The organism is Endobacter medicaginis, from assembly GCF_014192375.1.
In the GTDB taxonomy this organism is placed as follows: Bacteria; Pseudomonadota; Alphaproteobacteria; order Acetobacterales; family Acetobacteraceae; genus Endobacter; species Endobacter medicaginis.
This window is the reverse complement of the sequence record NZ_JACHXV010000013.1, coordinates 1-53,469: the sequence shown is the minus strand read 5'-3', so window position 1 is coordinate 53,469 and position 53,469 is coordinate 1. Positions and strand designations below refer to the sequence as shown.

Sequence of the window (53,469 nt, the reverse complement as noted above, 5' to 3'; positions counted from 1 at the left end):
CCGGCCACCGGCCGCAATCCGCGCCGCGCAGCTTCCACTCGCGGCCGTCGCCGCGTAGGCTTCAGATCGGTGTCTCACAATCTGCGGGCGGTACAATCCCAACAAGCCGATGGACCTTGGGCGTCATCGCCGGTCGATCCTCGACAGGACGTCGGAGGCCTGGACCAGCGAAGAGGAGCTTGCGGCCTGGGCGGAGGGCTACGAGGCTGAGCTGCGGCGCACGGGTCTCGTTGACTTCGACGACCTCGTGATCTTCGGCCAACGCTTGGTGTCGGAGCATGATTGGGTGCTTCCGCTGCTTCAGGCGAAATTCCCGGTCCTGGCGGTGGATGAATATCAGGATCTCGGCGTGGCGCTGCACCGGATCGTCAAGCGCGTGGCCTTCGACGGCGGTGTTCGTCTCTTCGCGGTTGGCGACCCGGATCAGTCGATTTACGGCTTTACGGGCGCCGACGGGGCGTTACTGCAGGAACTGGCCGAGCGCGAGGACGTCGAGCGCGTACAGCTCCAGCTCAACTATCGCTCGGCCTCGCGGATTGTCAGCGCTTCGGAAATGGCGCTGGGGGAGGCGCGCGGCTACCAGTCGAATGACCCGGATCGCCAGGCGGTGATCGCCTTCGTCGAGTGCGATGATGGCTTGGAGGGCCAGGCGGCGCACGCCGTGGCCGAGATTATCCCGGCGGCGCTTGCCGCCAAGCCCGGGCGTGCCCTCGGCGACATCGCTATCCTTTACCGAGACTATCGGGCCGGCGACGTGGTGGCGGAAGCGGTGGCGGCAGCGGACCTCGACTTTGTGAGGGTCGACACGGTCGCGCCGTATCGCAAGGTCGCCCTTACGAACTGGATCGAGGATTGCGCGGCGTGGTGCGCCGGAGGCTGGCGCGAAGCGCGGCCGCAGTTGCGCGGTCTGCTCGATCGATGGATCGGTTTCCATCGCGCACGGATTTCGGATGCCCAGGCGCGAACCGAGCTGCAAAGCCTGACGAGGCTTCTCTGGTCCCTTCGCGTCGAAGAAGGGCTCGCCCGAGACTTTGTGGCGTCGTTGCGCGATGGCATGCTCGATGCGCTCATGGCGGCCGAGCCGAGTCTCGCAGATCAGAGCGAACAGGTCGATCGCATGTCGACGGCGCTCGCTGCTGGCGGGCCGCTCGCGGATCTCGATCTCGCCAGCCTTGGCGGCCGCGACGGCTCGCCAGTCCACCTCAATCTTTTGACGCTGCACTCCGCCAAGGGCTGCGAATACGACGTGGTCATCATGGTCGGACTCGACCTGGGCAGCTTGCCATGGCGGAGCGAGTTGCCCGCGGTGCGGCGGGAAAGCCGGCGCCTGTTTTATGTAGGGCTGACGCGGGCCCGAGATGAAATTCACATGCTGTATTCTGGTTACGTCGATACGCGCGGCGGGAGGATGTATTGGGGGCGCTCTCCGTTCCTGAACGAGCTTGAAGCGCGAATGCAGGAGGCCGAGGACGAATAATATGCTGTCATTCCGCGAAGCTCAGACTGTCGAAGACCTGGCCGACCTGTTCTACGATTTCCTGCCGGGCAGCGGAAACAACAAGACCGCCTTTCCGTTGGCGGCGGCGCAAGCCGGAATCGGCGATCTGTGGGTCCCGGGAAGCAAAAGGCCGGCGATCGTGCAGCTCCTGACGTCCACGCTCGAACATCGGCGCTCTTATTTCACAAAGTTGATCGTCGCGATCGTCAGGCAGGCGATGACCTATCGGCGCGGCAAGGGAAATCCACTGACCCGCGCCGAGATCGATCGGCTGAACACCCTTCTTCCCGGGGTGGAGTTCAAGATTCCGGAGTTGCTTGACCCGGCTTTCCTCAACAGCTTCGCTCAGCCGAAGGCCGAGGAAGGACCGCCGCAAACCGCCGGAACGTTGAGCGCGGCCAAAGCGCAGGAGCTGGCGGCGCATCTTATCGAGATCACGAAGCTGGACCCGCAGGCACGCGGCCTTCGCTTCGAGGGCTTTCTGAATGAGCTGTTCGCGGGCTTCGGCCTTGCACCACGCGGAGCGTTTCGGCTCGTGGGCGAACAGATTGACGGCAGCTTCAAGCTGCAAGGACAAACCTATCTGGTCGAAGCCAAATGGCATGGGCCACAGATTGGCTTTGCCGACCTGATGACTTTCTCTGGGAAGATCGCGGGCAAGGCGTCCTGGTCGCGCGGACTGTTCGTCAGCAATTCCGGATTCACGGCCGATGGGCTTGAGGCCTTCTCGCGTGGCCGGCAAACCAACCTGATTTGCGCGGATGGCCTTGACCTGTACGAGGTGCTCTCGCGCAAGGTGTCGTTGATCGACGTGCTCGAGGAAAAGGCCCGCCGCGCCGCGGAAACTAATCGAGCGTTCATCGCTGTCCGCGATCTGAACCTGCGAAGCGCTTGAGGTGAGCTTCGCGGTTGCCGCCATGGCTCGCGGGATTGATACGTGCTACGTAGCTCTGACGGTATCGTGTTTGACGCGATCTGGCGGCGATGCTTATCGAGAGAGCGAGATTACATCCGATCGATCTCGATAGATGCGAGAATTTGCAAAATTTTTTTCTGCGAATTTTCCCTTTAAAATCAAAAGCGTAACTTTTTGACGGCATCGCTGGCGGGATAACGCTGCTGTTTTCTGAAAAAGATTAGCAATTTCAGTCGGTTATGGGATATATGAACAATCGAGTGGGCGGGTAGGGTCCCAGCGTAAGTCGTCGCGCTGTGGCGTGGATCATCAGGTTGGCGCAAATCATCGGTGAATCGGAGTAATCCGGTGGAGGTCAATCAGTTTTCTGCCGGACCCGGTATGCGTAGATCCTCAATCAGAATGGTCGCTACGGCTTCCTCTGCGATGGCAGTGCCACGGTTCTGCATTGCGGTTGAGAGATGAATATCCCAGTCGGCGTTGACAGGTATGGCACCAAGTTCATGCCTCACGCGTGTGGTGGAACTAGCGGCAGCTTCGTAATCTTGGGTGCTCATTCGCCAAGGATTTGCATTCCAGGTGCGGATCACGAAGTTCGCGATGCCGATGCCGGGCCAATCGAAGTCTCCGTGATAGAGCAGCTTTGCGCCGGCGGCCTGCAATTGATCTAGCAGGATACGTTGCGCAGCCGATGGCATGCCGTCCGTGCAGACCAGTGGAGCGCAGCTGGCGCCCAACTGCTCGGCTGCGATGGCGAGGACGTTGGGGTTCTCGCAGACATGGACGACGCGATCGGCGACGGACCAGATCGTGCTGGCTCGAAGTAATTGCCGCAGCGAAATGTACGACGGTTCGCCTGGATTCCCTAGCGCTCCTTGGGAGGTGGCCACCGGCAAATTGAGGAAGAGTGCGGGCCTGGCCAATTCGTTGACCAGGATGCCAGCACGTGCCCAGATGTCGCGTTGACGCTCCTCCGTGCCTTCTTCCTTTGGAGCATCTTCTGGATCCTCCCCGGTTTCGTGGTTTGTTGGGTGTTGCCGCTCGTAATGCCGCCAAGCGGCGAGTACGAGGGTGGCCACCGGTCGCCCAGCGTCGAGGGCATGGGCGTCGCCGAGCAGGCTGGCTGCCAATTGTGAGCGGGGTCGCCCCTGCGCTGGAAGAGCGCGCAGCACGCTGTCGGCGGCGTTCAATAATGGCATGGCATTTTCCGGGGCACGACTCAGGCGCTTGAGCAGCGGCGGGGCTGACGATGTGTTCAACCAATCCTGCAGCAGCGGGCACGCATCGACCGAGTCGGTCGCGGCGGCCCAGCGTGCCTGCAGTTCCAGGCGCTGCCGCGTCTTGTCGACGATAGGACCGTCTAGGCGTTCCAGCGCGTCGCGCAGTGAGTTCGCTAGGCCGGCTTCGCGCAATGCCGTGTCCAGTTGGCGGATGTCCAGGGTGATCGAGCGCGCCGGTCGTAAGGGTCTGCCGGTCATCTGGCAGAGCGCTTGGTGCGCGTCGGGGGCGAGTCGGTCCAGCCGCAGTGTCGATGCGGTGGCATCGGGGCCGATGCGCTCGAAGTATCGGCGCAGCCGCTGGCGCAGTGGGGCGAGGGCATCGTCGCCCAGCAGGCGTTGCAAGCGCGGATCGGGGGGGAGCGTGGCGTCGGCGCACATGCAGGTCGGGTTCAAGTGGGGCAGATCAGGCGGCAGGCGGGAATCGGCGATCGGGGTCGGGTTCCTGTCGCTTGGCGAGGCCGTCCCAGGTCCAGCGCGAGACGTGCACGGCGTCAATGCCTTCGTGGCGTTGCAATTGGGCGATAGCCACCCCGGGCAACTCGGCCGAGCAGGCCCATTCGCGTTCGCTGGTGACCACGAAGTCGAGGTCGAATTCGCGGATCAGCGCCCAGCAGTGATGGCGTGCGGCGTCATCGATGCCGGCGAAGACCTCATCGAGCAGGACCAGTCGCGGCGCATGCGCGTGGCCGGCCTGGGAGTAGTAGCTGGAGACGGCGGCGAACAGCGGTACGGTCAGGCCCAGGGCGCGTTCGCCGCTGGAGGCCGGACCGGACAACGGGCGCCATTGTCCATCCCAGCGCTGGACGCGGAAACGGTGCCAGCGGCGATAGTCGAGTGCGCGCGCCAGTTGTTCGTGCAGGCTGCCGCCCTGGTCGGCGTCGGCGCGGCTGCGCTCGGCGGCGATGCGCTGTTGCAGCATTTCGCCGACCACGCGGCGGTCCTCGGCGCTCCACAGATCGGTGCTGGTGTTGAGCAGGCGCTGGCGGGCGGCCTTGAGGCCGACCGGGGCGCCGCCATCGCCGCTTTCGAGCAGGGTCTCCCACAGCAGCCGGAAGCGCACGCCGGTGGAGGTCGGACGCTTGGCCAGTTCTGCGTTGATCGCCAGCACCTGTTGCTCGGCGTCGCGCAGCAGCTTGTGGATGGCGCTGGCGATTTCGGCCTGCAGGTGGTTCTCCAGCACCTCGCGTTCGCCGGCGGTTAGCAGTTCCCGGCGCTGCGCGATTTCGCTGGTCAGGCGCGTGCCCAGTTGGTCGGGGCGCTCGGGCCGGTTCTGGTAGACGATGCTGACGATCAGGCCGAAATCGCTGGTTTCGGCCTGGGCGCGGTGGCTGAGCGCGGCCAGCGCGCGGCCGAGTTCGGTGTAGTCCTGCGACACCTGGTTCTGCACGCGGTTCCAGGCGTCGTCGTCGTCCTTGACCTGCAGCAGCGCCTGTTCGGCGCGGCGTGCCAGGGCCAGGGCGGGTTCGATGGTCCAGGGCGCAGCCTGCGGCGGCAGTTCGGCATCGGGCAGTGCGATTTCGAGCAGGCCGGTGGCGGCGAAGCCCTGCCAGTGCTCGATGGCTTGCTGGCGCGAGGCGATGCGCTCGCTCAGGATGGCGTCGGCCGCCTCGACTTTTTGTTCGGCCCGGGCCCGCGTTTCGCCTGCAAGGCGAAGCGCTTCGTTGCTCGACTTGAGTTCCAGATCTGCACTGCTGACGGCCTGTCGGGCATCGCGGATGCGCTGCTGCAGTTCCTCGACCTTGGCGCCGACGGATTCACGCAGCGTCTGCAGGCGGATACGGGCTTCTTCGGCCAGGAGGTCGCGTTCGGCCGCTTGCTCGGTCGCGTGTTCGGCATCGGTCCGTGCTTGCTGTTCGCGTTCGACTTGTTGGCGGTGTTCGGCCAAGGCGTCGTGGCAGGCGCGCGCGGCACTGGTCAGCGCATGCAGCCGATCGCCGAAGGCGAGCAGCGCCCGATCGATGGTGCGCAGGGCGTCGCGCGCTGGCGGCAGCGCAAGATCCTGGGCGTCCTGCTCCAGGGTCTGGCTGGCCGCTTCCCATTGCTGGATGGCACTGCGCAGGGCGTGCTCGGCCTGGTCCAGGCGCAGCCTGGCCGCATCGAGCTCGCGCACGCGCGTGCTGGCTTGCAGGTGCGCGGCGCGCAGGGTGTCGTCGGTGGGCGCGGACTGCCATTCGCTGGCAGCCTGGCGCTGGTCGGCAGCGAGTTGGGCGGAGCCGGCCTGCAACTGCGCATGCGCTAGGTCGAGTTCCTCCAGTCGCTGGGCGATCTCGGCCAGGCGGCGCGCGCGGGCGGCAGCGCGTGCCGCGTAACCGATGAACTCGGCGCGGGGCTTGTGCCAGGCGCCGGCCAATGCGCCCAGCCGGAAGCGGCCGCCGGGTCCGATCCAGGCTTCGGCGCCCGGGTCGTCCTGCTCGCCGCAGGCGACGCCTTCGAACAGGCGTTGCAGCACGGCGGGGGCGACCATCGGCGTGGCCTCGGCCGGGGTCGCCGGCTGTAGCCACGCGGCCAGCGAATCCGGGCGCGCTGGCCGGCCAAGCCACTGGGCATCGTGCGGCAGCGGCGCGCCGCCAGCATCCAGCAACTGTCCGTCGGGCGTCACCCAGGCGTCGAGCAGACCCGAGGCCTGCAGTGCGGCTTCGAGGCCGGGCTGCAGATCGGCCGGCACTGCAGGCGCGAATTCGACCAGTTGCCACAGCGGCGCGCCGCCCCGACCTTCGCGCGCGCCGGGCGCGCGCCATGCCGGTGGCGGGGGCAGGGCGTCTTCGCCGGATTGCAGGCGCGTGCGCTCCGCGTGCAGCGTGGCTTGTTCTTGTTCCAGGGCTTGTTGTTCGGTCTGCAACATGGCCTGGCGCTGGGCCAGCCGCAGGCTGGCGGCCTGCTGGGCGCGGTGCAGGGCGGCGCGCGCGGGGTTGTCGCCGTGTAGGCTCGCGGTCCAGGCGGCCAGCGTTTCGAGGACGTCGCCGCTGTCGGGCACCTGCAACTGCTGCGCAGCATCCAGATGGGATTGCCAGGCTTCGAGCAGGTGCTGGCCTTGCCTTTCGACGGCCGCGTCGGCCTCTTCGCGGCGGGCGGCCGCGGCCTCTGCCTCGTCGGCACGTTCGTCGCGCAAGTCCTGCGCGCGTGCCCGCTCGTGGGCCGCCTGCTCGGCTTCGTCGCAGCGACGCTGCAGGTGGGCGACCTGTTCGCGACGGGCGGCAGCGGTGTGGCGCAGGTCCTGCTGTGCCGATTCCAGCGCCGCTGACGTCAGGGTGGCGGCCTCGCCGTGGGCCAGCAGGCTGGCGCCGTAGTTGGACACCAGGCCAGCGGCTTCGGCCGCTGCGCTGGCCTGTGTGCGGGCCTCGGCCAGTGCGTGGCCCGCATCCTCTGCACGCTGGGCGCGCTGCCGTGTGGCCTGCTGTTCCTGCTCGAAGCGGGTCTGTCGGCGCTGGCGTTCAGTGCGGGCGGCGCCCGCGTCGCGTTGCTGCCGCTCGGCGTCGGCTGCCGCCTTGTCCAGGGCTTTGGCGTCGGTCATGGCCGGGTCGTTCTGCAACTCGTCGAGCCGGCTGCGGTGGCCGGCCAGCGCATTTTCCGCCCACTGTTGCGCCTGTGTCGCTCCGGTTTCGGCGACGCGTGCGGCCCCCAGGGCGAGGCGGCCGTCGTTGAGGTCGCGGCTGGCGTTGTCGAAGCCGGTCTGCGCGCTGCGCAGGCTGCGTGCACGGCGCCGGGCCTGGGTGGCGGCGTAGCGCTAGTAACGCTGGTTGAACTGGCCGACGGCGCGCTCCAAGGCCTCGTACTCCTCCAGCTCGCGGCGGTATTCCTCGAGCTGGTTCAGGGCGTCGGCGACGTCGGCCAGCAGGTCGGTGGAGATCGGCGGCAGTGCTTCGGTCAGCGCGTTGGAGAGGTTGGCCTCGTCCGGTTTTTTGGAGAGCTGCGGCTGGCGCAGCTGGATCAGCGTATCCATCAGCGCGGTGTAGCGCTGCGGCCCCAGGTGGAACAGACGCTCATCGACCGCGCGCCGGTAGGCGGTCGCGGTATCGAACACCTGCCCATGGTCCTGCAGCGCGTCGCGCAGGCGCTCGCGCGTGAGCACCGCACGCGTGGGGCTCATCAGCCAGATGTCCTGGCCGATGCGCTGCTGTTCGAGCACGAAGAACCAGCTGTCGACCTGGGGGCGCGCGGCCACCGCCAGCAGTCCGCAGCCCAGCGTGAGGTAGTGCGGCTGGCCGTCGGCGCCGAGCCGGCCCAGCTCCAGCCAGGCATAGCCCATACGGCGGTCGAGGCGGCCCAGCAGCAGGTTCCAGGCCATCTTCTTGCTGGCGTCGCCGTCGGGTTCGATGCGCGAGGGCTTGAGCTGGGCGTCGAACAGGAACGGCAGGGTCAGCGAGAGCACCTTGGACTTGCCGGTGCCATTGTTGCCGCGCAACAGCAGGTGGCCGTCGCGGAACCAGAACTCCTCGCTGTCGTAGTGGAACAGCTCGATCAGCCCCAGCCGCAGTGGCTGCCAGCGTGCGAGGGTGGGGATGGGCAAGGACGGGGAGGTGGTGTCGGTCATTCGAACAGGGACGGATGGGCGGCCGCGGGCGCGGCTGGCTGGCGGATATCGGCCTCGCCCAGGGCGAAGCGCGCCAGTGCGGGCAGGGGCTGGACGTGGGTCTCGTCGCATGCCGCGAGTTGCAGTTTCTGCAGGCGCTCAAGTGCCAGGTCGGCCAGTTCACGTTCGGCACCGGGTTCGCGCGCCGATTTGCGCCAGTAGCTGCCGTGCGCTTCACGGGCGGTGGCGAGGAAGGCGATGACGTCGTCGCGGTTGATCGCATCGGTGGTTTCTCGCGACCGGGACAGAAACTCGGCGACCAGAAGGGTGGCATGGGCCTCGGTGCCTTCGGCGGGCATGGCGATGTCGGTCAGTTCTGCATCCTCGTCCGCCAGAGCCAGGCCTTCGGCACGCTGCTCGGCGACCAGGCCGGTGGCCTCGCACAGGCGGCTGGCCATCGCGCCGCGCTGGTTGACGAAATAGGCGCGCAATTCGGCGTCGAGGGTATCCAGGTAGACCACGGGGTCGTCTAGCAGGCGGCGTGCGAGGTGGTGGCGCAGGGCCGTGCGCCGGCCTTCCTCGCTGTCGGGCTGGTGCTCGGTTACCAGCGAGGCTAGGCGTGCGTCCAGGTCCACCGGGGCCTGCTCGGCGGGCCAGGTGGACGGGCCGCGGACCGCTGAGAGCACCGCAGCCAGTACGCGGCGGCGCACATCGTACAAGGCGTCCGCGCCCTCGGCCGCCTCGCCGCTGCTGCGTACGTAGCCTTCTTCGTCGCCGGCGACACGCTGCAGCACGCCGATCTCCAGCAGGCTGCGGCAGACGGCGACCAGTTCGCGGCGCTCGTGCGCGGCGCCGAGGGTGAAACGAAAGCCGCGCGATTCCAGCGCAGGGTCGGCGGCCAGCGTCAGCAGCCGCTCGCCGAGGACACGCAGGGTGATCTGCGGGTCGGCGCGTTCGAGCACTGCGCAGGCCAGGCACAGCAGCACGTAGCGCCTGTAGTCGTAACCGGGCAGGCCGCGGCTGGCGTCGCGCAGGTCGGCCGGCCGCTTGTACAGGCGCGCGCAGTCGCGCTCGATGTGCAGCGTCCAGCCGGTCTCGCGCGCGAACCAGGCGCGTAGCTCGTCGGCGTGGCGGCGCACGGCGGCGAAGCCCTCGTGCGCCGGGGTCATCAGCGGCGACATCAGCAGGGCGCGCAGCGCCTGGCGGCGTTCGTCGTCGCGGTGGCGGGCCTGCTGGCGGCCGATGCTGTGGCTGTTCGTGCGGCTGTCGCTGGGGCTCATGGTACTGCGTCCGTGCGAGTGACGGTGATCAGGTGGTCGCGGCCGCTGAACGTGCCGGTGGCGGTGTGGATGGTGGCCCGGCTGTCCGCGGCCAGCGGCTGCATGCGGATGCGCAGCAGGCCGTCGCCGCTGGGCACGTCCACCTCGGCGTCGGGCGAGGATTGCGCGGTCAGCGCCTCGCCCAGCAGCCCGAGGAACAGGGCGAAGGCATGCGGGTCGAGTGTGCCGAACTCGGACAGGCGCGCGCTGCGGCCGTTGGCCAGGCGCTGGCGAGCGGCTTCGATTTGCGCATGTTCCTCGTGCAGCCGAGCGGCGAGCAATTGGCGCTCGGTATCGCGCGCCTGCACCCGTGGCAGTGCGCCGCGTGGCGATGCCTGGCCGTATTCGCGCAGGCGCGGATGGATGCGCAACGGCGGCGCGTCGGCCCAAGGCGTGCTGGCGGGCAAGTCCTGCGCCCCGGACGCCAGTTCGGGGTTCAACGAGAAGTGGCGGGCCGGGTTGAGCGCGAATGCTGCGCGCGCCAGGCGATGGGCCTGGGCATCGTCCTCGCAGGCTGCGAACCAGCCCGCAAGCATGCGGAAGTCCGCAGAGCGGTCGCTGCGTCCGCTGCGGCGCTCATTGATTGTGGCCACGGCTGACAGCAGCTGCGGGATCGCCGCGCGTGCCTTGGCGCGCAGCAATTCGGACTGCGCGGGCGCGTGTCCGGTGGCTAGGAACCAGCGGCGCAGCCCGGTCCAGCGTTCGCGCCAGGCCTGCCAGCCGCGCGTGACTGCATCGAGTTGCTCTGCTTCGTCCCCCGGCGCGCTGTCGCGGGCCTGGCGCTGGGCGGCCAGCCACAGCAGCGATTCGATGCGCGGCTGCAGCGAGAGGATGTGCTGGGCGATGCCGCCGGAACGCGCGACCAGATCGCCGATGAAACGCTCCAAGTAGTCGATCAGCCGCTTTTTGTATGCGAGCACGGCTGCGGCGTCGGCCTGCTGCAATTCGATGCCGCGGCCGACGCCAGCCATGAAGGCCTGAGCGTTGTCGGCCAAGCTCTCAAACACGCGAACTAGGTCGCGCAGGGTTTCGTGCACCTTGACGGCATCGGGTTCGGCGCTGTCGGCCAGGGCCAGCAACGCCTTCAGGCGCAGGGCGATGTCCTCAAGTGCGACGCTCTGCAACTCGGCGCGCCGGCGCAGCGTGCGGCTGAAGGCTGCTAGCGCGGCTTCCACCGCCTCGCCACCCAGCGAGAGCCGGTAGACGAAGCGCGCGCGATAGAAGTCGCTGATGCTGGCGACACGGGCGGTGTCCGGCTGGGATTCGAGGTTGCCCCATTCGGCCAATTGCGCCAGCGCCGCCTGGATTTCTTCCATCCGGGGCGTGGCCGAGCTGACCAACGTCGACCAGTCGCCGTCTTCCAATACCTCGTCGGGGCGAAGATGCAGCCGGAACTGCCGCTTGGCAGCGGCGAAGCAATCCATGACGCAGCGATACAGCGCGGCCTTTTCCGCACTGACGTGGCGAAACAGATCGGCTTGGACTGTTGCTGGGAGCGTCATTTCACGGGCTGGGCGATATGGATTGCAAGGCCAGCGCCAAACGCGCCCGGCTCGCGGCGCCCAACTTCTGCAGTCCCAGTTCGCGTGCCATCGCGGTGTAGATCGATTCGCCTTGAGCGCCGCGTGCGATCATGGCACGGGCCAGCGAAGCCAGTTCCTGCAAGCTGATCTCGTCGGCTGCCCGCAAGCTGTCCTCGTCGGCAGGCGCCCGGAAAGGTGGCTCCGTTGCAGGATCACGGTTCTCGGGCCAGTAGAACGTGCCGACCTCTTCATCCGTCGTCCGATAGCGGGCCCGAGCAAGTTGGAATACGCGCTCGCGGATTCGTCCGCCCGTGCGCAGCCAGCCGTGGGCACGGGCGATGCGACGGGCCAGCAGCGCGTCGAGCACGGGCCCCTCGTGATCGACGACGTGCGCGATCATGGCCGACAGGATGTCGTTGTACTCACCGTCAAAGAATCTATCGGGATTGGCCCCGGCGACAGCTTCGGTGGGATCTGTGACCCGATAGAGCGAGGCTTCCGGTGGCGTTATTTCTTCAGCATCGGTGTAGGCACGGGCTGCTACTGCGGAGACCTGGCGAGCAAAGACTTCCTCGACTTGCTGCGATGGAGCTGTCGCCGAGACTTCCGGTGTGATCGGGTCTGGTGCCTGGATGGGGGCCGCCGTTTCCTCGTCCGGCTTCGTCACTGACGCCATGGCTTGCACGATGGCCGCCTGCGCCAGGCGCTCGGCCTCGGCTTCGCGCTCTGCCTCTTCTGCACGCCGCTCGCGCTGGGCCGTGAGCACGGCTCGCAGCCGGGCATCCAGCCTGTCGAGCGTGCCGGCCGGATCGATCCACCAGTCGGTGGACCAGACGCGAACAATGTCCCATCCCAGACCGCGCAGGACTTGCTCGCGCAGCTTGTCGCGATCGCGCGCAGTGGCGCTGCGATGATAGGTGGCGCCATCGCACTCCACACCGGCCAGATAACGTCCGGCTGCGTCGGGATCGACGATACCGAGGTCGACGCGGAACGAAGAGGCACCGATCTGCGGCTGGACGTGCCAGCCGCGCCGGGCCAGGGCGGCGGCCACGGCCTGTTCAAAGGGACTCTCGAAGCCGCCCAGACTACCGCGGTTGGCTTCCGCCAGCGCACGGGCACCGCGTTCGGCGAATTCCAGGAAGTGCTTGAGGTCGCGCACGCCGATGGCCTGGGTGCGTGCCAGGTCCATCTGCTCGGCCCGGAAGCTGGCGAACACGCGCAGTTCGTGACGTGCACGGGTGATGGCCACGTTGAGCCGGCGCTCGCCGCCTTGGCGGTTGAGCGGGCCGAAGTTCATGGCCAGTTGGCCTGCGGGGTCCGGGCCGTAGGTGATGGAGAAATAGATGAGATCGCGTTCGTCGCCCTGCACGCTCTCCAGGTTCTTGACGAACAGCGGTTCCAACTCGTCCTCGGCGAAGTAGGGCTCCAGACGTGGGTCGTTGCGTCGTGCGTCGTCGAGCAGGTCCTCGATCAGCTTCTGCTGCTCGGCATTGAAGGTGACCACGCCGATCGTCAGCCCGCTTTCTCGGAAACCGGGGGTCGTCAGCCGCGCCACGACATCGGCGACCAGCGCCTTGGCCTCTGCGGGGTTGGTCCGCGTGCCTCCCTTCTGATAGGCACCCGACACCAATTGCAAGCTGACCGCGCGATCATTGGTGACGGGGGAAGGAAAGGTGACCAGACCGCCGTCGTAGTAGGCATGGTTGGAGAAGGCTATCAGGCTTTCATGTCGGGAACGGTAGTGCCAGTTCAGATTCCGTGTCGGCAGATTGGCGCCGATGCACTCGTCGAGGATGCTCTCCAGGTCGGCCTCGACGTCTTCGTCGTCCAGCCCGGATTCGGCTCGGTCGAAGAAGGAGGTCGGCGGCAACTGTTTGGGGTCGCCGACCATGACGACCTGGCGGCCGCGGGCGATGGCACCGATCGCATCCCAGACCGGGATCTGCGAGGCTTCGTCGAAGATCACCAGGTCGAATGCGTTGGCCCCGGCCTGGAGGTACTGGGCGATGGACAGCGGGCTCATCAGCAGGCAGGGCGTGAGCTTGGTCAGCGCCTCCGGAATCTGGGCCATCAGTTCGCGCAACGGTAGGTGCGCGCGCTTCTTGCCCATCTCGTGCCGCAGCAGCCCCCATTCGGAGTTGCGGCTGATGTTGTCCTGCGAGGGCAGGTCAGCGCACAGGCGGGCACGCAGCCAGTCCCGGGTCAGGGAGGTGAAGCGCTCATCGAGCTCGCGGATATCGCGGTTGCGCTGTTCGTGCTCGGCGCTGACGAAACCGCGGATGACCGGCTCATGATCGACCACGGCGTTGAGCCACCAGCGCGCGTAGTTGGTCTCGAAAGTTCGGCGTGCTTGGTCCGGGCCGACCTGGCCTTGCTCGATGCCCTGGACCAGGGTGGCCAGCCCGAGCGCCAGCGCCTCGTCGCGCGCCTGGCGCCATGCGCACCAGCTGCGCAGGCCGTGTTCGGCGCGCACGATGGACTGGCTTTGCTCGATCAGCCCGTCGAGCGACATTGCCTGCCACTGCGTCTGGGCAGTCTCGGCAAAATGTCCGGTGGTCGCGAGTGCCTCGCGCCGGGGAAGCAGCTGTGCCCATTTCTCCAAATACTGAGCGCCGGCCAGCGCGATTCGACCACCGGGCTCCAGCAGTGCATTGGCATCGCCCAACAGCGCATGCAGCGGTGCCTTGCAGGCAGAGATCTGTTCGGGCGTGGTGGCCAGGCGGGCCAGCACGGCAGCCAAATCCTCCCGCAGTTGGCAAGCCTGTTCGAGGTCAGCCAGATTGGTTGCGAGACCTTTCCACAAGCCCGCGGTGGACTCGCGCAAGTCGTCCAGGGCGGCCAGTGCCTGTTCCGTATCCGCCCGCTGGTGAAGCGTCTGTTGGTCGCGTGCCAGCGTGGGGCCGCAAGCGCCTTCCTCAACCAAGATGTGGACATCCAATGCACCTTGCTGGGCATGCTTGCGCCAGTCGCTCAGGAAGTCGAGTGCGGCACGCAGGCGGTCGACTTGCGTGGCATGCCCTGCCCATAGGCCGTCGGTCGCCGTTTCCAGCGATGCCTGTGCCGCAATCTCCTGGTCGAGCTGGCGCAGTCGCCGGGCCCGCTGCAGATCGGCCTGCAGGGCCGCCCCGCATTGGCCGCTGGCGATGGCGTCGAAGCCGTCGTCCTCCCAGGCCTGGCCTTCGCGTACGGCAGCCAGGGCGGTTTGCCAGCGCAGGGCCGTGCGCACCTTGTCCTGTTGTGTCTCCAGTCCTGTCCACACGTCCGCGCATTCCGGGCCTGGAGCGATGGCCTGGATCTGCTGGCGCAAGGCGCGGATGGCATTCCAATGCTGCAGATCGTTGGCGACGTCGGGCTGCGCGCCTCCCGTAGTCGTGCTGGACAGTTGCGCCGTGACCTTACGTTGACCCAGCCACGACTTGGGCCAGAACGTCTGCTCGGCCTGTTCCCACATCTGCTGCAACTGGGCGACGTCGAGCTGTTCGATCGTCTCACCGTAGGGAACCGACAGGGCCGCATGATGTTCGCTGAGCTGAGCCAGCAGGCCTAGCGCCTGGTTGAGCTGGACGGTGATGCGTACCGGCCAGGGCTCGCTAAGCTCGCCATGAGTCTGCCGGTGCTCGGTGAGCAGGGCCAGCCCGTCGACGCAGGCGGTCATGACAGAGGTTGGCCACGGCGTAGACAACTGCATGTTCAGTTCCGCATGGCGGCGCACCAGTGCCGCGCCTTCCTGCAGGCGTTGGCTCAGGCTGCGTGCGTCGGGGCGCAGGACAAAGCGCCAATCATGTCCCGCCGCCAAAGGCAGGCGTTGAGCGAGCAGCAGCAGCGCTTCGCAGGTTTCGGGCGTCAACGTGGGTGAGGGCAGGCCGATGGCCTGGATAAATGCCTGGGCGGATTCGATCGTCGCCTGGGCGGCGGGAAGCACCTCACGCGCAGCGGCGATCAGCTGTTGCTGCCAGGTGGGCGACCAGTCTCCCTGGCCAACCAGGGCGAGGGGGTGCTGCGCCAGCGCGGAATGGCCAATGGCTTGTGCATTGACTTCCAGGCGGTCCACGGCACTGCGCAACTGTTCGATGCCAGCATGATCGTGCTGATCGGCCAAGGGCCAGGCCAAGGGAAGTGTCGGGACGTCATGTCCCGCGCTGACGGTGCCGATGGCATCGAACAGGCTCAGGCCGTTGCGGCGACGCTGATGAAGGCGTTCCACATAGATGTTCAGCGCATCGCGCAGGCGTTTGAGCTTGTCGGCTTCTGCCCGCCACTGCTCGGCGTCGGCTTGGCCGCTACTGGACCAGGCGGACTGCAACTGGGCCAGTACGTCAAGTTTGCGGGCCTTGCTCGAGTGCAGCTCCAGGCAGAACTCGCCCAGGCCGATTTCGCGCAGGCGCCGGTAGACGACGTCCAGCGCCGCGATTTTCTCGGATACGAAGAGGACGCGCCGGCCCTGTGCCAGGGATTGGGCGATCAGGTTGGCGATGGTCTGGCTCTTGCCCGTCCCCGGTGGGCCGATCAGGACGAAGTCCTTGCCCTGCGAGGCGGCCAGCACGGCCGATAACTGCGAGGAATCCGCCGGCAAGGGGCAGAACACCTGCCTGGGGTCGAAGTGCTGATCCAGTTCGCGCACTTGCGGGAACGGAGCACCCGGAGGATAGGCATCGCGCGGGGTGTCCAGCAGGTGGCGCACGACCGGGTTCTCGCGCAACTGTTCGCTGTGCTCGGCCAGGTCTTTCCACATCAGGTACTTGGCGAACGAGAACATGGACAACACCACGTCCTCGGTCACTTCCCAGCCTTTGATGTCCTTGATGGCGTGGCCGACAGCCTTCCAGACCGCAGCGACGTCCAGGCCGGCATCGTCCCGCGGCAGTTCGCCTTCGAGCGTGCCCAGGCTCAGTTCGAAGTCCTGGCGCAGCATCTCGATCAGGGTCGGATTGAAGCGGGGCTCGTCGTCATGCAGGCTGAGCGTGAAGCCCGAGCGGGCGCTCTTGCGCTGCAGGCTGACCGGCACCAGGATCAAGGGCGCGCGGTAGCGCTGACCGTCACGGTCTTCGCGGGTCCAGGATAGGAAGCCCAGGGCGAGATAAAGCGTGTTGGCACCGCCTTCCTGCAAGGTCGTGCGGGCACTGCGAAACAAATCGACCAGGCGTGAATCGAGTTCGATCTCGGGAACGCCAACGAAAACCTCGCGTTTCTGCAGGGCTTCCAGCGCGTGTGCGCGGCGCACGTTCTCACGTTCGCGGGCTTCGTAGATGGCCTGATCGCGCGGATCGGGACCGTCCATCAGGTCCGGACGCGGGCGCAGCTTCAGGGACTGGCCGCTGGCCAGCAGGTCTTCCAGCGCGCCAGGGTCCGGCGCTTCCAGCTTGAGTACCTTCTTGCCGGCCTTGAAGTTGAGCAGGTTGTTGCGCAGCGACAGATCCAGCAGCTTGCGCTGCCAGCGCAGCAGCCGGTCCTTGGGATCGAGTTGGCTGGCGTCTTCTGTATTGGCTGGCGTGCTGTCGGCCAGGTCAGGCGCGTCTTCGATCTTTGGCACGGCGGGCGTGGACGGTGACCCTTCGGTGTCCGACGCCGTAGCAATTGCCGCCTCCGCACTGGCCAATGGCTTGATGCGTTGCAACCGTGCCCGGCGGATGTCCACGGCCAAGCGGAACCCCGCATCCTGAGATTCGTCAACCTGCTGGGCACCGCGTTCGGTGGCATAGCTGAAAGGGACGGTGGGGCGCTGGGTGATCAGGGTGGTCTCGAACAGCACCAGTTCCTTGAGCCTGAGGCGCTTGCGCAATGCGGTCACGTCGTCGACGACCGTGTTGGAAAATTCCTCCGGTTGCAGCCAGACACCTGCAAAGGCATGGCCCTCTGTGAAGACCAGCAGGGGGTTCAAGCCTGCCTGCTCGAGTGCGGCGCAGAACAGCAGCGCGAGGTCGAAGCACGTTCCAAGGCCCGAGCTTTCGATCTGGCTGGGACTGCGCACCTTCTGGCCCGACTGCTCGAAGCTGGCGGGCGGCAAGGCATAGTCCAGCTGCATGCCGGCCGTGGCGCCCCAGATGGCCGAGGCCAGTTCCCAGGCGCGCTTGGCACCGCCGGCATATCCGTCCAGTGCAGGATTGCGATCGTTCTGACGCAGCACCTCGGCGGTTCGCTTGAGCAGTCGATCTACGGCCGGATCGTTGGGCTGGACAAAGGCAGCGACCAGGTCGGGCAGATGCGAGATACCTCCCCATTGATTGCGGGGGAGCAACTCCAGGTGGATATCGCGTTGCGCGAGGGCAGGGGCGGAGGCATCTGCTTCCACTTTGCGCAGTGCCAGTGAGACCGCGGCCGTCTCGGCTTCGGTCAGCCGAGCCAGCAATCCGCCGTCCAGGTTCACATCCATGTCGCGGATCGGATAGCGGGAGCCCGCTGCCAGCGTGTCGATCCGCCATCGGCGCGGCTTCAAAAAGGGTGGATCGGAAGTCAGGACCAGCTCGACCTGCTCATGCGTCTGGTCGGTCTCGTTGATCAACCATAGATCCCGGACCAATGGGACCGCATTCTGAAAGTCCGCCAGGTTCAATTTGGCGATCAGGGTTGCGTCAATCTTCAGTTCGGCAGCGGCGGCCGAACCTTGCGGTTGTGTCTCGTCCATGGAATCCCCTGTGGTGCCCCGTCGTAACATGCATTACGCCCTGTTACGCTCTGCCATGATATTAGCTCTAGTTGCCTGACATTTCGGCAGGTAAGTGTCATGGCGGCGTGGGAGGTAGATAGCGGCCGACGGATCCGGTTCTTGCTGGTAATGGCGGGCAGGCTAATGTGTCTAAAATTTAAGACATTTCATTTGCTTGCTGCCTGCCATGAACCTCATCGATATCGGCCATTCCGTGCGGGTCCGGCGCTCTGAACTGGGCTTGTCCCAAGCGCAGTTGGCGCACCTGAGCGGCCAGTCTCGTCAGACGCTGGTCGGCCTGGAGAACGGCACCTTGAGCGATCTGGGTGTCAACCGGGTGGGTCAGGTCATGACGGTGCTGGGCCTGGACAGTCCGAAGCTGGATACGCAGGCGCGGCGCAAGAAGCGCGGGCTCTGGATGGCCGCCAAGACGGCCAGTGTCAGCTATGCGCAGGAACTGGCGCCCGAGACGCTGGAGCAAGCCCTGGCGAGTGGTGAAGTGCCTGCTTCATTTGCTCCGCACTGACGCATTTGCTGGATAAGGCGCCCGTGCCTGTCGTCGTGATGGCCGTGGAGGAGGCTGCCTCGCATACACACCAGCCGCCAAAGCAGGTCTGGCGCAACGTGGCGAAGTTGGCTGGATCGTTGTCCGTGCACCGCCGGACGCTGTGGGCATGAAAGCCGGGCGTCACTGCCCGGTGGAGCCGGGGAAGGGCTGTTCCCGCGGGCGTCGGCGCTAATCGTCGATCAGCCGGTATGGCTGTTGTCTGACGCCGCGAGAGGCACACTTGCTGGAGTGGATTTGAAGCTCATATATGGGCTATGAAGTTGAATCATGGCGTTTTATGGCTCTTATATGAGACCAATTAACATGTTTGAAAAAAAGGTTCTTATAAGAGCTATTGTTGGCGATAAAACGTGATATGGTTCCATATATGGAGTCTTACGAGAATTCGCCTTCTACATTGGCAGCCAGTCTGCATTCCTTGGGGCTGCGGGTTGCCAAGTTGCGCCTGAGCAGGAACCTGACCCAGGCGCATGTGGCGCGCGAATCGGGGGCTTCCATCAGCAGCGTCAAACGTCTGGAAGCGGGTGAGAACACCTCGCTGGAGACGTTGCTGCGGGTGTTGAGCGTACTGGGGCTGGAAGGGCGATTGCTTGAATGCCTGCCAGACCCGGAAGTCCGGCCGGTCGAACGTGTTCGCCATGGCGATCGCGAACGCCGCCGTGCACGTGAGCAGAGCACAACGACGGCTAAGGCCACCGACTGGGCATGGGGTGAGGAGGACGACGCGTGACCAATGCCACCGTCCGCCTGTGGGGCAAGGAGATTGGCGCAGTGAGCTGGTTGGAAGATCGCCAACTGGCGGTGTTCCAGTACATGCCCGACTTTGCGCAAAGCCGGATCGAACTGGCGCCGTTGACGATGCCGCTGGGGCCCGACCCTTACGAATTCCCCGGCTTGCCGAGAGAGGCGTTCAAAGGCTTGCCCGGTTTGTTGGCCGACTCATTGCCGGACAAGTTCGGCAATGCCCTGATCGATGCGTGGCTGGTGACGCAGGGCAGGGCAGCCAGCAGCTTCAACCCGGTGGAACGGTTGTGCTACATCGGCACCCGAGGCATGGGGGCGTTGGAGTTCCATCCGTCTCTGGGGTCGGGGGCGCGACGGTCACGCAAGGTCGAGATCGATGCGCTCACCCGGCTGGCCAATGACGTGCTCAGCCATCGCGAACGGCTTGCCGGCGCGTTGCATGGCGAGGACGACCGGGAGGCGCTGGAAGATATCCTGCGGGTGGGGACTTCGGCGGGCGGGGCACGTGCCAAGGCGGTGCTGGCCTGGAACGAAAAGACCGGGGAATTTCGCTCGGGCCAGGTCAAGGCAGGTGAGGGCTTCACCTACTGGCTGATGAAGTTCGATGGTATCGCCGACAATCGCGACAAGGAATTGGCTGACCCGCAAGGCTTCGGACTGATCGAATACGCCTTCTATCTGTTGGCGGTCGATGCCGGCATCGACATGAGCCAGAGCCGGATCCATCGCGAAGGTGGACGCGCGCATTTCATGACGCGCAGGTTCGACCGTGATGCGGCAGGCCGTAAGCTGCATATGCAATCCCTGGCAGCCATGCGTCATTTCGACTTCAACGCGGCGGGCGCCTATTCCTATGAGCAAGCGGTGGAGACGATCCGCCGCCTCGGTCTACCTGCCTTGGACATCGAACAGCAGTTCCGGCGGGCGGTGTTGAACGTACTGATCCGCAACCAGGACGACCACGTCAAGAACATTGCGTTCCTGATGAACCGCCGCGGCGAGTGGCGACTCTCGCCAGCATTCGATGTGAGTTATGCCTACAACCCGGGAGGCAGTTGGACGCACCAGCATCAGATGAGCCTCAACGGCAAACGCGATCATTTCGAAATAGATGATCTGGTTGCGTTCGGTGCCTTCTGCGGCATGAAGCCGAAGAAGGCGCGAGACATCGTGGCCGACATCCATCAGCGTGTCGAAGACTGGATGCGCTATGCGGATCAAGCCGGTGTCCCGGAGTCTACGGCAGCCAAATTGCATCGAGGCATGCGTCGAGAAATCGCGGTGTAGCCGTTTGATGGTTGAACCAAGTTGTCTCAGGCAACCTACGCTGCGCTAAGATGCAAATCGATTGACTATGAGCCCGAAAGAATCGACGCCTCGCAAAAGAGCTCCATCACCCGCACCAGCATTAAGCGCGTGATTTTGACGGTAGATGGCGACGGTATGGCTTGTGTTGATCAGAAAAATCCCTTAAATCATAGGGACTTATGAGGCCCGTTGATGACAGAGTGGGAGTGAGCCGCACCACTCCGGCCGGCGTCACACCGGCCGCGAGGCCGGGTCCTGGTTGGAGATCGGTGCCGAGCGATAGGTGACGTAGAGCGCGCCGCCGGTGAACACCAGCGCGCCCACCAGATTGCCGAGCGTCACCGGGATCTCGTTCCACAGCCACCAGTCGGCGAAGCTCACCGGCGCACCGAGCATCATCCCGGCCGGGATGGCGAACATGTTGACCACGCTGTGCTCGTAGCCTTGGGTCACGAAGATCATGATCGGCAGCCAGCAGCCGACCACCTTGCCGATCGTCGAGGTCGAGGCCAGTCCCACCACCGAGCCGAGGCTGACCATCCAGTTGCACAGGATCGCCTTGACGAACACCGTCAGCAGTCCGGCCCCGCCGAACGCCGCGTAGGCCGTGGTCTTCTTGACCGCGAGCCCGCGCAGCGCATCAGCCAGCGGACCGCCCGCGACATGACCGCAATCGGTGATCGCGATCCAGAACAGCGCGGCATAGACCAGGCTGCCGGCGAGATTGCCGATGAACACCAGCACCCAGTTCCGCCACACCGCCCGCCAGGTGATGCGGCGATCGAATGCCGCCAGCGGCATCATGCCGAAATTGCCGGTCAGCAGTTCCATCCCCAGTAGCACGATCAGCGCGAACCCGGCCGGGAACAGCACCGCGCCATAGAAGAACTGCCCGGTCTGTGCGCCGATCAGGAACGCCATCGTGGTCACGAACGCCAGATAGGCCCCGGCCAGCGCGCCGCGGATCAGCACGTCGCGCGCCGGCAGCGCCGCCTTGAGCACCGCGGCATCGATCATGTTCTGGATGATGACGGAAGGTTTGACGTAGTCGGCCATGCAGCGCGATCTCCCGGCCGACCGCTTTTTTCGTGACGGTTCGGCTCCGAGCGCGACTATGCGCAACAGGGGCCGAACAGCACAGGTCACAAAACGTAACGTTGCCACCTCAGTCCCGATAGGCCGGGCGATACGCGCTGTCGCGGATGTGCCTCGCGACATCGTCCGGCTTCGGCAGCCGCGCCAGCCCCTGATCGAAGATGTCTTCCGCGACCTTGATCGCCGCCACGGTGGAGGCTTCGAGGATGTCCGACTGCGGCGGGTAGATCAGTCCCTTTTCGAGACTCGCCGCGTCGACCTGCTCGGCGATCGCACGGGCGGCGGTGATGAACATGTCGTCGGTCACCCGTTTCGCCTGCGTCGCATAGATCGCCATGCCCATCGCCGGGAAGATGTAGACGTTGTTGCCTTGCCCGGGCACGAAGGTGCGGCCCTCGTACTCCACCGGATCGAAGGGGCTGCCGGAGGCGAACACCGCCTGTCCCTTCGACCAGCGATAGGCCTCCTCGGCCGTGCACTCCGACCGCGAGGTCGGGTTCGAGTAGGGAAAGATGATCGGCCGCTCGTTGATCTCGCTCATCGCCTCGATGACCTGCTGGCTGAACAGCTTCGGCACCGTCGACACACCGACGATCGCCGTCGGCCGGAACGCGCGGATCGCATCGACGAACGTCTCGACCGGCGCATGATCGACCGCGAACGGTTTCTGGAAATCCGCGAGATCCTCACGATCCTTCGTCAGCAGCCCGTTGACGTCGAACAGGATGTTGCGCACCCGTGCCTCCTCGATCGACAGCCCCTCTTTGGTCATCGCCTGCGCGATCAGCCCGGCGATGCCGGTCGAGGCGGAGCCGGCGCCGAGGAACAGCACCTTCTGCTCCGGCAGCTTGCCACCGGTGATGTGCAGGGCGGCATAGATGCCGGCGAGGGCCACCGCCGCGGTGCCCTGGATGTCGTCGTTATAGGTGCAGATCCGGTCACGATACTTCGCCAGGATCGGCACCGCGTTGAAATTGGCGAAATCCTCCCACTGCATGCAGGCCAGCGGAAAGCGCTCGAGCGTGGCAGTGACGAATTCCTCGATGAAGTCGTGATAATCCTCGCCGCGCACCCGCTCGTGACGCTCGCCGAGATAGAGCGGGTCGTCGAGATAGGTCGGGTTGTTGGTGCCGACATCGAGCGTGATCGGCAGGCACAGTTCCGGCGGCACGCCGGCGCAGGCGGTATAGAGCGCAAGCTTGCCGATCGGGATGCCCATGCCGTTCACGCCGAGATCGCCCAGGCCCAGGATGCGCTCGCCATCGGTGACCACGATGAAGCGCACATCATCGACCGGCCAGTTGCCGATCAGCTCGCGCAGCCGCCCCTTCGCCGAATAGGGCAGATACAGGCCACGCGCGGCGCGGAAGATGTGGTCGAACTTCTGGCACGCCTCGCCGACCGTCGGCGTGTAGACCAGCGGCATGAAATGCGCCGGATCGGACATGATGGTCGCATAGTACAGCGTCTCGTTGCGCGCCTGCAGATCCGACAGCAGCAGATATTTGTTGATATCCTCATGCAGGTTCGACAGCTCGCCGTGAATGCGCGCCACCTGGCTGGACAAGGTGGTGGAATGCGGCGGCAGCAGACCCTCGATGCCGAGGCTGCGGCGCTGGTCGGCACCGAACGCGGTGCCGCGGTTGCGCCGCGGGTCGCGCAGCAATCTGTATCCGGTCTCCGACATGCTCTGTCTCCTGTCTGTGACGGTGTGACAGATACGTCCGGGCGGGCTAAAAGTTAAGAAACCTACCTAATCACATCGCTGCGATTGCCGCTCCCGTCCAGCATCATCGCCCGCCGCCAGTGCCCCCAGCGGTAATAGGCCGCACTCATCAGCAGCGACGCCGTCGAGCCGAGGGGAAAGCTCCAGAAGATCGCATCCGACCCGTAGACCTGCATGCCGTACCAGGCCGCCGGAATCCGGAACACCCACAGCGTGACGAACAGGATCGCCAGCGGCGCCATCACCGCGCCGGCCGCGCGCACCGTCGACCCCAGCACCAGAGCGGCGCCGAAGATGATGAATGACCACGACACCAGCTTGTGGATATGGATCGCATCGGCGATCGCCGCGTCGTCATGGCCCAGGAACACCGAGAACGCCGCCCGGTCGGCCAGCGTCACCGCGCCGACCAGGCAGGCGGTCAGCGCCACATTGGCCGCCAGCCCGACGCGGGTGATGCGGCCGACCCGGTCCCACCGTCCCGCGCCGATGTTCTGCGCGGCCATCGCCGAGACCGCCATGCCGACCGCGAAGGCCGGCATCTGCACATAGTTCCAGAGCTGGAAACACGCCCCGTAGGCGGCCACCATCGCGCTGCCGTAGCGGTCGACGAACGACACCAGCACGATCATCGACGCCGCCATCACGATCATCTGCAACCCCATCGGCAGCCCCTTGGCCACCAGCACGCGCAGCAGATGCGGATCGGGAACCAGCAGCCGCAGCTCGCCGCCCCGCAGGCGCAACGGGCTGCGCCGCCAGTAGAGCCACGCCACCAGACCCGTCAGCGCTGCCGCGTTCGCCACCAGCGTCGCCCAGGCCGAGCCGGCGATCCCCGGCCAGCCCAGCCGCCCGGCGAGATGGATCAGCACCGGATTGAGCCCCGCATCGAGCACCGCCAGCACGAACATGAACCAGAACGGCGTGCGCGCATCGCCCGCACCGCGCAGCAGCATCATCAGCGCCGTCAGCCCGGTCATCGCCGGCAGGGCGAGGAACATCGGTGCGAGATAGGCGCTCGCCAGCCCCATCACCTGATCGGGCGTGTGCATCCATCCCAGCACCGTGCGGTCGGCCAGCATGCCGACCACCGCCGCCAGCACGCCGGCGACGACGAAACTGCTCATCGACGTGCCCACCACGCGCTTCACCCGCGCCCCGTCACCCGCGCCGATCGACTGGCCGACCATGATGCTCGCCGCCATCCCCAGGCCGAAGCTGAGGCTGAGCAAGAAGAACAGCAGCGACGCCACGTTCGCCGACGCCGCCAGCGCCTGTCGTCCCAGCAGCCGCCCGATCCAGATCGTGTTGATCGTCGCCGCCGCCGATTGCAGCAGGTTCGCGGCCATGATCGGCAGCGCGAAGCGCAGCAGCGTGCCGGGGATCGGCCCATGGGTGGCGAAGGCGGCGGGGGCGTGCGCGCCCGCCGCCCTCGGCTTCGGTTCGATGGTTTCGGACACGGCCCTCTCGCAGTCTGCGTCGCGGCCCTTCCACGTGGCGGCGATGCGCCAAGTATGTCATGCGGGCTCCTGCAAGTCGCCCCGTCACGGCCGGTGCGACCGCGCGCCCCGTGCCGCGTTGCATCCGGTGGTCAATCTCCGAGGAACCAGCCGATGCCGTCCGCAACCATTGCCGACCTGCTCGTCGATACGCTCGAAGCCGCCGGGGTCGCCCGCATCTATGGCGTCGCCGGAGACAGCCTCAACGCCATCACCGAGAGCATCCGCCGGCGCGACACCATCGACTGGGTGCATGTCCGCCACGAGGAGGTCGCCGCCTTCGCTGCCGGCGCAGAGGCGCATCTGACCGGTGGGCTGGCGGTCTGCGCGGGGTCCTGCGGCCCCGGCAACCTGCATCTCATCAACGGCCTGTTCGACGCCATGCGCTCCCGCGTGCCGGTGGTCGCGATCGCAGCACAGATCCCGAGTGCGGAGATCGGGCGGTCCTACTTCCAGGAAACCGACCCCACCCGGCTGTTCCGAGACTGCAGCGTCTATTGCGAGCTCGTCAGCAGCCCGAAGCAGCTTCCGGGCGTGTTCGAGAGCGCGGTGCGTGCGGCGATCGGCGAACGTGGTGTCGCGGTCATCGTGCTGCCCGGCGATGTCGCGCTCGAATCCGCCGCCGGCCTGCCGAAGCTGTCCGCCGCCCTCGTCCCGGCCCGGCCGGTCACGGCGCCCAACCCCGCCGAAATCGCCGACCTGGCCACGATGCTCGATGCCAGCACGAGGATCACCCTGCTGTGCGGGCGTGGCTGCTGGGGCGCGCATGACAGGGTCGTGGCGCTGGCCGATCGCCTCAAGGCGCCGATCGTGCACGCTCTCGGCGGCAAGGAAGGCATCGAATGGGACAATCCGTTCGATGTCGGCATGACCGGTCTGATCGGCTTCTCGTCGGGCTATCACGCGATGAAGGAGACCGAACTGCTGCTGATGCTGGGCACCGATTTTCCCTACCGGCAGTTCTATCCCACCGAGGCGAGGATCGCGCAGATCGACCTCCGCCCCGCCCATCTCGGCCGCCGCACGCCGATCGATCTCGGCATCACCGCCGATGTCGCCGCCAGCATCGACGCCCTGCTGGAACTGGTCGCGCCCAAGCCCGACCGCGCCTGGCTCGACCTCTGCCTCGAACACTACGCCGATGCCCGTCAGGGCCTCGACGAACTCGCCGCCGGCACCAACTCCAAGCCCCCGATCCACCCCCAGCACCTCGCCCGCCTGCTCAGCGAGCACGCCAGCGACGATGCGGTGTTCACCTTCGATGTCGGCACCCCCACCGTCTGGGCGGCGCGCTATCTGCGGATGAACGGCCGCCGCCGCCTGATCGGCTCGCTCAACCACGGCTCGATGGCCAACGCGCTGGCCCAGGCCATCGGCGCCCAGGCCGCCTATCCGCAGCGCCAGATCATCGCCTTCTGCGGCGATGGCGGGTTCAGCATGCTGATGGGCGACCTGCTCACGCTCAAGCAGCACCGTCTGCCCGTGAAGGTCGTCATCCTCGACAACCACACGCTCGGCTTCGTCGAGATGGAGATGAAGGCCGCCGGCTTCCTCGACACCGCCGTGGCACTCACCGACACCGATTACGCGGCGATGGCCCGCGGCGCCGGCATCCAGGGCTGGCGCGTCACCGAGCCCGCCGACCTCGAACCCACGCTCACGACCTTCCTCGCCCATCCCGGACCCGCGGTCCTCGACGTGGTCACGGCCCGTCAGGAACTGGCCCTGCCGCCGAAATTCGAGGCCGAACAGATCAAGGGCTTCAGCCTGTATCTGGCCCGCGCGGTGCTCGACGGACGCGGCTCCTCGGTGATCGACCTGGCCAGGACCAATCTGCGCCGGAGATAGACGCAGGACGCCGCCCTGCACCCGCCGGGGCCTCAGGCCCCGGACCCCATGCACCTTGAGTGCGGCTATAATGCCCGCGATTGTCTTTCCACCCACGTCGATTTCATCTCTGCCCACCTTTTTGCGTGTACACCCCGTGTACACGGCTCACCCCGGCGCCCCGTAGCGCTCCTCCGCCCACGGGTCGCCGCGCATGTGATAGCCACGCTCCTCCCAGAATCCCGGCTCGTCGGCGGCGAGGAATTCGATGCCGCGCAGCCATTTCGCACTCTTCCAGAAATAGAGGTGCGGCAGCACCAGGCGGACGGGGCCGCCATGAGGGGTGGTCAGCGGCGCGCCCTGCCAGGAATGGGCCAGCAGCGCATCCGGATGGGCGAAATCGGTGAGCGGCAGGTTGGTGGTGTAGCCGTCAGAACCGTACAGGAGCACCGCGCGCGCCTGCTCGAGCGGCTGCACGCGGTCGAGCAGGCTGTGTGTGGTAATGCCGGTGAAACGATTGTCGAAGCGGGACCAGCTGGTGACGCAATGGATGTCGCAGGTGGTGTCGACCTGCTCGATCTCCATCAACGCGGTCCAGTCCAGCACCTGCGGCCTGGCGACCAGTCCTTCGATCGCCAGTCGCCAGTCCTGCCGGGCGATTTCGGGCTGTTCGCCGAGATCGAGCACCGGCCAGTCGCGCACTTCGTGCTGTCCCGGCGGCAATCGCGCGCGGGCGGCACCTTTGGGTTGCCGCTGCACCTGCGCCCACTGCGTCTTCAGCCGCGTCAGCCTGCTGTCCGGCGGGATCCCCATGGCCTGCCCCCCAACCCGTCGGATGAAAGAAGATCCCTACCGCCTCACAAATGTCCAGTATCGCGGGGTGCGCCCCGCCACGATCGCCTTCGCCTCGTACCGCGTCCCCGGCCACCCTTCGGGCCTCTGGTCCGCCGCGGGCAGCACCTCGAACAGGTCCTGAGCGCCGAACACCTCGTCCACCCATGCCTGATAGGTCGGGTCGTCGGAGGCGATGCGCCATTCGGCGCCGGGCCTGAGCGCGCGCGCCGCGAGCTTGAGGTTGTCGGGATGCACGAACCGCCGCTTGGCGTGTCGCGCCTTCGGCCACGGATCGGGAAACATCAGATACAGCCGGTCCACGGAGCCTTCCGGCAGCCCGCGCAGCAGGGCGCGGCCGTCGGCGTCCCACAGGCGCAGCCGGGGCGGGGCGGGGGCGGTGTCCTCGGCGCCGTCGGGAACCAGGCGCGACAGCAGCGAGCAGAGCGTGTTCTCGAACACCTCGCAGGCGATCAGCCCGACCTGCGGGTTCCGGGCGACCAGGGCCTCGGCATGCTCGCCGCCGCCGAAGCCGATCTCGACCCACAGCGCGTCCGCCTGCTCGAACGCGTCGAGCGGGCGGGCGGCATGGGTGGCGAGGTCGAAACGCAGCCTCGGCAGGGCGAGATCGAGCAGGCGGCGCTGGCGCGGCCTCAGGGTGGGGCCGCGCTGGCGTCCGTAGAGACGGTCGGGGTTGGGCTTGACGTCGACCAGCGGCTCAGCGCGCGAACGCGCCTCGCAGATCGTCCACCAGGTCGGTCTTCTCCCAGGTGAAGCTGTCGGTGGCCGGGTCCGGCGTGCGGCCGAAATGGCCGTAGGCGGCGGTCTGCGCGTAGATCGGGCGGTTCAGGCGCAGATGCTCGCGGATGCCGCGCGGCGAGAGGTTGACCAGCTCGCGCAGCACGCGCTCCAGCTTGGTCTCGTCGACGTCGTGGCCGGTGCCGTGCAGGTCGACATAGACCGAGAGCGGCTTCGACACCCCGATCGCGTAGCTGATCTGCAGCGTGCAGCGGTCGGCGAGGCCGGCGGCGACGACGTTCTTGGCCAGGTAGCGGCAGGCATAGGCGGCCGAGCGGTCCACCTTGGTGGGGTCCTTGCCGGAGAACGCGCCACCGCCATGCGGGGCGGCGCCGCCATAGGTGTCGACGATGATCTTGCGGCCCGTCAGGCCGCAATCGCCGTCGGGGCCGCCGATGACGAACTTGCCGGTCGGGTTGACGTAGAGCTCGTCCGCCGGGACCTCCCAGCCGTCGGGCAGCACCTCGGTGAGCACGGGGGCGAGGATCTCGCGGATGCGCTCCTGGCTCGTGGCCTCGTCGTGCTGGGTGGAGAGCACCACGGAGGTGACGCCGACGGGCTTGCCGTTCACGTAGCGCAGGGTGACCTGGCTTTTCGCGTCCGGCTGCAGGCCCGACGAGCCGTTGGCCGCGTGGCGGATCTCGGCCAGGCGACGCAGGATCGCGTGGCTGTAATGGATCGGCGCCGGCATCAGGCTGTCGGTCTCGCGGGTGGCGTAGCCGAACATGATGCCCTGGTCGCCGGCACCCTCGTCCTTGTTGCCGGCGGCATCCACGCCGACCGCAATGTCGGCGGACTGGGCGTGCAGGTAGTAGCTCACGTCGGCATGGCGCCAGGAGAAGCCCTCCTGGTCGTAGCCGATGTCGCGCACCGCCTCGCGGGTGCGCTCGATCAGCAGGTCGCGGGTGACGGAAGCCGGTCCGCGGACCTCGCCGGCCAGCACGATGCGGTTGGTGGTGACCAGCGTCTCGCAGGCGACGCGCGACTGCGGATCGGCCTCGAGGAAGGCGTCCAGCACGGTGTCGCTGATGCGGTCGGCGACCTTGTCGGGATGGCCCTCCGACACGGATTCGGAGGTGAACAGATAGTCGCCGGTGTCACGCATCGCGCGGCATTCCCCTTCGCGGAGCCGGGTCTGATGCCGGTCCCGCTCGATTCTGATGAAGTGATGTCCGGCCTAGACCAGGACTCTCGCCCGTCCGGTCATCCGGTGAGCGGCGGGTTAAGTGCGTTAAATTGCCCGAGGGGTCAAGAAGAGCGCGAAATTTGTCATACTCCGGCGCCGCGCCGTGGAAGCACCGCCGATGCCGCCCGTCCGAGCAGCACCGTGCCGATCACCGAGGCCAGCAGCGTCGCCCAGGCCGCGCCGATCCCGCCATAACCAGGCAGCAGCACGCCGAGCCCGGCCAGCAGCACCACCGCCGCGATGCAGCGCGCCACCAGCGCGCGCCCGGCATGGCCGAGCGCGAGCAGGGCGGGCTCGAAGCCGATCCCGGCCAGCTCGACCGCGGCGGCGATGCTGAGCAGCCGCAGCAGCGGATAGGCGTCGGCGTGCCCCGGCCCGGCGAGCAGGTCCAGCGCGCGGCGCCCGATGACGAGCACCAGCGTCAGGCCCAGGGCGGCCGCCACTGCGAGGCGCGTGATGTGGGCGAACAGCCGCCGCGCATCGATGCCCGCGCCGCCGGCATCGCCATGGGTGCGGGCGAATTCGGCGAAGATCGCGCGCGAGGCCATGTCCGACACGCGGATGATTGACTGGCTGAGCTGCACCGCCAGACGGTAATTGCCTGCCGCCACAGGTCCCGTCGCCAGCCCCACCAGCACCACCGCCACCTGCCGGCTCGCCGCCTCCAGGGTGAGTACCAGATTGGTGGTCCAGGAGAAGCGCCACAGGCCGGGAGCGTCGCGTGGCGCGCGTGAGGCGCCGCGCAGGATGGGCAGGCGCAGCCGCGGGGCGGTGAGCCTGCGCACGGCGATCCAGTAGCTGGCGGCGGTGACGATCTCGGCCATCCCCCAGGCGAGGAGGAAACCGCCCACCGAGGGCCGGGTCGCCACCACCACCAGCGCGCCGGCGAAACGCATCAGCGGTGTGGTCGCATCGGCCATCGCGCCGAGGTCGAACCGGTCGAACAGCCGCAGCACGCCCACCGCCGTCGAGCGCACCGACAGCAGCGACACCGCACAGAACGCGACCGCCGCCCTCGACAGCCCTGCCGACCACCCCAGATGCGGCGCGAGCAGCACCACCGCCCCCCAGGACAGCCCGCAGCCGAGCGCCGCGGTGAGCAGGTCGAGGGCGAGGCAGAACGCGATCAGCCGGCCGAGGCGCGCATCGTCCCCCGCCCGCAGCGGCGCCATCCCGTATCGCACCACGATCTGCCAGGTCTGGAAGCTGACGAAGGCGACCAGCGCCTGCGCGGTGCCGACGATCAGGCTGAACTGGCCGAACCCCGCCGGCCCCAGCGTGCGCGCCGTCAGCCCCAGATAAACGAGGCTCAGCACCGCGCCGACGCCCTTGCCGCCGAGCAGCCAGCCCAGGTTGCCGAGGATCGACGCGAGCCCGCGTGTTTCGGGACCGGCCAAAGTCGACTAGAAGCGTGGGGTGACGGACATCGGGCTGCTTTATATCGCCGAGGCCTATCAGTGCTACCACGGGGCGCTGATCGGCCTGGAACTGGCCCGGCGTCCCGGCGTGCGTGTGGTGACGTATTACAACGATCCGGCCGCACCGGCCGCCCTCGAACGCATCCGCCTCGCCTTCGGCGCGCCGCCGATGACCTATCGTCGCCTGGAGCGCTCGCCGCTCAACCGCGCGCTGCAGGGCCTGCGGGTGCTGGGCATGATCAAGACGCTGACGCTGTGGGAGAACCGTGCCGCACTCGACCGTCTCGATGCGATCGTCGCCGTCGAGGACACCGTCTCGCTGGCGCGCCGGGTCGGCATCCGCCGGCCCCGGCTGATCTATTATCCGCACGGCTTCGGCGACCGGGCGCGCGGGTTCGCGCGCATGGTGTCGGTGTTCGACCAGGTGCTGGTGCCAGGGCGCAAGACCGAGCGGCGCATGGTGGACGAGAAACTCGTCGCGCCGTCGCGTATCGACGTGGTCGGCCCGGTGAAGATCGAGACCTGCGAGCGTCTGCGGCAGGTGGGTGGACCTTTGTTCACGTTGCCCGGGCCGGTGGTGCTGTACAACGCCCACAAGGCGCCGGGGCTGAGCTCGTGGCCGCGATTCATCGAACCGATACTGTCGAGGTTCGCCGCACAGGATGAGATGAACCTGATCGTTGCCCCACACATCAAGATGTTCCGCCGCCGACGCGCGGCGGTGCGGGCGCGCTGGGAGCGGCGCAGCGGCGGCCGTGTTCTGGTCGATGTCAGCTCCGAGCGTCTGCTCGACATGAGCTACACCAGTGCGGCCGACATCTATGTCGGCGACGTCAGCAGCCAGGTCTACGAGTTCCTGCTGCGTCCGCGTCCGTGCGTGTTCCTCAACGCCGCGCGCCACGACTGGCGCTCGGACCCGAATTTCGCCCACTGGCATCTCGGCGACGTGGTCGAGGAGCCGGACCTGCTCTGGCAGGCGATCCGCGACGCGCCGGCCCGGCATGCGCTGTATCGCGAGCGCCAGCAGGCTGTCGCCCAGGCCTCGCTCGGCACGCTTTCGCCCAGCCCCGCGGTTCGCGCCGCCGACGCGATCCTGCGCGATCTCGGGGCCGGATGAGCGCGATGCTGCGCCCGATGGATCTGTGGCGCTCGGCGATCATTCGCCGCCCGGCCCTCGGTGTGCTGCGCGAGCCGGTGCTGCCCGAGCCTGTGTTGCCGGAGGAGGTCGTCTGGCTGCCGCCGATGCCGCCGCGCGCCTTTCGCGCCGACCCGTTCGGCCTGTGGCGCGATGGCCGGCTGTATGTGTTCGCCGAGACGTTCGACTATTTCGAGCGGCGCGGCTGCATCGAGGTGCTGGTCTACGATCGCGACCTGACCCTGATCGAGCCGCCCCGTACTGTGCTGCGGCGGCCGTTCCATCTCTCCTATCCCGTGGTGTTCGAGGCGGAGGGCGAGATCTGGATGCTGCCCGAGGCCTTTGCCTCCGGCACGCTGACGCTGTATCGCGCGCGCCATTTCCCCGATGCCTGGGAGCCGGTCTGCGACCTGCCGCTCGACGGCCCGGCGATCGATGCCACCCCGGTCCGCCACGAGGGCCGCTGGTGGCTGTTCTACAGCCCGTCGCAGCCGAAATCCGCCCGTCGCAGCCATCTGCATCTCGCCTGGGCGCCGCGGCTGACCGGCCCGTGGACGCTGCATCCCGCCAATCCGGTGCGCATCGATCCCGCCAGTGCGCGGCCCGGCGGGACGGTGCTGCGCGACGAGGCGGGCGGGCTGCTGCTGCCGGTGCAGGATTGTCGGGCGACCTACGGCCATGCGATCCGTGCGCTGCGGATCGACCGGCTCGACGAGGCCGGCTTCGCCGCGACCCCAGGTCCGGCCCTGCGCCCGACCGGCTGGATGGCGCCGCACACCGACGGGCTGCACACGCTTTCGGCGGCAGGCGACGTCACGCTGATCGACGTCAAGCACATGGACGCCTCGCTGTCCGGCACGCTCGGCCGCCTTGCCGGCATCGCCGTCGCCCGGGTCGGGCTTCGGGTCCGGGGCGCATGAGGATCGGCTTTCTCTACAATCACGACGCCACCCATCAGATCCCGCACACGATCATGGTCGCCGCAGCCCTCGCGGCACGCGGCGTCGATGTCGAGATCCTCACCTCTACCGAGGATCAGGACGCCACCGCCCGCGACCTGCTGCCCGCCAGCCCGCCGGGGGCGCGGCCGGTCCGGTTCACCGCCTTGTCGATCCGGCGTCCGGCCCAGCTTGCCGATCTCGCATTGCGCCATGTCGCGCCCTATCGGCGTGTTGCCATCCTGCGTGAGAATCTCGATCGTCTGGCCGGGTTCGACGCGCTGGTGGTGCCGGAAACCACCTCGACGCTGCTGCGCAGCCGCTACGGGGTGACGGGGCCGAAGCTGATCTACATCCCGCACGGCGCCGGCGATGGTGCGGCCGGGTTCCAGCCGGCGACGCGGCGCTTCGATCTGGTGCTGCTGTCGGGGGCCAAGGTCCGCGACCGCATGCTGGCGGCAGGGCTGGTCAGCGAGGCGGGCTCGGCGATCGTCGGCTATCCGAAATTCGACCTCGGCACCGGCGCCGCGCCGCCGCTGTTCGCCAACGGCCGGCCCACTGTCGTCTACAACCCGCATTTCAACCCGAAACTGTCGTCGTGGTACCGGTTCGGCCCGGCGATCCTGCGCTGGTTCGCGGCCCAGGACCGTTTCAACCTGATCTTCGCCCCGCATGTGATGCTGTTCCGGCGCACGGTGCACACCTCGCTGATCCATCGACGCGTCGCCCTGCGGCCTCCGCTGCCGCGCGGGCTCGCCGGTCTGCCGCACGTGCTGATCGACACCGGCAGCCGCCGCTCGATCGACATGAGCTACATCCGGGCCGCCGATCTCTATCTCGGCGACGTTTCCAGCCAGATCTATGAATGGATCCAGCGCCCGCGCCCGGCCGTGCTGATCGACACGCACGGTCCGGACTGGCGGGGTGCGGCCGATTACGGCCAGTGGCGGCTCGGCGAGCTGATCGAGCGGCTCGACGCGCTCGCACCCGCCCTCGACCGCGCGCTTGCCGACCCGCACCGCTTCGCCGACGTGCAGGCCGAGGCTGCCGCGCGCACCTTTTCCATCGAGGCCCGCCCCGCCGCCGAACGCGCCGCCGACGCGATCCTGGCCTACATGGCCCGGTAACGGTTGGAAGCGTCCGGAACGCTCACTCAGCCCAGGCCGAGCACGTCGCCCATGCCGTAGAGCCCCGGCGTGCGGCCGGCGGCCCAGATCGCGGCGCGGATCGCCCCTTGCGCGAACACCGAACGGTCGAACGCGCGATGGACGATGGCGAGCTGTTCGGTGTCGGAGGTGAAGCGGAGTTCGTGCTCGCCGACGATGGCGCCGCCGCGCAGGGCGGCGAAGCCGATGCCGCCCGGCGGGCGTGGGCCGGTCTCGCCTTCGCGCGCGCGCAGGCGCACGGCATCGAACGCCATCTCGCGCCCGTCGGCGACAGCCCGGCCGAGCGCCAGCGCCGTGCCGGAGGGGGCGTCGCGCTTGAGACGATGGTGCATCTCGACGATCTCGGCGTCGTAGCTCCCGGCGGGCAGGGCGGCGGCCATCAGCTTCGCCAGGTGCGTGGCCAGTACCACGCCAGGCGAGAAATTGGCCGCCTGTACCACCGGCGCGTGGGCGGCGGCCTCGGCGACCCTCGCCTGGTCGACGGCATCGCCACCGGTGGTGCCGAGCACCCAGGGTCGGCCCGACAGGGCGATCGCGCCCGCGTGCGGGCCGATCGCCGTGGCGTGGGTGAAGTCGATCACCACGTCGCAGATCTCGACCAGCCCGGCGAAATCGCCCTCGCGGCCGATGCCGCCGGCGAGCACCGTTCCCTCGGGCAGGATCGCGGCGATCGCCCGGCCCATGCGGCCGTCGCGGCCGGCGATGCCGATGCGCAGGGGGGCTGCCGTGTCAGCGGCCATCGAAGAAATCGCGCACCTTGGCGAAGAAGCCCTCGCTGTCGGTGTGCGAGCCGGGCGCATCCTTCGCCTCGGTATCGAACTCCTCGAGCAGCTCGCGCTGACGCTTGCTGAGCGCGCGCGGAGTCTCGACGGCGACCTGGATATACATGTCGCCGCGCGCCGCGCTGCGCAGCACGGAGAACCCCTTGCCGCGCAGGCGAAGCTGGTGGCCGGACTGGGTACCGGCGGGGATCTTCACCTTGGTGCGGCTGCCGTCGATCACCGGCACCTCGATCTCGCCGCCAAGGGCCGCCTGCGCCATGCGCACCGGCACGCGGCAGAAGATGTTCGCGCCGTCGCGCTGGAAGATGTCGTGCTCGCGCACGGAAACATGCACGTAGAGGTCGCCCGCCGACACGCCCGCGCCGCCGGCCTCGCCCTCGCCGGCGAGCCGGATGCGGGTGCCGTCCTCGACGCCGGCCGGGATCGCCACCTGCAGCGTGCGCTCCCTGGCCACCGTGCCGGCGCCGCGGCAGACCGTGCAGGGATTGCGGATCTTGCGTCCCGCACCGCCGCAGGTCGGGCAGGCGCGCTCGACGAGGAAGAAGCCCTGCTGCGCGCGCACCTTGCCGGCCCCGCCGCAGGTCGGACACAGATCGGCGGCGCGGTCCTTGGTCTCCGACCCGGTGCCGTCGCAATGCTCGCAGGCGATGCGGGTCTGCACCCGCACCGGCGCCTTGGTGCCGGTGAAGGCCTCGGTCAGGCTGATCTCGACCTGGGCGCGGATGTCGCCCCCCGAGCGCGCCCGGCCGCCGCCGCCGCGGCCACCGCCCATCATGTCGCCGAACATCTGCTCGAAGATGTCGCCCAAGCCACCGCCGCCGAAGCCGGAGAAGCCGCCCGCGCCTGGACCGCCACCCTCGAAGGCGGCATGGCCGAAGCGGTCGAAGGCGGCGCGCTTCTGCTCGTCCTTGAGGATGTCGTAGGCCTCATTGACCTGCTTGAAGCGGGTTTCGGCTGCGTGGTCGCCCGGGTTGCGGTCCGGGTGATACTGCATCGCCAGCTTGCGATAGGCCTTCTTGAGATCGTCGGCGCTGGCTTCGCGCGACACGCCGAGAACGACGTAAGGATCCTCTTTGGACATCATGTTTCCCGAAAGACCGCCGGGCGCGGGCGATCCGTTCTGACGCTGGACAAACCGGGAGATGGTCGAACCCGGAACCTCAGGCAGGCGAGACGCGGGACGGGCCGCCCGGGGAGATCCCCCCGGACGGCCCGCGCGTCAGGCCGGGGCCGTGATCAGGCCTTCTTGTCGTCGATGTCCTCGAAATCGGCATCGACGACCTTCTCGCCGCCCGGACCGGTCGCGCCATGCGTCGTACCGGCACCGCCGGCCTCCGCGCCCGCTTCCGGACCCTGGGCCTTGTACATCGCCTCGCCGAGCTTCATCGCTGCCTGGCTGAGCCGCGTCTGGGCAGCCTCGATGGCGGCGGAGTCGCTGCCCTCGATGGCCGTGCGGGCGGCGGCGATCGCCGCTTCCGCCTCGCCGCGGTCCTGGGCCGAGATCTTGTCGCCGTGCTCGGCGAGGTTCTTCTCGACCTGATGGACCAGGGCCTCGGTCTGGTTGCGGGCCTCGATGGTGGCGCGCTTCTTCTTGTCGGCCTCGGCATTCGCCTCGGCGTCCTTGACCATGCGCTCGATATCGGCGTCTGACAGGCCGCCGGAGGCCTGGATGCGGATCTGCTGCTCCTTGCCGGTCGCCTTGTCCTTGGCCGAGACCGACACGATGCCGTTGGCGTCGATGTCGAACGTCACCTCGATCTGCGGCACGCCGCGCGGCGCCGGCGGGATGCCGGCGAGGTCGAAATTGCCCAGCAGCTTGTTGTCGGCCGCCATCTCGCGCTCGCCCTGGAACACCTTGATGGTGACCGCGGACTGGTTGTCGTCCGCCGTCGAGAAGGTCTGGCTCTTCTTGGTCGGGATGGTGGTGTTGCGGTCGATCAACCGGGTGAACACGCCGCCCAGCGTCTCGATGCCCAGCGACAGCGGGGTCACGTCGAGCAGCAGCACGTCCTTGACGTCGCCCTTGAGCACCGCGCCCTGGATCGCCGCGCCGATCGCCACCACCTCGTCGGGGTTGACGTTGCGGGCCGGCTCACGGCCGAAGAACTCCTTCACCGTCTCGATGACCTTCGGCATGCGGGTCTGGCCGCCGACGAGGATCACCTCCTGGATCTCGGACGCGCTCACGCCGGCATCCTTCAGCGCGGCGCGCACCGGACCCAGCGTACGCTGGATCAGGTCATCGACCAGCGCATCGAGCTTCGCACGCGTCAGCTTGAGCACCAGGTGCTTCGGACCCGTCGCGTCCGCGGTGATGAACGGCAGGTTGATCTCGGTCTCCTTCGACGAGGAGAGCTCGATCTTGGCCTTCTCGGCGGCCTCCTTGAGGCGCTGGAGGGCGAGCTTGTCGGCGCGCAGGTCGATGCCCTGCTCGCGCTTGAACTCGTCGGCCAGCCAGCCGATGACGCGGGCGTCGAAATCCTCGCCGCCGAGGAAGGTGTCGCCGTTGGTCGACTTCACCTCGATCACGCCGTCGCTGATCTCGAGCACCGAGATGTCGAACGTGCCGCCGCCGAGGTCATAGACCGCGACCAGGCCGCCGTCGCGACGCTCCATGCCGTAGGCCAGCGCGGCCGCCGTCGGCTCGTTGATGATGCGCAGCACCTCGAGGCCGGCGATGCGGCCGGCATCCTTGGTGGCCTGGCGCTGGGCGTCGTTGAAGTAGGCCGGGACGGTGATGACCGCCTGGGTGACCTTCTCGCCGAGATAGGACTCGGCGGTCTCCTTCATCTTGCCGAGGATGTAGGCGCTGATCTGGCTGGGCGAGTATTTCTGCCCGCGCGCCTCGACCCAGGCGTCGCCGTTGTCGCCGCGCACGATCTCGTAAGGGACCAGCTTGCGGTCCTTTTCCACGGTGGGATCGTCGAAGCGGCGCCCGATCAGGCGCTTGACGGCGAAGAAGGTGTTGGCCGGGTTGGTGACGGCCTGGCGCTTGGCGGCCTGGCCGACGAGGCGCTCGCCGCTCTCGGTGAAGGCGACCATCGACGGGGTGGTGCGCGCGCCCTCGCTGTTCTCGACGACGCGGTTCTCGTCACCCTCGCGGATGGAAATGCACGAATTGGTCGTGCCCAGGTCGATACCGATGACCTTGCTCATGAACTCCTCCTTTCAGCGGTCGTCACGGCCCGAAGCACCGAGAGCGACCCTTGGTCAGAGCCGTGGGACCTCCCACGGCGCCGTGGCTTTGGCCGCTGGCCCCGACAGGGGAACCGCACGGCCGATGAGCCCACGACAGGCCCATCATGTATTCAGACCCATGCCGGTCGACAAGGTGCCGATCAGGCGGAGCGGTCGAATCCGGCCGGATGCACCGGGGTGTCGGCCGACGGTGCGGCAGGCGAAGGAGCGGCGGCGGGCGGCGCCTTGGCCACCACCACCATCGCCGGCTTCAGCAGCCGCCCGTTCAGCGTCCAGGCTGACGACCAGGCCTGCATCACCGAGCCCGGCGGGTGTTCGGTGCTGGGCTGCTCGGCCATCGCCTGATGCAGGTTGGCGTCGAACGCCGCGCCCGTCGGATCGGTGCCGGTGATGCCGTTGCGCTCGAGGATGGAGAGGAAATTCTTCTCCACCCCCTCGAACCCCTCGCGCAGCTTGGCGACGACGGGGTTCTCCTCGACCTCCTTGGGCAGGCTGGCGAGGCCGCGGCGCAGGTTCTCCGCCACCTCGACGATGTCGCGGGCGAATTTCTGCACCGCATACTGCCGCGCGTCGTCGGTTTCGCGCTTGCCGCGGGCGCGCACGTTCTGGGTCTCCGCCTCGGCGCGAACCCAGCGGTCGTGGAGGTCCTTGTTCTCGGCCTCCAGCTCGGCGATGCGCGCCGAGGCCGCCGACATCAGGGCGTCGGGGCCCGGTGCGGTGTCGTGCCCGCCATCGGGGCTGTGGGTGCTGTCTTCGTTGCTCATGACTGGTCCAGTTAGGAAAGCACGGGAAGATGAACAAGCGCTGAACGGTCGACAAGATATGCGCCGCACAACGCGGCATCGGTCCCGGGGATTGCCGACGAGATTGCCTTGCCGGCATTTTGGGTCAGTATGGGGTGTGATGAAACACACGATCGCCCTGGTCGACGACGACCGCAACATCCTCACCTCGGTGCAGATGACGCTGGAAGCGGAAGGGTTCGCGGTCCGCACCTACACCGACGGCGAGAGCGCGCTCGCGTCGCTGAGTGCCAAGCCGGCCGACCTGGCGGTGCTGGATATCAAGATGCCGCGCATGGATGGCATGGAACTGCTGCAGCGGCTGCGCACCCGCAGCCAGATGCCGGTTATCTTCCTGACCTCGAAGAACGAGGAGGTGGACCAGCTCATGGGGCTGCGGCTGGGCGCGGACGACTACATCATCAAGCCGTTCAGCCAGCGCCTGCTGCTCGAGCGCATCCGCGCGCTGCTGCGCCGCAACGAGGTCAGCCGCGCCGAGGCGGCGGGGGCGGCGGGGCCTGCGGTGCTGGTGCGCGGCGACCTCTCGCTCGACGAGACCCGCCACCAATGCCTGTGGAAGGGTGCCGACATCCAGCTCACGGTGACGGAATTCCTGCTGGTCAAGGCGCTGGCGACGCGGCCGGGCATGGTGAAGTCGCGCGACCAGCTCATCGACGCCGCCTATGGCGAGAACATCTATGTCGACGACCGCACCATCGACAGCCACATCAAGCGCGTGCGCAAGAAATTCCGCCAGGTCGATGACGATTTCAACCAGATCGAGACGCTCTACGGCATCGGCTACCGCTACAAGGAGAACTGAGCGGATACGACCATGCCGACCCTGACGGGCGAGGCGGAAGCGGGTCTGACGCGGCGCTGGCTGTCGCCGATGATGCGCAACATCCTGCTGGTCAATGCGCTGCCGCTGGTGCTGCTGGCGGTGACGGTGCTGTATCTCAACCAGTTCCACACCGGGCTGTTGCAGGGCGAGGTGGGCGCGCTGCGCGAGCAGGCGCGGATCTATGCCGGCGCGCTCGGTCAGAGCGCGGTGACGACGCTGCCGGCGCCGAAACAGGCCGCCCGTGCCGTGGGGGGCAGGGCCGCGGCCGAGGGTGACAGCGTCCAGCTCGCTCCCGACGTCGCGCGGCTGCTGCTGCGCCGCCTGACCGAGCCCTCGCCGAGTGCCGTCGCGCGGCTCTATGCCCCGGACGGGCAGGCCATCGCCGGCAGCGCGGGCAGCGAGCACGGGCTCTGCCCGCCGCCCGGACGGGCGCGGCGGCAGGGTTTCGCCGACTGGCTGGGGGGCTGGCTGGGCATCGCCGAGGCCGCCGCCCGGCCGACCGAGCGCAATGGCGAGCGGGGTGAGCGGGGCAGCGAACGCACCGCCGAGCATGTGCTGGTGATCCGCGCGCATCCGCAGCTCACCGTGCCCGAGGTCAGCGTCGACAGCGCGGCCGACTGCCAGCCGGCGGTGCGTGAGCGGGTGGTGCTGCCGGAGGAGCCGGGCAGCAACGAGGCGCCCCCCAATATCTGGCGCACGGTGGACGGGCGGCTGCTGGTGCAGGTGGTCGAGCCGGTGGTGCATGAGGGCCATACGATCGGCATCGTGCAGCTCACCCGCGAGGCCTCGGGCGTCGATCGCACCCTGTTCGAGGTGCGGGCCTCGATCTTCGGCCTGACGCTGATCGCGCTCGCACTCACCGTGCTGCTGTCGTGGTACCTGTCGCTGACCATCGCGCGGCCGATCCTGTCGCTCGCGCGGGCCGCGCGGGTGATGCGCGACAATGCCGGGCGCACGTTCTCGGTGCCGACCCGGCTGCGGGCGCGGCGCGATGAGATCGGCCTGCTGGCCTCCACGCTCGACGAGAGCGCGCAGGCGCTGTGGACGCGGATGGATGCGATCGAGCGCTTTGCCGCCGATGTCGCGCACGAGATCAAGAATCCGCTCAGCTCGATCCGCAGCGCCATCGAGACCGCGCTCAGGATCGGCGATGTCGAGCAGCAGAAGCGCCTGCTGACGATCATCGGCCATGACGTGCGCCGGCTCGACCGGCTGATCACCGACATCTCGGACGCCTCGCGGGTCGATGCCGAGCTGTCGCGCACACGCCCCGAGCGGGTCGCGGTGGCGCCGATCCTGTCGGTGATGGCGGAGATGAACGAGGCGACGCGTGAGGCGGATGGCCCGCTGCTGGTGGTCGAGGCCGAGAGCGACACCAGGCCTGGCCGTGAGGGACAGCCGCTCGCCGTCTGGGCGGTGGAGGACCGCCTGGTGCAGGTGCTGCGCAATCTGATCGGCAATGCGGAGAGCTTCTCGCCACCGGCGGGGCGCATCTGGCTGCGCGTCGCCGAAGCCGGGCGCGGCTTCGTGTCGATCGCGATCGAGGACGAGGGGCCTGGCATCCCGCCGGCGAAACTGGAAAGCATTTTCGACCGCTTCTATACGGAGCGCCCGGCCGCCGAGCGCTTCGGCCAGCATTCCGGCCTCGGCCTGTCGATCAGCCGGCAGATCGTCACCAACCTGCGCGGCAACCTTGCCGCGCAGAACCGCACCGACGCCTCCGGCGCGATTTTGGGGGCGAAATTCGTCGTCACCCTGCCCAGGGCGTTCTGACGCCGCGCCTTTGAAGCGGCAGCAGAACGAGATCGTCGTCGGTGCGTTCGGAACGGCAACGGGGATGGGCAGACGGGCCGGATGATCGACATGCAGGGACTGGTGCCCGACGGCGAGGGCGGGGCGGCGGACGATTACCCGCCGCCGGAACTTCAGCGTGCGCGCGAGATGCTGGCGCGCTCATCGCCGTCCGTGCCCGGCGTGTGCCTGCTGCTGCTGACCATCCTGGCCACGTTCTACACGCTGTATTTCGCCGCCGCGATCGTGCTGCCGTTCGTTCTGGCGGGGGTGCTCAACCTGCTGCTGATGCCGCCGATGCGGCTGCTCAACCAGAAGCTGCGCATCCCCAAGCCGATCTCGGCGCTGCTGCTGATCCTGCTGCTGTTCGGCATCGTGGGCATGATCGGGCTGGCGATCTCGGTGCCAGCCTCGGGCTGGATCTCGAAGGCGCCGCAGACCCTGCCGGCGCTGCAGCAGAAGCTTGCCTTCCTGCGCGGCCCGATCGATGCCGCCCAGCATGCGATGGGCCGGCTGCAGGCCATGGTGCAGGGAACCGCCGGCGGCGGCGCGCACCAGGCCGCGCAGCACGGCGATGGCGGACTCGTCGGGCCGATGTCGTCGCTCGGCGGCATCGGCTCGTCGCTGCTGATCGGCACGCGTGCCTTCCTCGCGCAGATCTTCACTACCCTGCTGATGCTGTTCTTCCTGCTCTACGAGGGCGACAGCCTGCTGCGGCGCTTCATCGAGATCATGCCGACCTGGGCCGACAAGCGCCGGGCGGTGCAGATCGCCTCCGAGGTCGAGCACAACGTCTCGCTGTATCTGCTGACCATCACCATCATGAACCTGCTGGTGGGAGGTGCGAACATGATCCAGTGCTGGGCACTGGGCATGCCGAACGCGCTGCTGTGGGGGGTGGTGGCGTTCCTGCTGAACTACATCCCGATCCTGGGGCCGATGACCGGCATCGTGATCTATTTCGTCGTCGGGCTGTTCTCGTTTCCCTCGGTCCTGCATGCGCTGATCCCGCCGGCGATCTATCTCGGCATCCATTTTCTGGAAGGCGAGACCATCACGCCGATGTTGTTGGCCAGGCGCTTCACGCTCAATCCGGTGCTGGTGATGGCGTCGCTGATGTTCTGGGACTGGCTGTGGGGCATTCCGGGGGCGTTTCTCTCGGTGCCGATGCTGGCGGTGTTCAAGATCGTCTGCGACCATATCGAGGCCCTGACCCCGATCGGTCACATCATCGGCGGCGCGCCCAAGCCGCGCGGGCTGGAGCGGATGCGCAGGCGCGAACCGGCGACGTGACTTCGCGCACCGTTTTCGAAATGATCGGCGCTTCCCACTGACGAGGATCTTGCCGATGCGCCCCATCATCCCGCTGCTCATGGCCCTGCTGGCCGGGGCGTCGATCGCCGCCCGCGCCGCTGACACGCCGCCTGCACGTCTGGTGATCCTCGATGATGACGGGTTTTCGCTGGCGCAGTGGATGGTGCTCAAGGCGAAGGACGTCACCGTGCTCGGCGAGTGTACCGTCAGCGGCGATGTCTGGCAGAAGGAGGCCACCGCGCAGGCGCTGCGCGGCCTCGAGATCGCCGGCCGCACCGATGTGAAGGTCTATCCCGGCGCCACCTACCCGCTGCTGAACTCCGAGAAGCTGACCGATCGGTGGGAGGCGCTCTATGGCAAGCTCACCTGGCGCGGGGCATGGATGAAGCAGTGGGTCGAGCCCACCAAGCAGAAGCTGCCACCCTATCACGGCCCTGACGTGGTGCCCGACCTGCCGCAGGGCAACCCGCACACCCGCCCCGCCGACGAGAGTGCGGCGGCGTTCATGATCCGCATGGTGCATCGCTATCCCGGCCAGGTCAGCATCGTCGAGACCGGGCCGATGACCAATCTCGCCCTTGCCCAGAAGCTCGACCCGCAATTCGCCTCGCTTGCGAAGGAACTGGTCTACATGGGCGGCAGTCTCAATCCGCGCCGGGTGCTGGCCTCGCCCGAATCGGCCGATTTCGCCCGCGAATTCGCCAATTCGCCACGCCGCGAATTCAACATCCGCTTCGATCCCGAGGCCGCTTCGATCACCATGCGCGCACCATGGCGCAGGATCGTGATGGTGCCGGTCGACCCGTCCACCGCCACCGAGATGTCGGACGCGCTGGTCAAGCGCCTGTCGGCCGCCGACACGCCGATCGCGCGTGCCCTGCGCGGTCCCGCCAGCCATTTCCCGCTGTGGGACGAGATCACCACCGCGGTCTGGCTCGACCCGTCGCTGATCACCGGCAGCCACGAACTCTACATCGACACCAACACGGCATTCTCCGCCGGCTATGGCGACATCCTGTCCTGGACGCCGGGCTACCAGCCTGATCTCGACGAGCAGCGCGAGCAGGTGGTGCTGTCGGTGGATGTCGGCAGGCTGGAGACGCTGATGGTGGGGCTGGTGTCCAGGCCCTGAGCGATCACGGCGCCGGAGCCTGGGCGTGGCCCGTGGTGACGGCGCCGAGTGCCGCGGCGACACTGGGCGCGGCCTGGAGAAGGGCGAGGCAGTTGGTGGTCTGGGCCGCCACCGTCAGCACGCCGGCGGCGGAGGCGAAGTCGCGCCGCAGGCAGTTCGGCAGCAGGCTCGCGCCGAGAGCCACCTGGGCATAGGTCGCCGTCGAATGGTCGCCGCTATGGGTGTAGGGGCCGCTGGGCGGGAAGGTGAGGGTCGAGCTCGGCGCCACGTTCTCGGAGGTCGCCGCCGCCTCGACGAGACGCAGGTTGTGCCAGCCGAACGACTGCGTCTGCCGCCCCTGCGTCAGGGTGGTGGCCTGGGTCTGGGTGCCGTCGGCCGACACGGTGCCGTAGCTCAGCGTCAGATGCAGCGGATCGTGCTCGAGGCGCTGCGTGGTGGTCAGCCCGTCGGGGCCGACGGTCCAGGTGGTCTGCTGCCAGTCGGTGGTCTGGTCGCTGCTCTGGTTGACGAAGCCGGCCACCACATTCGTCACCGCGGTGTTGGTGAAGCCGATATGGCTGGCGGTGGTGGTGGCGACGATGCCGTGCGAGGTGCGCAGGACGCCGCTGATGCGCCAGTCATGCGCGGCGGTGGTGACGATCCGGCCACTGTAATTGTCGCCCGAGCCGTTCTCGGCGGTCGAGACGTTCGCCTGCGGGAAGGTCAGCGTGTCGGCCAGCACCGAGCCGCCCAGCACGCTTGCGCCGTGATCCAGCGTCAGCAGCAGCGCGCCGGTGACAGAGAAATAGTTGTTCGCCCCGATCGTCTGCAGCGACAGCGTGTGCGGACGGCCGTCATCGAGCAGGCCGGCGAATGCGGTCAGGTCGATCTTCGTCGGCTCGAAGGCCAGGGTCTGCACGCCCGGCAGCACACGCCACAGATAGGGATCGATGCCACCGGTATAGATCCACGGATAGATCGGCGCGCTCGCCGCCGCCATGTCGTCGATGCGCACCGCGCCCTCGCGGAAGCTGCCGCCGCCGCATTCCTGCATGTTGGTGGCCTGTGCGTCGGGCACGCAGGTGTACCAGAACTCGTCGGCGTTCTGGCTCTGCTGGTAGAGGTCGAGCCGCGCGCCTTCGATGTTGCGCGGCAGGGTGAGGGTCTTTGCATAACGGTCGCTGCCGGAGTTGAGCGCGACGGTGGCACCGACTGCGTCGCTGCCGAGCGGGATCACCATATCGGCGGTCTTCGGTGCCGGATAGCGCGCGGTGGCGGGGTAGAACAGCAGCCGCCCGGTGGCGGTGATGGTGCTGGTGTAGGTGGCGTTCTGGTAGTTCGCGATCAGCACGCGCCCCTGCTGCGCGGTCTTGAACAGCGCGGTGTAGTCGGTCACGTCGCGTTCGACATGCCAGGCCGGACCGAACCCGGAGGAGGGTTCGGCGGTGGTGCCGAACAGCAGGTTCACCCCGCCCAGCCAGACCGTCTGGGTGCGGTCGTACTGGCGTCCGGCATTGAGCGAGAGGTCGGTGCTGAACACCACCTTCGCCCATGGCCCCGGGCAGGCGGCCGGGCTGTAGCTGAAATCCACCGCATTGGCGCCGAAGGTGGCGCCGCTGTAGAGCGTCACCACGCAGGGGGCCTCGTCGGGGACGCTGACCGGCGGGGTGGCGACGACCGGATTGGCGCTGCCGACCACCGCGCCCGGCACCGGGCCGGACGCACCCGATGCCACCGCCGCCAAGGCCGGCGCCCCCGGAACGATCAGCGCGAAAAGGGCGACAGACGGGGTCCAGCGGGACATGCGGTTCCTTGGGCGGGCAGGGTGAGGGGGAGCGTCGACGTTCAGCCGGGCAGGCGTGCAATCAGTTCGACTTCTATTTCGATGTCGGGACGATCGAACGCCGTGACCATCCGCAGTGCCACCGCCGGGCGGCTGTCCTCGAAGGCGGCGCGCAGCAGGGGATAACAGGCGGCGAAGGAATCGGGGTCGCGCACCACATACACCACCCGCACCACGTCGCTCAGCGAACCGCCCTCGCCGGCGAGCAGTTCCGCCCCGTCGGCCAGTGCGCGGCGGCACTGTTCCGACAGGGGGCGGCGCGCTCCGGTCTCGTCGCGCAGGCCGCGGATGCGCAGCTCGGCACCGGCGCCGATGCGTTTGACGCGCCGGAAGCAGTCGCGCCGTTCCAGTCGCTGCGGCAGGGTACAGAGATCGCCGGTCTCGACCCCGGCATCGGTCGTCTCGGCAGGCGCAGGAGGTCGGGAGAGGGTGCTTGACGACACGAACCCGAACCCCTTCTGCCTGTTGTTGAACATTAGCTGCGTGAAAAGTGAACCGGACGCATGTTTGGCACAAGCGCAAAAATGGCGGAACCGTGTCAGGACGAGGGCGGGACGCCCCTGCTGCCGGGGGTGGTGCATGCGAGCTGCGTCGCCCGGCGCGGACATGGCGTATTGCTGCTGGGCGCGCCTGGTGCTGGCAAGTCCGACCTCGCCTTGCGGCTGATCGATCGCGGCTTCCGGCTGGTCGCCGACGACCGTGTCGCTCTCGTGCGGCGCGGTGCGCATCTTTATGCTGGGCTGCCTTGCTCGGCGCTGCCGGCCGGGCTGCTGGAGATACGGGGGCTGGGGTTGATGCGATTGCGGGTGAGGCGCCGGGCGAGGCTGGCGGTGGTGCTGCGGCTGGGCGCCCCCGACCGGGTCGTGCGGCTTCCCGCACCCTCGCTCTGGCACGGTGTCGCGGCACTGGATCTCGATCCGCGCGGCGAATCCGCCGCCCAGCGCGCGGAATGGGCGCTGGACGCCGCACTCGGCCGCCGGCGCCAGTTCGCCGGCGCGTTTGCCGCATGAGCGCGCCTGCCCCCGAACGCCATCTGCTGCTGGTGACCGGCCAGTCCGGCGCCGGCAAGTCGAGCGTGCTGCGCATCCTCGAGGATCTCGGCTACGCGGCGATGGACAATCCGCCGCTCGACCTGGTGCCCGACATCGTCGCCGCCGAGCGCTATGCCACCGACCGCCTGGCCCTCGGCATCGACATCCGCAGTCTCGGCTTCGATGCCGCACGGCTGCTGGAGCTGCGTCGGAGGCTGGATTCGCAGCAGCTCGCCGTCGAGCTGCTGTTCCTCGCTGCCGAGGACGAGATGCTGCTGCGCCGCTTCACCGCCACCCGGCGGCGCCATCCGCTGGCCGGAGAGAGCGCGGTGCCCGACAAGCTGGCCGCCGAGGCCGTCCTGCTCGCCCCGGTGCGGGCCGCCGCCGACACGGTGATCGACACCACCGACCTGCGCGCACCCGAGCTGCGCCGGGCCATCGAGGCGCGCTACGGCGCGCGGACGCACGGCATCGGGGGCGAGGGCCTGGCGGTGACGCTGATGTCGTTCGCCTTTCCCTCCGGCCTGCCGCGCGAGGCCGACATGGTGTTCGACGCGCGGTTCCTGCGCAATCCGTTCTACGAGGCGTCGCTGGCCGCGCGTGACGGGCGCGATGCGGCCGTGGCGGCCTATGTGGCGGCCGATCCCGACTATTTGCGTTTCCGCGACTCGATCGCCGGGATGCTGTCGATGGTGCTGCCACGCTTCGTCGGCGAGGGCAAGAAATACGCCACCATCGCCATCGGCTGCTCGGGCGGCCGGCACCGTTCCGTGACACTGGTCGAGGCGCTGGCCGCCTGGCTCCGCGATACCCCCGGTCTGGTCGCGGACGGGCCGGTCCTGGTGCGTCACCGCGAGCTCGACGCGGCTCCCCTTGTGCCGCGTCGCGGTGAACCCATGTCAGGGACACGCGACACCCATCTCGGCGTTTGACTCCCGGCTCGCCGATGGTTCATGACATCGCTGTCACATCATGGCCGAACGACAGATCGCCCCTATGAGCCTCCTGCTGAGCGTCAGATGATCGGTCTGGTTCTGGTCACCCATGGCGGGATCGGTGCGGCGCTGCGCCAGGCGATGGAGCACGTCGTCGGCCCGCAATCCCAGGTTTCCGTGATCGGCATCGAGGCCGAGGACGATCTGCTGGCCCGACGCGCCGAGGTGGCTGCCGAGGTCGCCGCGGTCGATTCCGGCGACGGCGTGATCGTGCTGACCGACATGTTCGGCTCGACCCCCTCCAACATCGCCATCGCCATGCTCGAACGTCCGGCGGTCGAGGTGCTGGCCGGCGTCAACCTGCCGATGCTGGTCAAGCTGGCCAAGACCCGTGGCGTGAACGATCTCGACGGCTGCGCGACGCTGGCCGCCGCGGTCGGGCGCAAATATATCGCCTCCGCCTCGCACCTGCCGCCGACCTGCCTGGGCGGTGCGACCTGCTGCGAGCCGGCGGAGGCGCCGGTGCTGGCCCCCGTCGTGCCACAGATCGCGCCCCCGGCGCCTGCCCCGGCCCGCAGGACCAGGACCCGCTCGCCCGGTCTGATCTCGCGCGCCGGCTGAGGCGGGCGCATCCGCATGACCCTGCGCCGTCGTGTCGCGGTCACCAACCGGCGCGGGCTGCATGCGCGTGCGGCGGCGAAGTTCGTCGTGGTCGCCGAGCGGTTCGACATCGAGGTCACGGTGCTGCGCGACGGTCAGAGCGTGTCGGCGCGTTCGATCATGGGGCTGATGATGCTCGGCGCGGGGCGGGGCTCCGAAATCGAGTTCGAAGCTCCCGAGGGCGGCGAAGCGGCGATCGAGGCGCTGGCGGCCCTCGTCGAGGCGCGGTTCGATGAAGACGAATAGCGCGCGGCCGCGATGACCCGCTCCACCAGGCCCAAGGTGGTCGAGCGTGCGGCCGAGCGACGGTTCGAGGCGACCGGCATCGGCCCCGGCATCGCCATCGGCCCGGTGGTGGTGCGGCAGAACGCGCCCGCGCCGGCGATCCTGCGCGAGCGCACCGGCCCGGCCGCCGACGAGCACGCCCGCCTCGCCGAGGCTGTCAGCCGCTCGTTGCGCCAGCTCGACAAGCTGCGCGGCCGGCTGCTGCTGCTGCCGGAGATGGCGCAGGCCGAGATCGTGCCGCTGATCGATGCCTACCGCCAGATGCTGGGGCCCTCGCGGCTGCTGCGCGACACCGCGCGGCGGCTGGAGGCGGAGGCGATCTCGGCGGAGGCGGCGGTGTCGGATGCGGCGGAGGCGATCGCCGCCCAGCTCCGTGCCGGCATCCCGGCCGACAGTGCCGCCGGCGAAGGCGAGGCGCATGAGGGTGCGCGTCTGGCCGCCGAAGTGGCCGAGATCGCCCGGCGGCTGATCCGCAACCTCGCCGCCCAGCCGTTTGCCGGCTACAGCGCGTTTCCGCCCGGCACGGTGCTGGTCGCCGAGCAGCTCCGCCCGGCCGATGCGGCGCTGATCGACCCGTCACGGGTCAGCGGCGTCGTCACCGAGGATGGGGGGGCGACCGACCATACCGCGATCATGCTGCGTGCGCTCGGCATCCCGGCGGTGATGGGGGCCGCCGGAGTGTGTGCGGCGGCGAGCCTCGCGCCGGCGAATGCGCCGATCATCGTCGATGGCGGCAGCGGCATCGTCGTGGTGGCCCCCGATGCGGCGACGCTGGAGACGGCGCGGATCGGGGTGGCCGCCTATGCGCGCGAGCGCCAGAAACTCGCCCGCCTGCGTCGGCTCAAGGCGGTGACGGCGTCGGGCGAGCCGGTGGAACTGCAGGCCAATCTCGAACTGCCGGCCGAGCTGCCGCTGATCGCACAGTCGGGCGCGGCCGGCATCGGCCTGCTGCGGACCGAGTTCCTGTTCATCAACGCCGAGACCCTGCCCGACGAGGCGGCGCAGTTCGCGGTCTATCGCGAGATCGTCGAGTCGATGAGCGGCGATCCGACCACCATCCGCGTGCTGGACTGGGGCGGCGAGAAACAGAGCGACGCGCTGACGCAGGCCGGATTTCTGGCCGGGATGGGCGATCTCAATCCCGCCCTGGGTCTGCGCGGCCTGCGGCTGCTGCTGCGCGCGCCGGAACTGTTCGAGGCCCAGCTCGCCGCCATCCTGCGCGCGTCCGCGCATGGTCCGGTGCGCATCCTGCTGCCGATGGTCACTTTGGTGGCGGAGGTGCAGGCGGCGCGCGAGATCCTCGAGCGTGTCGCCCGCCGCCTGCGCCGGCGGCGGGTGAAGCTGCCGTCGACGCTGCCGCCGCTCGGCGTGATGATCGAGACTCCGGCGGCGGCGCTGAATGCCGACGCGCTGGCGCTGGAGGCCGATTTCCTCGCCATCGGCACCAACGACCTCGCGATGTATACGCTCGCCGTCGACCGGGGGGCGGCCGAGGTCGCCGATCTCTACAATTCGGTGCACCCGGCGGTGCTCAAGCTGGTGGCGCGCGTGGCGAGTGCGGCGCTGCGGCTGCGCCGTCCGGTATCGTTGTGCGGAGAGATCGGCGGCGATCCGCGCCTGACGCCGCTGCTGCTCGGTCTGGGCCTGCGCAGTCTGTCGACCAATGCGTCCTCGGTGCCGCTGGTCAAGCAGGCGATCCGGTCCGCAGAGATCGAGAGCTGTGTCCGCTTCGCGCGGCAGGTGCTGGACCAGACCGATCCGGCGCGCGTTTCGGCACTGATCGCCGCGTTCCACGCCAGGGGCGTCTGATCTCGGGGCTTTGCCCCGAACCCCATCAAGGGCTGAGCCCTTGCAACCCGTCCGTCGTCGAGCAGGCGCAGGGCAGCGCCCTGCAATCAGGGTCGTGCCGGGTGCGACCGTGCCTGCTAGAAGCCGCGCAGTCCTGTCATTGCCTTCCGGAGCCCGCCCATGACCCCGATCCGCCGCGCCTTGCTGTCCGTCTCCGACAAGACCGGGCTGGTCGAGCTCGGCCGTGCGCTCACCGGCGCGGGGGCGGAGCTGCTGTCGACCGGTGGTTCGGCGAAGCTGTTGCGCGAAGCGGGTATCCCGGTCACCGAGGTTTCCGCCCATACCGGCTTTCCTGAGATCCTCGACGGCCGGGTCAAGACACTGGTGCCGCAGATCCATGGCGGCATCCTCGGCCGCCGCGCCAGCCCGGAGCATGTCGCGCAGATGAGCGAACACGCGATCGCGCCGATCGACCTGGTGTGCGTCAATCTCTACCCGTTCGAGGCGACGGTGGCCTCGGGTGCCGATGACGAAACCTGCATCGAGAACATCGATATCGGCGGCCCGGCGATGATCCGCGCGGCGGCGAAGAACCACGAGGACGTGGTCATCCTCACCGATCCCGCGCAGTACCCCGACCTCATCGCGGCCCTGGAGGCGGGTGGCACCACGCTTGCCCAGCGTCGCGCGCTGGCCGGGGCGGCCTATGCGCGCACCGCCGCCTATGATGCGGCGATCGCTTCGTGGTTTGCGCGCGACGAGGCGGCTCCCGCGCGGCTGACGCTGACCGGCACGCTGCGCGAGGCGCTGCGCTATGGCGAGAACCCGCATCAGTCGGCGGCCTTCTACGTCGATGGCAGCGCGCGCCCCGGCATCGCCAGTGCCACACAGGTGCAGGGCAAGTCGCTGTCCTACAACAACCTCAACGACACGGATGCCGCCTTCGAGGCGGTGGCCGAGTTTGCGGATCCGGCGGTGGTGATCGTCAAGCATGCCAATCCGTGCGGCGTGGCGGTGGCCGAGGATGCCGCAAGCGCCTGGGATCTCGCGCTGCGCTGCGATCCGGTCTCGGCCTTCGGCGGCATCGTGGCGCTGAACCGCACGCTCGACGAGGCGGCGGCGGCGAAGATTGCGGCGATCTTCACGGAAGTCATCATCGCGCCCGACGCCACCGAAGGCGCGCGCACGATCCTGGCGCGCAAGAAGAACCTCCGCCTGCTGCTTACCGGCGGCCTGCCCGATTCGGCCGCGCCGGGGCGCTCGTTCAAGTCGGTGTCAGGCGGGATGCTGGTGCAGACCCGCGATGCGGGACGAATCGACCCCGAAGCGCTGCGCGTGGTGACGAAGCGCGCGCCGACCGACGCCGAGATGGCCGATCTGATCTTCGCCTTCCGCGTCTGCAAGCATGTGAAGTCCAACGCCATCGTCTATGCGAAGGGGGGTGCGACGGTCGGCATCGGTGCGGGTCAGATGAGTCGTGTCGATTCCGCGCGCATCGCCGCGTCGAAAAGCGAGGAGGCCGCCCGTGCCGCCGGCCTGTCCGGTCGGCTGACCGAGGGTTCGGTGGCGGCCTCGGATGCGTTCTTCCCGTTCGCCGACGGGCTGGAGACGATCGTCGCCGCGGGTGCCACCGCGGTGATCCAGCCTGGCGGCTCGATCCGCGACGACGAGGTCATCGCCGCCGCCGACGCCGCCGGGATCGCGATGGTGCTGACAGGCATGCGGCATTTCCGCCACTGAGGCGGCTGGGAAGTGGTCGATGTCATGACGAAACGTTCATCAACTGCCTGAAAATTCGGTGTATCCCACCCGAGCATGAACGCTTTGTTGCGGGTAGGTCACAGTGCCGACGCGTAACGTTCTGTCACCTCGCTTCGAGTTCGCATCCGGAACTTTTTATGGCCTTGAATACGCCATGGAATTCGCGAACGCGCCCGTCTGGCGACAGCGGGATCGTTCGCCGACCGGAGTTATATCGAATGCGACCCAGCTTTCCCCGGCGTTCAGGCGGCGCACGCGCTGCCCTGCTCTGTGCCACTATTTCCCCCTTGGCCTTGCTCGTGGCGACCGCCTCGGCGCAGGCCGCCGCCTGCCCGACGGGCAAGGTACATGATCGTCACGGCCATTGCGTGGTACCGGCCAAGCGGCATGTGAAATCCGCGCCTGGAACCGCCGCGGCGGTGGGTGCGACCACCACTGGCGCGGTTGCCACCCAGGCGGCGGCCAACCCGGCGCCGCTGGCGGAGGCGGCGTTTCCGCGTTCGCGCACCCGCGGCAGCTCGGAGAACATCACCGTCACCGGCTCGCTGCTGGCGCACTCCAACTACACCGCCACGGCGCCGATCAGCGTCATCAGCGCCAAGCAGATCTTCAACTCCCAGACCCAGACGCTGGAAGACATCCTGCGCCTGCAGCCGTCGGTCGGCACCTCGGGCAACTACTCTTCCACCAACAATGGCGGCAACGGCTCGAGCTGCATCGACCTGCGCAATCTCGGCATCAACCGCACGCTGGTGCTGGTCAATGGCAAGCGCTACATCCAGAGCGGCTACGGCGACGGTTTCTCCTGCGTCGATCTCGACACCATCCCGCTCGCCACCGTCGATCATATCGACACGCTGAAGGATGGCGCCTCGACCATCTACGGCGCCGACGCGGTCGCCGGCGTGATCAACGTGGTCACCAAGCAGCACTTCACCGGCACGCAGATCGAGGTTGGCGGCAACACCTCGACCTACGGCGATGGCCGCGAGGGCTCGGTGTCCGGCATCACCGGTTTCGACATCCAGCACGGCCGCGGCAACGTGCTGCTCAGCGGCTCCTATCTGGATCGCGGCGCGATCAAGCAGACCTCGCGCAACTGGGCCAACCCGGTGATTACCGGTGATAACGGTCCTGGCGAGGCACCGCTCCTCAATTCCGGTTACATTCCGACCGGGCGCTATTTTGGTCTCGACAGTGGCGACGGCTATGGCACGGCCAATGCCGCCGGCACCGCGCTGCGCCCCTACACCTCGGCCGACCGCTACAATTACGGCGAGCTGCAATATCTCAACAGTCGGCTGGTGCAGGCGAACCTCTGTACCGCCCGCAGATTGTGAGACACCGATCTGAAGCCTACGCGGCGACGGCCGCGAGTGGAAGCTGCGCGGCGCGGATTGCGGCCGGTGGCCG

38 protein-coding genes and 1 pseudogene are annotated in these 53,469 nt (G+C 68.0%); 20 read left to right on the top strand and 19 right to left on the bottom strand.

All coding sequences use genetic code 11. The annotated features are described in order from the left end of the window. Positions 1-109 precede the first annotated feature (109 nt). Positions 110-1,477, top strand: coding sequence for a UvrD-helicase domain-containing protein (locus FHR90_RS13755; protein WP_218062045.1), 1,368 nt, complete (start codon positions 110-112; stop codon positions 1,475-1,477). Between the two features lies 1 nt (position 1,478). Next, positions 1,479-2,393, top strand: a complete 915-nt coding sequence (locus tag FHR90_RS13750; RefSeq protein WP_218062046.1) for a restriction endonuclease — start codon at positions 1,479-1,481, stop codon at positions 2,391-2,393. A gap of 380 nt (positions 2,394-2,773) precedes the next feature. On the opposite strand, the gene FHR90_RS13745 is transcribed toward FHR90_RS13750, so the two are convergent. From FHR90_RS13745 to FHR90_RS13725, 6 genes and pseudogenes are all read right to left on the bottom strand, one after another. Beyond that, complete coding sequence (locus FHR90_RS13745; protein ID WP_218062047.1) at positions 2,774-4,087, bottom strand: TIGR02679 family protein; 1,314 nt, start codon at positions 4,085-4,087, stop codon at positions 2,774-2,776. Positions 4,088-4,097: 10 nt separating this feature from the next. Then, positions 4,098-7,406 (bottom strand): annotated as a pseudogene (locus FHR90_RS13740) (TIGR02680 family protein); the annotation flags it as partial. A 12-nt stretch (positions 7,407-7,418) separates the two neighbouring features. Beyond that, positions 7,419-8,201: a hypothetical protein gene (locus tag FHR90_RS17240; RefSeq protein ID WP_221188282.1), complete on the bottom strand. Its 783-nt coding sequence runs from the start codon at positions 8,199-8,201 to the stop codon at positions 7,419-7,421. A gap of 20 nt (positions 8,202-8,221) precedes the next feature. After that, positions 8,222-9,484, bottom strand: coding sequence for a TIGR02678 family protein (locus tag FHR90_RS13735; RefSeq protein ID WP_176621855.1), 1,263 nt, complete (start codon positions 9,482-9,484; stop codon positions 8,222-8,224). After that, entirely contained in the window at positions 9,481-11,025 is a 1,545-nt protein-coding gene (locus FHR90_RS13730; protein ID WP_176621856.1) for a TIGR02677 family protein, read from the bottom strand. Before FHR90_RS13730 ends, FHR90_RS13735 begins: the two co-directional genes overlap by 4 nt. A 1-nt stretch (position 11,026) precedes the next feature. After that, the gene (locus tag FHR90_RS13725) at positions 11,027-17,671 is read right to left on the bottom strand and encodes a DUF3320 domain-containing protein (RefSeq protein ID WP_183275411.1); all 6,645 of its coding nucleotides are present in this window, start codon (positions 17,669-17,671) and stop codon (positions 11,027-11,029) included. Between the two features lie 208 nt (positions 17,672-17,879). On the opposite strand from FHR90_RS13725, the gene FHR90_RS13720 reads away from it, so the two are divergent. The 3 genes from FHR90_RS13720 (at position 17,880) to FHR90_RS13710 (ending at position 20,291) form a co-directional block, all read left to right on the top strand. Then, the gene (locus FHR90_RS13720; RefSeq protein ID WP_218061900.1) at positions 17,880-18,218 is read left to right on the top strand and encodes a helix-turn-helix domain-containing protein; all 339 of its coding nucleotides are present in this window, start codon (positions 17,880-17,882) and stop codon (positions 18,216-18,218) included. Positions 18,219-18,627: 409 nt separating this feature from the next. Beyond that, positions 18,628-18,990, top strand: a complete 363-nt coding sequence (locus FHR90_RS13715; RefSeq protein ID WP_176621858.1) for a helix-turn-helix domain-containing protein — start codon at positions 18,628-18,630, stop codon at positions 18,988-18,990. Further along, positions 18,987-20,291, top strand: coding sequence for a type II toxin-antitoxin system HipA family toxin (locus FHR90_RS13710; RefSeq protein WP_176621859.1), 1,305 nt, complete (start codon positions 18,987-18,989; stop codon positions 20,289-20,291). Before FHR90_RS13715 ends, FHR90_RS13710 begins: the two co-directional genes overlap by 4 nt. Before the next feature lie 252 nt (positions 20,292-20,543). On the opposite strand, the gene FHR90_RS13705 is transcribed toward FHR90_RS13710, so the two are convergent. The 3 genes from FHR90_RS13705 to FHR90_RS13695 all read right to left on the bottom strand — a co-directional run bounded on the left by FHR90_RS13705 (position 20,544) and on the right by FHR90_RS13695 (position 24,593). Further along, on the bottom strand, positions 20,544-21,368 hold the full coding sequence (locus FHR90_RS13705; protein WP_176621860.1) for a formate/nitrite transporter family protein: 825 nt from the start codon (positions 21,366-21,368) through the stop codon (positions 20,544-20,546). A 109-nt stretch (positions 21,369-21,477) separates the two neighbouring features. Next, positions 21,478-23,127 (bottom strand): NAD-dependent malic enzyme, encoded by a 1,650-nt coding sequence (locus FHR90_RS13700; protein WP_266152823.1) that lies wholly within the window; start codon positions 23,125-23,127, stop codon positions 21,478-21,480. Positions 23,128-23,156: 29 nt separating this feature from the next. Then, positions 23,157-24,593, bottom strand: coding sequence for an MATE family efflux transporter (locus tag FHR90_RS13695; protein ID WP_176621862.1), 1,437 nt, complete (start codon positions 24,591-24,593; stop codon positions 23,157-23,159). A 153-nt stretch (positions 24,594-24,746) separates the two neighbouring features. Between FHR90_RS13695 and poxB the strand changes: the two genes are divergently transcribed. Continuing rightward, positions 24,747-26,480, top strand: a complete 1,734-nt coding sequence (gene poxB, locus FHR90_RS13690) for a ubiquinone-dependent pyruvate dehydrogenase (protein ID WP_176621863.1) — start codon at positions 24,747-24,749, stop codon at positions 26,478-26,480. Positions 26,481-26,627: 147 nt separating this feature from the next. On the opposite strand, the gene FHR90_RS13685 is transcribed toward poxB, so the two are convergent. The 4 genes from FHR90_RS13685 to FHR90_RS13670 all read right to left on the bottom strand — a co-directional run bounded on the left by FHR90_RS13685 (position 26,628) and on the right by FHR90_RS13670 (position 30,671). Next, entirely contained in the window at positions 26,628-27,272 is a 645-nt protein-coding gene (locus FHR90_RS13685; RefSeq protein WP_176621864.1) for a sulfite oxidase-like oxidoreductase, read from the bottom strand. A gap of 36 nt (positions 27,273-27,308) precedes the next feature. Further along, complete coding sequence (gene trmB, locus FHR90_RS13680; RefSeq protein ID WP_183275413.1) at positions 27,309-28,034, bottom strand: class I SAM-dependent methyltransferase; 726 nt, start codon at positions 28,032-28,034, stop codon at positions 27,309-27,311. Continuing rightward, positions 28,009-29,193, bottom strand: coding sequence for a methionine adenosyltransferase (gene metK, locus FHR90_RS13675; protein ID WP_176626283.1), 1,185 nt, complete (start codon positions 29,191-29,193; stop codon positions 28,009-28,011). The genes trmB and metK overlap by 26 nt, the downstream gene beginning before the upstream one ends. A gap of 164 nt (positions 29,194-29,357) precedes the next feature. Next, positions 29,358-30,671 carry a lipopolysaccharide biosynthesis protein gene (locus tag FHR90_RS13670; RefSeq protein ID WP_221188281.1) on the bottom strand — a complete coding sequence of 438 codons (1,314 nt, stop codon included), beginning with the start codon at positions 30,669-30,671 and terminating at the stop codon, positions 29,358-29,360. A gap of 19 nt (positions 30,672-30,690) precedes the next feature. On the opposite strand from FHR90_RS13670, the gene FHR90_RS13665 reads away from it, so the two are divergent. From FHR90_RS13665 to FHR90_RS13655, 3 genes are read left to right on the top strand one after another with little or no spacing between them, the layout of a single operon-like run. After that, a complete protein-coding gene (locus FHR90_RS13665) occupies positions 30,691-31,809 on the top strand; it encodes a hypothetical protein (protein WP_176626080.1) in 1,119 nt (372 codons plus the stop codon). 5 nt (positions 31,810-31,814) lie between these two features. Beyond that, positions 31,815-32,747, top strand: coding sequence for a glucosamine inositolphosphorylceramide transferase family protein (locus tag FHR90_RS13660; protein WP_183275410.1), 933 nt, complete (start codon positions 31,815-31,817; stop codon positions 32,745-32,747). Next, positions 32,744-33,892: a hypothetical protein gene (locus tag FHR90_RS13655; RefSeq protein ID WP_183275409.1), complete on the top strand. Its 1,149-nt coding sequence runs from the start codon at positions 32,744-32,746 to the stop codon at positions 33,890-33,892. The genes FHR90_RS13660 and FHR90_RS13655 overlap by 4 nt, the downstream gene beginning before the upstream one ends. Before the next feature lie 26 nt (positions 33,893-33,918). Here FHR90_RS13655 and dapB read toward each other — a convergent pair whose 3' ends face one another. From dapB to FHR90_RS13635, 4 genes are all read right to left on the bottom strand, one after another. After that, positions 33,919-34,671, bottom strand: a complete 753-nt coding sequence (gene dapB, locus FHR90_RS13650; protein WP_183275408.1) for a 4-hydroxy-tetrahydrodipicolinate reductase — start codon at positions 34,669-34,671, stop codon at positions 33,919-33,921. Continuing rightward, the gene (gene dnaJ, locus FHR90_RS13645; protein WP_183275407.1) at positions 34,661-35,797 is read right to left on the bottom strand and encodes a molecular chaperone DnaJ; all 1,137 of its coding nucleotides are present in this window, start codon (positions 35,795-35,797) and stop codon (positions 34,661-34,663) included. The genes dapB and dnaJ overlap by 11 nt, the downstream gene beginning before the upstream one ends. A 152-nt stretch (positions 35,798-35,949) precedes the next feature. Further along, positions 35,950-37,869, bottom strand: a complete 1,920-nt coding sequence (gene dnaK / locus FHR90_RS13640) for a molecular chaperone DnaK (RefSeq protein WP_176625012.1) — start codon at positions 37,867-37,869, stop codon at positions 35,950-35,952. 182 nt (positions 37,870-38,051) lie between these two features. Then, positions 38,052-38,675: a nucleotide exchange factor GrpE gene (locus FHR90_RS13635; protein ID WP_176625014.1), complete on the bottom strand. Its 624-nt coding sequence runs from the start codon at positions 38,673-38,675 to the stop codon at positions 38,052-38,054. A gap of 139 nt (positions 38,676-38,814) precedes the next feature. Between FHR90_RS13635 and FHR90_RS13630 the strand changes: the two genes are divergently transcribed. From FHR90_RS13630 to FHR90_RS13615, 4 genes are all read left to right on the top strand, one after another. Then, the gene (locus FHR90_RS13630) at positions 38,815-39,516 is read left to right on the top strand and encodes a response regulator transcription factor (protein WP_183275406.1); all 702 of its coding nucleotides are present in this window, start codon (positions 38,815-38,817) and stop codon (positions 39,514-39,516) included. A 12-nt stretch (positions 39,517-39,528) separates the two neighbouring features. After that, positions 39,529-41,310, top strand: a complete 1,782-nt coding sequence (locus FHR90_RS13625) for an ATP-binding protein (RefSeq protein ID WP_183275405.1) — start codon at positions 39,529-39,531, stop codon at positions 41,308-41,310. A gap of 81 nt (positions 41,311-41,391) precedes the next feature. Further along, positions 41,392-42,621, top strand: a complete 1,230-nt coding sequence (locus tag FHR90_RS13620) for an AI-2E family transporter (protein WP_176623875.1) — start codon at positions 41,392-41,394, stop codon at positions 42,619-42,621. Positions 42,622-42,676: 55 nt separating this feature from the next. After that, a complete protein-coding gene (locus tag FHR90_RS13615; protein WP_176623873.1) occupies positions 42,677-43,774 on the top strand; it encodes a nucleoside hydrolase in 1,098 nt (365 codons plus the stop codon). Positions 43,775-43,778: 4 nt separating this feature from the next. Here the strand turns inward: FHR90_RS13615 and FHR90_RS13610 are convergent, their stop codons facing one another. Together FHR90_RS13610 and FHR90_RS13605 are read right to left on the bottom strand one after the other, a co-directional pair. Then, positions 43,779-45,557 (bottom strand): peptide-N4-asparagine amidase, encoded by a 1,779-nt coding sequence (locus FHR90_RS13610; RefSeq protein WP_176623871.1) that lies wholly within the window; start codon positions 45,555-45,557, stop codon positions 43,779-43,781. 41 nt (positions 45,558-45,598) lie between these two features. Continuing rightward, entirely contained in the window at positions 45,599-46,039 is a 441-nt protein-coding gene (locus FHR90_RS13605; protein WP_176623870.1) for a Rid family hydrolase, read from the bottom strand. 81 nt (positions 46,040-46,120) lie between these two features. Here FHR90_RS13605 and FHR90_RS13600 point away from each other — a divergent pair, with 81 nt between their 5' ends. The 7 genes from FHR90_RS13600 to FHR90_RS13570 all read left to right on the top strand — a co-directional run bounded on the left by FHR90_RS13600 (position 46,121) and on the right by FHR90_RS13570 (position 53,396). Then, a complete protein-coding gene (locus tag FHR90_RS13600; RefSeq protein ID WP_183275404.1) occupies positions 46,121-46,606 on the top strand; it encodes an HPr kinase/phosphorylase in 486 nt (161 codons plus the stop codon). Beyond that, positions 46,603-47,559 (top strand): RNase adapter RapZ, encoded by a 957-nt coding sequence (rapZ, locus tag FHR90_RS13595; RefSeq protein WP_183275403.1) that lies wholly within the window; start codon positions 46,603-46,605, stop codon positions 47,557-47,559. Before FHR90_RS13600 ends, rapZ begins: the two co-directional genes overlap by 4 nt. Before the next feature lie 87 nt (positions 47,560-47,646). Then, on the top strand, positions 47,647-48,183 hold the full coding sequence (locus FHR90_RS13590; protein ID WP_183275402.1) for a PTS sugar transporter subunit IIA: 537 nt from the start codon (positions 47,647-47,649) through the stop codon (positions 48,181-48,183). 15 nt (positions 48,184-48,198) lie between these two features. Next, positions 48,199-48,468: an HPr family phosphocarrier protein gene (locus FHR90_RS13585; protein WP_183275401.1), complete on the top strand. Its 270-nt coding sequence runs from the start codon at positions 48,199-48,201 to the stop codon at positions 48,466-48,468. A gap of 12 nt (positions 48,469-48,480) precedes the next feature. Further along, positions 48,481-50,316, top strand: coding sequence for a phosphoenolpyruvate--protein phosphotransferase (ptsP, locus tag FHR90_RS13580; protein WP_183275400.1), 1,836 nt, complete (start codon positions 48,481-48,483; stop codon positions 50,314-50,316). A 159-nt stretch (positions 50,317-50,475) separates the two neighbouring features. Beyond that, positions 50,476-52,035 (top strand): bifunctional phosphoribosylaminoimidazolecarboxamide formyltransferase/IMP cyclohydrolase, encoded by a 1,560-nt coding sequence (gene purH, locus FHR90_RS13575; protein WP_176624732.1) that lies wholly within the window; start codon positions 50,476-50,478, stop codon positions 52,033-52,035. A gap of 320 nt (positions 52,036-52,355) precedes the next feature. Next, entirely contained in the window at positions 52,356-53,396 is a 1,041-nt protein-coding gene (locus FHR90_RS13570) for a TonB-dependent receptor plug domain-containing protein (protein WP_176624734.1), read from the top strand. Positions 53,397-53,469 lie beyond the last annotated feature (73 nt).

Excerpts from the sequence above, each read along its gene's own strand:
- FHR90_RS13625 (WP_183275405.1), top strand. The coding sequence starts at position 39,529 with ATGCCGACCCTGACGGGCGAGGCGGAAGCGGGTCTGACGCGGCGCTGG.
- FHR90_RS13615 (WP_176623873.1), top strand. The coding sequence starts at position 42,677 with ATGCGCCCCATCATCCCGCTGCTCATGGCCCTGCTGGCCGGGGCGTCG.
- FHR90_RS13735 (WP_176621855.1), bottom strand. The coding sequence starts at position 9,484 with ATGAGCCCCAGCGACAGCCGCACGAACAGCCACAGCATCGGCCGCCAG.
- ptsP (WP_183275400.1), top strand. The coding sequence starts at position 48,481 with ATGACCCGCTCCACCAGGCCCAAGGTGGTCGAGCGTGCGGCCGAGCGA.
- FHR90_RS13655 (WP_183275409.1), top strand. The coding sequence starts at position 32,744 with ATGAGGATCGGCTTTCTCTACAATCACGACGCCACCCATCAGATCCCG.
- FHR90_RS13730 (WP_176621856.1), bottom strand. The coding sequence starts at position 11,025 with ATGACGCTCCCAGCAACAGTCCAAGCCGATCTGTTTCGCCACGTCAGT.
- FHR90_RS13585 (WP_183275401.1), top strand. The coding sequence starts at position 48,199 with ATGACCCTGCGCCGTCGTGTCGCGGTCACCAACCGGCGCGGGCTGCAT.
- FHR90_RS13705 (WP_176621860.1), bottom strand. The coding sequence starts at position 21,368 with ATGGCCGACTACGTCAAACCTTCCGTCATCATCCAGAACATGATCGAT.
- FHR90_RS13610 (WP_176623871.1), bottom strand. The coding sequence starts at position 45,557 with ATGTCCCGCTGGACCCCGTCTGTCGCCCTTTTCGCGCTGATCGTTCCG.
- rapZ (WP_183275403.1), top strand. The coding sequence starts at position 46,603 with ATGAGCGCGCCTGCCCCCGAACGCCATCTGCTGCTGGTGACCGGCCAG.
- FHR90_RS13600 (WP_183275404.1), top strand. The coding sequence starts at position 46,121 with ATGGCGGAACCGTGTCAGGACGAGGGCGGGACGCCCCTGCTGCCGGGG.
- FHR90_RS13715 (WP_176621858.1), top strand. The coding sequence starts at position 18,628 with ATGGAGTCTTACGAGAATTCGCCTTCTACATTGGCAGCCAGTCTGCAT.
- FHR90_RS13590 (WP_183275402.1), top strand. The coding sequence starts at position 47,647 with ATGATCGGTCTGGTTCTGGTCACCCATGGCGGGATCGGTGCGGCGCTG.
- FHR90_RS13630 (WP_183275406.1), top strand. The coding sequence starts at position 38,815 with ATGAAACACACGATCGCCCTGGTCGACGACGACCGCAACATCCTCACC.
- FHR90_RS13685 (WP_176621864.1), bottom strand. The coding sequence starts at position 27,272 with ATGGGGATCCCGCCGGACAGCAGGCTGACGCGGCTGAAGACGCAGTGG.
- FHR90_RS13660 (WP_183275410.1), top strand. The coding sequence starts at position 31,815 with ATGCTGCGCCCGATGGATCTGTGGCGCTCGGCGATCATTCGCCGCCCG.
- FHR90_RS13755 (WP_218062045.1), top strand. The coding sequence starts at position 110 with ATGGACCTTGGGCGTCATCGCCGGTCGATCCTCGACAGGACGTCGGAG.
- FHR90_RS13620 (WP_176623875.1), top strand. The coding sequence starts at position 41,392 with ATGATCGACATGCAGGGACTGGTGCCCGACGGCGAGGGCGGGGCGGCG.
- FHR90_RS13720 (WP_218061900.1), top strand. The coding sequence starts at position 17,880 with ATGAACCTCATCGATATCGGCCATTCCGTGCGGGTCCGGCGCTCTGAA.
- metK (WP_176626283.1), bottom strand. The coding sequence starts at position 29,193 with ATGCGTGACACCGGCGACTATCTGTTCACCTCCGAATCCGTGTCGGAG.
- FHR90_RS13725 (WP_183275411.1), bottom strand. The coding sequence starts at position 17,671 with ATGGACGAGACACAACCGCAAGGTTCGGCCGCCGCTGCCGAACTGAAG.
- dnaJ (WP_183275407.1), bottom strand. The coding sequence starts at position 35,797 with ATGATGTCCAAAGAGGATCCTTACGTCGTTCTCGGCGTGTCGCGCGAA.
- poxB (WP_176621863.1), top strand. The coding sequence starts at position 24,747 with ATGCCGTCCGCAACCATTGCCGACCTGCTCGTCGATACGCTCGAAGCC.
- purH (WP_176624732.1), top strand. The coding sequence starts at position 50,476 with ATGACCCCGATCCGCCGCGCCTTGCTGTCCGTCTCCGACAAGACCGGG.
- FHR90_RS13750 (WP_218062046.1), top strand. The coding sequence starts at position 1,479 with ATGCTGTCATTCCGCGAAGCTCAGACTGTCGAAGACCTGGCCGACCTG.
- dapB (WP_183275408.1), bottom strand. The coding sequence starts at position 34,671 with ATGGCCGCTGACACGGCAGCCCCCCTGCGCATCGGCATCGCCGGCCGC.
- FHR90_RS13635 (WP_176625014.1), bottom strand. The coding sequence starts at position 38,675 with ATGAGCAACGAAGACAGCACCCACAGCCCCGATGGCGGGCACGACACC.
- dnaK (WP_176625012.1), bottom strand. The coding sequence starts at position 37,869 with ATGAGCAAGGTCATCGGTATCGACCTGGGCACGACCAATTCGTGCATT.